53 protein-coding genes, 1 tRNA gene, 1 rRNA gene and 1 pseudogene (1 of these 56 only partly in view) are annotated in these 53,129 nt (G+C 67.0%); 34 read left to right on the top strand and 22 right to left on the bottom strand.

Translation table 11 applies throughout. The features are described 5' to 3' along the window. Positions 1–150 precede the first annotated feature (150 nt). Positions 151–266 (top strand): 5S ribosomal RNA (rrf, locus tag FHR95_RS07410). Between the two features lie 386 nt (positions 267–652). Beyond that, entirely contained in the window at positions 653–853 is a 201-nt protein-coding gene (locus FHR95_RS07405) for a hypothetical protein (protein WP_098180641.1), read from the top strand. Positions 854–964: 111 nt separating this feature from the next. Here FHR95_RS07405 and FHR95_RS07400 read toward each other — a convergent pair whose 3' ends face one another. Then, positions 965–1,774, bottom strand: a complete 810-nt coding sequence (locus FHR95_RS07400) for a Tim44 domain-containing protein (RefSeq protein ID WP_040184877.1) — start codon at positions 1,772–1,774, stop codon at positions 965–967. Between the two features lie 97 nt (positions 1,775–1,871). On the opposite strand from FHR95_RS07400, the gene FHR95_RS07395 reads away from it, so the two are divergent. After that, positions 1,872–2,447: an isochorismatase family protein gene (locus tag FHR95_RS07395; RefSeq protein WP_183313919.1), complete on the top strand. Its 576-nt coding sequence runs from the start codon at positions 1,872–1,874 to the stop codon at positions 2,445–2,447. A 159-nt stretch (positions 2,448–2,606) separates the two neighbouring features. Here the strand turns inward: FHR95_RS07395 and yaaA are convergent, their stop codons facing one another. Both yaaA and FHR95_RS07385 read right to left on the bottom strand, forming a co-directional pair. Then, positions 2,607–3,386 (bottom strand): peroxide stress protein YaaA, encoded by a 780-nt coding sequence (gene yaaA, locus FHR95_RS07390; protein ID WP_183313918.1) that lies wholly within the window; start codon positions 3,384–3,386, stop codon positions 2,607–2,609. A gap of 115 nt (positions 3,387–3,501) precedes the next feature. Next, complete coding sequence (locus FHR95_RS07385) at positions 3,502–4,545, bottom strand: NADP(H)-dependent aldo-keto reductase (RefSeq protein WP_183313917.1); 1,044 nt, start codon at positions 4,543–4,545, stop codon at positions 3,502–3,504. Positions 4,546–4,764: 219 nt separating this feature from the next. On the opposite strand from FHR95_RS07385, the pseudogene FHR95_RS07380 reads away from it, so the two are divergent. Both FHR95_RS07380 and FHR95_RS07375 read left to right on the top strand, forming a co-directional pair. Further along, a pseudogene (locus FHR95_RS07380) lies at positions 4,765–5,232 on the top strand (tetratricopeptide repeat protein); the annotation flags it as partial. Between the two features lie 186 nt (positions 5,233–5,418). Next, positions 5,419–5,913 (top strand): hypothetical protein, encoded by a 495-nt coding sequence (locus FHR95_RS07375; RefSeq protein ID WP_183313916.1) that lies wholly within the window; start codon positions 5,419–5,421, stop codon positions 5,911–5,913. 1 nt (position 5,914) lies between these two features. Here FHR95_RS07375 and FHR95_RS07370 read toward each other — a convergent pair whose 3' ends face one another. From FHR95_RS07370 to FHR95_RS07340, 8 genes are all read right to left on the bottom strand, one after another. After that, positions 5,915–6,886, bottom strand: a complete 972-nt coding sequence (locus tag FHR95_RS07370) for an NAD(P)H-quinone oxidoreductase (protein WP_183313915.1) — start codon at positions 6,884–6,886, stop codon at positions 5,915–5,917. Between the two features lie 159 nt (positions 6,887–7,045). After that, positions 7,046–7,594, bottom strand: a complete 549-nt coding sequence (locus FHR95_RS07365; protein WP_183313914.1) for an LOG family protein — start codon at positions 7,592–7,594, stop codon at positions 7,046–7,048. Between the two features lie 107 nt (positions 7,595–7,701). Next, a complete protein-coding gene (locus tag FHR95_RS17295; protein WP_257125509.1) occupies positions 7,702–7,824 on the bottom strand; it encodes a hypothetical protein in 123 nt (40 codons plus the stop codon). A 36-nt stretch (positions 7,825–7,860) separates the two neighbouring features. Further along, on the bottom strand, positions 7,861–8,382 hold the full coding sequence (locus FHR95_RS07360) for a DUF501 domain-containing protein (RefSeq protein ID WP_183313913.1): 522 nt from the start codon (positions 8,380–8,382) through the stop codon (positions 7,861–7,863). After that, the gene (locus FHR95_RS07355) at positions 8,354–8,680 is read right to left on the bottom strand and encodes a hypothetical protein (protein ID WP_040184889.1); all 327 of its coding nucleotides are present in this window, start codon (positions 8,678–8,680) and stop codon (positions 8,354–8,356) included. Before FHR95_RS07355 ends, FHR95_RS07360 begins: the two co-directional genes overlap by 29 nt. A 68-nt stretch (positions 8,681–8,748) precedes the next feature. Continuing rightward, a complete protein-coding gene (gene ybaK, locus FHR95_RS07350) occupies positions 8,749–9,219 on the bottom strand; it encodes a Cys-tRNA(Pro) deacylase (protein ID WP_183313912.1) in 471 nt (156 codons plus the stop codon). Next, a complete protein-coding gene (locus FHR95_RS07345; protein WP_040184891.1) occupies positions 9,216–9,623 on the bottom strand; it encodes an acyl-CoA thioesterase in 408 nt (135 codons plus the stop codon). The genes ybaK and FHR95_RS07345 overlap by 4 nt, the downstream gene beginning before the upstream one ends. A gap of 59 nt (positions 9,624–9,682) precedes the next feature. Beyond that, complete coding sequence (locus FHR95_RS07340) at positions 9,683–10,507, bottom strand: hypothetical protein (RefSeq protein ID WP_183313911.1); 825 nt, start codon at positions 10,505–10,507, stop codon at positions 9,683–9,685. 49 nt (positions 10,508–10,556) lie between these two features. On the opposite strand from FHR95_RS07340, the gene FHR95_RS07335 reads away from it, so the two are divergent. Then, the gene (locus FHR95_RS07335) at positions 10,557–10,898 is read left to right on the top strand and encodes a hypothetical protein (RefSeq protein WP_183313910.1); all 342 of its coding nucleotides are present in this window, start codon (positions 10,557–10,559) and stop codon (positions 10,896–10,898) included. A gap of 7 nt (positions 10,899–10,905) precedes the next feature. Here FHR95_RS07335 and FHR95_RS07330 read toward each other — a convergent pair whose 3' ends face one another. Continuing rightward, positions 10,906–11,337: a hypothetical protein gene (locus tag FHR95_RS07330; RefSeq protein WP_183313928.1), complete on the bottom strand. Its 432-nt coding sequence runs from the start codon at positions 11,335–11,337 to the stop codon at positions 10,906–10,908. Between the two features lie 43 nt (positions 11,338–11,380). Here FHR95_RS07330 and FHR95_RS07325 point away from each other — a divergent pair, with 43 nt between their 5' ends. Further along, entirely contained in the window at positions 11,381–12,559 is a 1,179-nt protein-coding gene (locus FHR95_RS07325; RefSeq protein ID WP_183313909.1) for a MalY/PatB family protein, read from the top strand. Positions 12,560–12,649: 90 nt separating this feature from the next. Here FHR95_RS07325 and FHR95_RS07320 read toward each other — a convergent pair whose 3' ends face one another. Next, a complete protein-coding gene (locus FHR95_RS07320; protein WP_183313908.1) occupies positions 12,650–13,588 on the bottom strand; it encodes a tetratricopeptide repeat protein in 939 nt (312 codons plus the stop codon). A gap of 76 nt (positions 13,589–13,664) precedes the next feature. On the opposite strand from FHR95_RS07320, the gene FHR95_RS07315 reads away from it, so the two are divergent. Next, positions 13,665–14,438: a DUF3750 domain-containing protein gene (locus tag FHR95_RS07315; protein WP_183313907.1), complete on the top strand. Its 774-nt coding sequence runs from the start codon at positions 13,665–13,667 to the stop codon at positions 14,436–14,438. Positions 14,439–14,536: 98 nt separating this feature from the next. On the opposite strand, the gene FHR95_RS07310 is transcribed toward FHR95_RS07315, so the two are convergent. Next, positions 14,537–14,613, bottom strand: a tRNA-Met gene (locus tag FHR95_RS07310). Between the two features lie 185 nt (positions 14,614–14,798). Here FHR95_RS07310 and phbB point away from each other — a divergent pair. Next, positions 14,799–15,545 carry an acetoacetyl-CoA reductase gene (gene phbB, locus FHR95_RS07305; protein ID WP_040184907.1) on the top strand — a complete coding sequence of 249 codons (747 nt, stop codon included), beginning with the start codon at positions 14,799–14,801 and terminating at the stop codon, positions 15,543–15,545. A 103-nt stretch (positions 15,546–15,648) separates the two neighbouring features. Here the strand turns inward: phbB and FHR95_RS07300 are convergent, their stop codons facing one another. Next, positions 15,649–18,429, bottom strand: a complete 2,781-nt coding sequence (locus tag FHR95_RS07300; RefSeq protein ID WP_183313906.1) for a DUF349 domain-containing protein — start codon at positions 18,427–18,429, stop codon at positions 15,649–15,651. A gap of 254 nt (positions 18,430–18,683) precedes the next feature. Between FHR95_RS07300 and minC the strand changes: the two genes are divergently transcribed. The 4 genes from minC to sbcB all read left to right on the top strand — a co-directional run bounded on the left by minC (position 18,684) and on the right by sbcB (position 22,273). Then, positions 18,684–19,469 carry a septum site-determining protein MinC gene (minC, locus tag FHR95_RS07295; protein WP_040184911.1) on the top strand — a complete coding sequence of 262 codons (786 nt, stop codon included), beginning with the start codon at positions 18,684–18,686 and terminating at the stop codon, positions 19,467–19,469. A gap of 73 nt (positions 19,470–19,542) precedes the next feature. Further along, entirely contained in the window at positions 19,543–20,361 is an 819-nt protein-coding gene (gene minD / locus FHR95_RS07290) for a septum site-determining protein MinD (protein ID WP_040184913.1), read from the top strand. Continuing rightward, entirely contained in the window at positions 20,358–20,609 is a 252-nt protein-coding gene (minE, locus tag FHR95_RS07285; protein ID WP_040184914.1) for a cell division topological specificity factor MinE, read from the top strand. Before minD ends, minE begins: the two co-directional genes overlap by 4 nt. A gap of 173 nt (positions 20,610–20,782) precedes the next feature. Further along, positions 20,783–22,273: an exodeoxyribonuclease I gene (gene sbcB, locus FHR95_RS07280; protein WP_183313905.1), complete on the top strand. Its 1,491-nt coding sequence runs from the start codon at positions 20,783–20,785 to the stop codon at positions 22,271–22,273. Positions 22,274–22,431: 158 nt separating this feature from the next. On the opposite strand, the gene FHR95_RS07275 is transcribed toward sbcB, so the two are convergent. Next, positions 22,432–25,293 carry an insulinase family protein gene (locus FHR95_RS07275; RefSeq protein ID WP_425485276.1) on the bottom strand — a complete coding sequence of 954 codons (2,862 nt, stop codon included), beginning with the start codon at positions 25,291–25,293 and terminating at the stop codon, positions 22,432–22,434. After that, positions 25,293–25,979, bottom strand: a complete 687-nt coding sequence (locus FHR95_RS07270) for an SOS response-associated peptidase (protein WP_040184947.1) — start codon at positions 25,977–25,979, stop codon at positions 25,293–25,295. Before FHR95_RS07270 ends, FHR95_RS07275 begins: the two co-directional genes overlap by 1 nt. A gap of 188 nt (positions 25,980–26,167) precedes the next feature. On the opposite strand from FHR95_RS07270, the gene FHR95_RS07265 reads away from it, so the two are divergent. Further along, positions 26,168–26,785, top strand: coding sequence for a TetR/AcrR family transcriptional regulator (locus FHR95_RS07265; RefSeq protein WP_040184919.1), 618 nt, complete (start codon positions 26,168–26,170; stop codon positions 26,783–26,785). A 56-nt stretch (positions 26,786–26,841) separates the two neighbouring features. Then, on the top strand, positions 26,842–27,486 hold the full coding sequence (locus tag FHR95_RS07260) for a 1-acyl-sn-glycerol-3-phosphate acyltransferase (protein ID WP_040184921.1): 645 nt from the start codon (positions 26,842–26,844) through the stop codon (positions 27,484–27,486). 3 nt (positions 27,487–27,489) lie between these two features. Here the strand turns inward: FHR95_RS07260 and FHR95_RS07255 are convergent, their stop codons facing one another. Beyond that, positions 27,490–28,773 (bottom strand): HlyC/CorC family transporter, encoded by a 1,284-nt coding sequence (locus tag FHR95_RS07255; protein ID WP_040184922.1) that lies wholly within the window; start codon positions 28,771–28,773, stop codon positions 27,490–27,492. Positions 28,774–28,850: 77 nt separating this feature from the next. After that, positions 28,851–29,651, bottom strand: coding sequence for a cytochrome C assembly family protein (locus tag FHR95_RS07250; protein WP_040184923.1), 801 nt, complete (start codon positions 29,649–29,651; stop codon positions 28,851–28,853). A gap of 225 nt (positions 29,652–29,876) precedes the next feature. Here FHR95_RS07250 and ffh point away from each other — a divergent pair, with 225 nt between their 5' ends. From ffh to FHR95_RS07195, 11 genes are all read left to right on the top strand, one after another. Next, positions 29,877–31,286, top strand: coding sequence for a signal recognition particle protein (gene ffh / locus FHR95_RS07245; RefSeq protein WP_040184924.1), 1,410 nt, complete (start codon positions 29,877–29,879; stop codon positions 31,284–31,286). A gap of 228 nt (positions 31,287–31,514) precedes the next feature. Beyond that, on the top strand, positions 31,515–31,763 hold the full coding sequence (gene rpsP, locus FHR95_RS07240) for a 30S ribosomal protein S16 (protein WP_040184925.1): 249 nt from the start codon (positions 31,515–31,517) through the stop codon (positions 31,761–31,763). Positions 31,764–31,803: 40 nt separating this feature from the next. Beyond that, on the top strand, positions 31,804–32,355 hold the full coding sequence (rimM, locus tag FHR95_RS07235; RefSeq protein WP_183313904.1) for a ribosome maturation factor RimM: 552 nt from the start codon (positions 31,804–31,806) through the stop codon (positions 32,353–32,355). Positions 32,356–32,384: 29 nt separating this feature from the next. After that, a complete protein-coding gene (gene trmD, locus FHR95_RS07230) occupies positions 32,385–33,146 on the top strand; it encodes a tRNA (guanosine(37)-N1)-methyltransferase TrmD (protein ID WP_183313926.1) in 762 nt (253 codons plus the stop codon). Positions 33,147–33,304: 158 nt separating this feature from the next. Next, a complete protein-coding gene (gene rplS, locus FHR95_RS07225) occupies positions 33,305–33,661 on the top strand; it encodes a 50S ribosomal protein L19 (RefSeq protein ID WP_040184927.1) in 357 nt (118 codons plus the stop codon). Between the two features lie 113 nt (positions 33,662–33,774). Continuing rightward, a complete protein-coding gene (xerD, locus tag FHR95_RS07220; protein WP_183313903.1) occupies positions 33,775–34,677 on the top strand; it encodes a site-specific tyrosine recombinase XerD in 903 nt (300 codons plus the stop codon). Positions 34,678–34,680: 3 nt separating this feature from the next. Then, on the top strand, positions 34,681–35,424 hold the full coding sequence (locus FHR95_RS07215) for a DsbC family protein (protein ID WP_183313902.1): 744 nt from the start codon (positions 34,681–34,683) through the stop codon (positions 35,422–35,424). A gap of 85 nt (positions 35,425–35,509) precedes the next feature. After that, the gene (locus tag FHR95_RS07210; protein ID WP_040184952.1) at positions 35,510–36,826 is read left to right on the top strand and encodes a homoserine dehydrogenase; all 1,317 of its coding nucleotides are present in this window, start codon (positions 35,510–35,512) and stop codon (positions 36,824–36,826) included. Positions 36,827–37,058: 232 nt separating this feature from the next. Further along, the gene (gene thrC, locus FHR95_RS07205; protein ID WP_040184930.1) at positions 37,059–38,447 is read left to right on the top strand and encodes a threonine synthase; all 1,389 of its coding nucleotides are present in this window, start codon (positions 37,059–37,061) and stop codon (positions 38,445–38,447) included. A 262-nt stretch (positions 38,448–38,709) separates the two neighbouring features. Then, entirely contained in the window at positions 38,710–40,512 is a 1,803-nt protein-coding gene (gene recJ / locus FHR95_RS07200) for a single-stranded-DNA-specific exonuclease RecJ (RefSeq protein ID WP_183313901.1), read from the top strand. A 10-nt stretch (positions 40,513–40,522) separates the two neighbouring features. After that, positions 40,523–41,140 carry a YitT family protein gene (locus FHR95_RS07195; RefSeq protein WP_040184933.1) on the top strand — a complete coding sequence of 206 codons (618 nt, stop codon included), beginning with the start codon at positions 40,523–40,525 and terminating at the stop codon, positions 41,138–41,140. Between the two features lie 142 nt (positions 41,141–41,282). Here the strand turns inward: FHR95_RS07195 and FHR95_RS07190 are convergent, their stop codons facing one another. From FHR95_RS07190 to FHR95_RS07180, 3 genes are all read right to left on the bottom strand, one after another. Beyond that, positions 41,283–41,702 (bottom strand): VOC family protein, encoded by a 420-nt coding sequence (locus FHR95_RS07190; protein WP_183313900.1) that lies wholly within the window; start codon positions 41,700–41,702, stop codon positions 41,283–41,285. 116 nt (positions 41,703–41,818) lie between these two features. Beyond that, on the bottom strand, positions 41,819–44,617 hold the full coding sequence (locus tag FHR95_RS07185) for a heavy metal translocating P-type ATPase (RefSeq protein WP_183313899.1): 2,799 nt from the start codon (positions 44,615–44,617) through the stop codon (positions 41,819–41,821). Continuing rightward, positions 44,614–45,057 carry a MerR family transcriptional regulator gene (locus tag FHR95_RS07180; protein ID WP_183313898.1) on the bottom strand — a complete coding sequence of 148 codons (444 nt, stop codon included), beginning with the start codon at positions 45,055–45,057 and terminating at the stop codon, positions 44,614–44,616. Before FHR95_RS07180 ends, FHR95_RS07185 begins: the two co-directional genes overlap by 4 nt. A gap of 278 nt (positions 45,058–45,335) precedes the next feature. Here FHR95_RS07180 and FHR95_RS07175 point away from each other — a divergent pair, with 278 nt between their 5' ends. The 8 genes from FHR95_RS07175 to rimI form a co-directional block, all read left to right on the top strand. After that, a complete protein-coding gene (locus tag FHR95_RS07175) occupies positions 45,336–46,682 on the top strand; it encodes an OmpP1/FadL family transporter (protein WP_183313897.1) in 1,347 nt (448 codons plus the stop codon). A 192-nt stretch (positions 46,683–46,874) separates the two neighbouring features. After that, positions 46,875–47,973 (top strand): peptide chain release factor 2 gene (prfB, locus tag FHR95_RS07170; RefSeq protein ID WP_343065194.1). Its coding sequence is split into 2 segments (ribosomal slippage): positions 46,875–46,949 and positions 46,951–47,973, totalling 1,098 coding nucleotides; the frame shifts between segments, so codons are not numbered across the junction. Between the two features lie 97 nt (positions 47,974–48,070). Continuing rightward, positions 48,071–49,621 carry a lysine--tRNA ligase gene (gene lysS, locus FHR95_RS07165; RefSeq protein WP_183313896.1) on the top strand — a complete coding sequence of 517 codons (1,551 nt, stop codon included), beginning with the start codon at positions 48,071–48,073 and terminating at the stop codon, positions 49,619–49,621. 75 nt (positions 49,622–49,696) lie between these two features. After that, on the top strand, positions 49,697–50,083 hold the full coding sequence (locus FHR95_RS07160; RefSeq protein ID WP_133637541.1) for a hypothetical protein: 387 nt from the start codon (positions 49,697–49,699) through the stop codon (positions 50,081–50,083). 78 nt (positions 50,084–50,161) lie between these two features. Beyond that, the gene (locus FHR95_RS07155) at positions 50,162–51,586 is read left to right on the top strand and encodes an MFS transporter (protein WP_183313895.1); all 1,425 of its coding nucleotides are present in this window, start codon (positions 50,162–50,164) and stop codon (positions 51,584–51,586) included. Positions 51,587–51,691: 105 nt separating this feature from the next. After that, positions 51,692–51,943, top strand: a complete 252-nt coding sequence (locus FHR95_RS07150) for a BolA family protein (protein ID WP_425485277.1) — start codon at positions 51,692–51,694, stop codon at positions 51,941–51,943. Further along, positions 51,940–52,755 (top strand): hypothetical protein, encoded by an 816-nt coding sequence (locus FHR95_RS07145; RefSeq protein WP_183313894.1) that lies wholly within the window; start codon positions 51,940–51,942, stop codon positions 52,753–52,755. The genes FHR95_RS07150 and FHR95_RS07145 overlap by 4 nt, the downstream gene beginning before the upstream one ends. Next, positions 52,742–53,129: the 5' portion of a ribosomal protein S18-alanine N-acetyltransferase gene (gene rimI / locus FHR95_RS07140; protein ID WP_183313893.1), read on the top strand. It continues 74 nt past the right edge of the window; only the first 388 of its 462 coding nucleotides appear in the window; it begins with the start codon at positions 52,742–52,744; its stop codon lies beyond the right edge, outside the window. The genes FHR95_RS07145 and rimI overlap by 14 nt, the downstream gene beginning before the upstream one ends.

Genomic DNA, 53,129 nt, shown 5'->3' with positions numbered 1-53,129 from the left:
GGCCGGATGTGGAAGCGCTGCAAGGCGTTGAGCTAACCGGTACTAATGGCCCGTGAGGCTTGACCATATAACACCCAAGCGGTCTGCCGATGGCGGCCGACATGCCGGATACGTGAGACGCATCTCAACAGCATGATTCACCGTTTTTCGCCTGACGACCATAGCGTGCGGGAACCACCTGATCCCATGCCGAACTCAGCAGTGAAACCGCTCAGCGCCGATGGTAGTGTGGGGCCTCCCCATGCGAGAGTAGGTCATCGTCAGGCACTTATTCCGAGAAAACCCCGTGTTCACCAGAGCACGGGGTTTTTTCATGCTCAGCGATCGGAAAACCGCGAGGGCCTCCCCATGGAGAGTATCGGGACGCCGACCGGATTATCGTCAGGCACTTATTCAGAAACCCCGGCCATTGGTCGGGGTTTCGTCGTGGCAGGGGCCTCCCCATGAAGAGTCCCGGCGGCCCGGCGCGATCATCGTCAGGCATCTATTCCGAGAAAACCCCGTGTTCATAGAGCACGGGTTTTTTTCATGTCTGGCTTCCTCGCCGTTACATGATGTTGCAACACGGAGTGGAAAGGCCATCGGCCAGCGGCTACGGTATTTTTGAATGACCCTAAAAAGAGGGATTTGGACGACTCAGGAGGAGGCGAACATGAAGAACGCAATGATGCGCAAACTGGGCCTGGCACTGCTGATCGCGATGCTGGGTGTTGGCCTGGCGGCCTGCGAGGGAGAGCAGGGACCGGCCGAAGAGGCAGGCGAGAATATCGACGAGTCCATGGAAGAGATGGGCGAAGGCATGGAGGAAATGGGCGAGGAGATGGAAGAAGCGGCCGAGGACGCCCAGAACTGACCGTCTTGGCATGACACGATCAGTCATCAGTGGCAGGAATAAGAAAAGGCCGGGCAAGTTGCCCGGCCTTTCGCGTATTGGCCTGCTACCTCGAGGGTCACATAAGGGGGGTCAGGCGCCGGGGTTCTGCTCGATCCCTTGGAGGTACCAGGGCGCGCCGTCGCGAAGCTGTCGGGTCAGGTGCCAGGTCTCGTTGAACTCGCTCTCCTCGCCGTTCTCGGCGATGATGCCGTGGAAGATCACCGTGGCCTCGGCCGTCTGGCCCTCCTCACGTATGCTGCCGAGTTCGGCGAACAGTCGCACGATCTCGGTGCGATTGTTCGCCGGCTGCCGGTCACGCTCCTCGCGCAGCAGGTTGTAGAGCTCCGGCGTTACATACTCCTGGATGCCGGCAAAATCGTTGTTGTCCCAGGCACGCTGCAGGGTCATGAAATGCTCCTTGGCGCCGCCGAGGAAGCGTTCACGATCGAACCATTCGGGCTCCGAGGCGAAGGCGGCCCCGCCACCCAGCGGCGCCTGCTCGGCCTGGAAGTGCTGAGTGGGTGCCGCGCTATCCGGCTGGGCAGGCCCGTTGGCCATGACCGGCCGGCGCCGGGCAAACAGCTTGAAGAGCAGGAAAGCGGCGCCGGCGACCAGCAGAAGGTCCATCAGGCGCAGTTCATCGAAGGCGCCACCGAAGAACAGCGCGGCGAGCAGACCGCCGGCGAGCAGGCCGCCGAGCATGCCGCCCATCCGCGACCCGGGGCGCGCCTGGGTGGCGCGGTTACCGGTCGCTTGATTCTGGGTGGCCGCGGGCTGCTGCACGGTGCGGGACTGGCTGCCGAAGCTCTTGCCGCCACCCAGGCGGCGAGCATCGGCGTAGTCCACGGCCAGGCCAAAGCCCAGCACGCCAACCACGAGCATGACGAGTAGGTGACGCATCGAGGAGTTCTCCATCGGGGAAGAGGTGGTAAGGGTCGGAAGCCTCTATTCTAGCGACTATGCTGGTCAGCCACGACTACTAAAACGAGGGGCAACGATGAGACTGAGACGAGAGAAGAGCCTGTTGTTGATTGTCGATCTGCAGGCCGGTCTGCTGCCGGTGATCGAACACGGTGACCAGGCGGTGACCGAGGCCGGCTGGCTGGGCGGCATGGCCGGTGAGCTCGAGGTGCCGGTGTGGGTCACCGAGCAGTATCCCGAGGGGCTAGGGGGCAGCGAGCCGCGGTTGCTCGAGGCGCTGCCGGCGCACCGTCTGTGGCACAAGGTCCATTTCGATGCCCACGCAGAGCCGGCATTTGCCGAGGCGATGGCCGCATCGGATCGCCATCAGGTGGTGCTGTGCGGCACCGAGGCGCATATCTGCGTGATGCAGACCGGCCTCGGCCTGCTTGAAGCGGGTTACGAGGTCTATTGGCTGGTAGAGGCCTGCGCCAGCCGACGCTCCGGCGAGGCGCGGCTGGCCAAGGAGCGCATGGTCCAGGCCGGCGCGGTGCCGGTCAGTGCCGATATGGTCGCCTACGAGTGGCTGAACCGCTGCGACGATGCGCGCTTCAAGCAGGCCCACCGGCGTTTTCTGAGGGCTCGTTCGGCACGCCCGCTGATGTTTTCGTAAGTAGAGAGTCGGCGCGGGCCAGCTCTCGTGGAAGCGGTCCTTGCACCGCGAAATATGCCGGTAGGCCTTCGGCCTCCTATCGCGCAGGCGAGCTGCGTTCCTACAAGATCGGTTCTTTCTTTACTCGCTTACTGCCTGGAGCTCCTGGCGCAGCCGGCTTCAGGCGGCGCCCTCGGCGCGGGTGAAGACCAGGGTGTCGCCTTCCGACAGGGCGGCGTTGTGGGCATAGCCCGCCACGTCGAAGTCCTTGAGGCCCTCGGGATCGTCCAGGCGTTCGCGGATCATCCAGGCGGCCATCAGGCCGCGAGCCTTCTTGGCATAGAAGCTGATGATCTTCAGCTTGCCGTTCTTCTCGTCCTTGAACACCGGGGTGATCACCCGCGCCTCGAGCCGCTTCGTGTCGATTGCCTTGAAGTACTCGTTGGAGGCGAGGTTGACCAGTACCGGCGTGCCGCTTTTCTCCACGGCGCAATCGAGCTCTGCGGTGAGGGCCGCCTTCCAGAAGGCGTAGAGGTCCTTTCCGGCGGGATTCTCCAGCTTGGTGCCCATTTCCAGGCGATACGGCTGGATCAGGTCCAGCGGGCGCAGCAGGCCATAGAGGCCGGAGAGGATGCGCAGGTGCTGCTGGGCGAAGGCGTTATCGTCGTCGCTGAAGGTGTCCGCCTCGAGCCCCGTGTAGACGTCACCCTGAAACGCCTGGGCGGCGGGCTTGGCGTTATCGGGCGTGAAGGGGGTATGCCACTCGGCGAAGCGCGCGGCATTCAGCCCGGCCAGCTTGTCGCTGATGCCCATCAACTCGCTGAGCTGCTGGGGTGAATAGTCGCGAAGGATCTCGATCAGCGCTTGGCTGCGCTCGAGATGGTCCGGCTGGGTATACAGACTGGTGGTGGCCGGGGTCTCGAAGTCCAACGTCTTGGCGGGCGAGATCACGCTCAGCATGGGGCGCTCCTGTGCCTGAAGGGATTGGCCTGATGACAGCGGCATTCAGTATATCAAGCGGCGCGGCGACAATGGGCTATCAAGGTGATAGCCCATCTTCGCCGGCGTTTCCGCGTCAGGGCGCCGGGTTGGGGATGCGGCGGTGAACGGCCTCGATGGCCGCCACGACCTCGTCATCGAGCCGCAGGGATTCGCTGTCCAGGTTGCTCTCCAGTTGCTCCATGGTGGTGGCGCCGATGATGTTGCTGGTCAGGAAGGGCCGCGTGTTGACGTAGGCCAGGGCCATCTGTGCCGGATCCAGGCCATGCTCGCGAGCGATCGTTACATAGTCGGCGGTCGCCGCCTCGGCCAACGGGTTGGTGTAACGCTGGAAGCGCTCGAAAAGGGTCAGCCGGGCGCCGGCGGGACGGGCGCCGTCGAGATACTTGCCGGAGAGCATGCCGAAGGCCAGCGGAGAATACGCCAGCAGCCCCACCCGCTCGCGGTGGGCGATCTCGGCTAGCCCCACCTCGAAGGTGCGGTTGAGCAGGCTGTAGGGATTCTGGATGCTCGCGACCCGAGGCAGACCCAGGGTGTCGGCCAGATGAAGCGCGCGCATCACGCCCCAGGGGGTGTCATTGGAGAGCCCGATGGCGCGCACCTTGCCCGCATCCACCAGCTCCTTGAGCGCCGACAGCGTCTCCTCCAGCGGCGTGACGTCCTCCTCTTCCTCATGTTCGTCGTCGGGCTCATAGCCCAGCCTGCCGAAGAAGTTGGCCTTCCGTTCAGGCCAGTGCAGTTGATAGAGGTCCACGTAGTCGGTCTGCAGTCGCGCCAGGCTCTCGTCGATGGCCTGGTGGAGATGCTCGCGGGTCAGCCGCGGCCCCCCGCGGATATGCGCAAGGCCGGGACCGCTGGCCTTGGTGGCGATGATTACGTCATCGCGGCTGCCGCGTCGCTTCAGCCAGCTGCCGATATAAGCCTCAGTGCGGCCTTGGGTTTCCGCGGCGGGCGGCACCGGGTACATTTCGGCGGTATCGATGAAGTCGATGCCGAATGCCACGGCACGGTCGAGCTGTTCGTGGGCCTCGGCTTCGCTGTTCTGTTCGCCGAAGGTCATGGTGCCAAGGCACAGCCGGCTGACTTCGATGCCGGTATCACCTAGCGGTCGCGTCTGCATCCGTCACTCCTGGCAGGGCTGCTAAGGGGTTGAGCGGTCAGGGTAGCGGGGGCTGGACGGGGCGGCAAATCACGGGGTTGAGTCACCGCCGGGGCGAGCGTATGCTTGCCACCCGTAGCCCCGGCGGAGTCCGCAGGGCCACCGTTTTCGCAGGGAGTGATACCGGCCACAGGACGTGGCCGGTATCACTTCCGCACCATTGGACGCAGGGTTGTTGCCATGACTGAGGCATCCTCACTGTTCATCCGGCTCGAGTACCGGCTTGCACAGCAGCTTTTCCACACCCGCTGGCTGCCTCGCTCGCCACGTACCCAGCGCCTGACCATGCATCTCTTTCAGCGCTGTGCCGATGCCGGGCACCCGGCGGCACTGTCGCAGTATGGTCATATGCTTTTCCATCGCGGTGTCACGCCTCAGGACAAGGCCCGCGGGGCGCGCTATGTGCTCGAGGCGGCCCATGCCGGGGATGCCAAGGCGCAGTACCAGGCCGGGCAGATCCGCGAGCACGGCTGTGCCCAGTACCCGCGTCGCGATGACCATGCCGTGACCTGGTATGCACGTGCCGGCGAGGCGGGTCACCCCTTGGCGGCGAGCCGCCTGGCGCGTGCCTACCGCAGCGGCGAGCTGGGGTTACCGATGGATCTGGAGAAGGCCGATCACTGGCAGGCCCTGGCCGACCGTGTGGCGGGGTTTGCCGGTTCTCTAGAGACGCCGCCGCCGGGTGGGGGTTCTCTGAGCTCTGGTTCGCTGGGCTCTGATGCTCTGGGCTCTGGCTCTCTGGGCTCTGGTTCTCTGGACAAGGCCGAAGGCGAGACGCGACACTAGCTTTTCGTTCTCCCTGCCACCGGCCATCTCACCAAGGACCACCCGCCCGTGACGTTACCCACACTGCTGGATATCGAGGCGTCCGGCTTCGGGCGCGGCAGCTACCCCATCGAGGTCGGCCTGGCCCGCGCCGATGGCAGCACCTGTGCCTTCCTCATCCAGCCGCTGGTCGAATGGACGCACTGGGATCCCAAGGCGGAACTGCTGCACGGTATCAGTCGCGGACGACTGGAACGTGAAGGCTACCCGGTGCGCCAGGTGGCCTGCTGGCTCAACGACGAGCTTGGGGAGATCGGTATCGCCTATAGCGACAGCTGGGGCTACGACAACACCTGGCTCTCGCTGCTCTTCCACCATGCGGGCATGCTGCCGGCGTTCCGGCTCGAGGCGCTACGTATCCTTCTCAGCGAGCCACAGCAGGCCCTTTGGAGCCGCACCAAGGAAGCCATCATCCGCGAGCAGGGCATTCACCGGCACCGGGCCGGCGAGGATGCCCGCCTGCTTCAGCTCACTTACCTGCGCACCCTCGCTGCCAGCGCCTGACTCACGCCTCGCCACTCACCGAGAGCAGCACCTTGCCGATATTGGCATCGTTCTTGATCCAGGTGTGGGCCGCCTGCGCCTCGCTGATCGGCCAGCTGCGGTCGATCAGCGGGCGAATCTCGCCGTTGGCCAGGCGCGGCCAGACATGGGTGCGCAGGGCATCGAGGATGGCCCCCTTGGCCTCCGGCGGCTTGGCGCGCAGGGTCGAGCCGATCAGCCGCTGGCGCTTCATCAGCATGCGCCCCAGGTCGAGCTCCGCTCGACGCCCGCCCAGCAGGCCGATCAACACCAGCCGCCCGTCGGCCTTGAGCACCTGCTGGTTGTCGGCCAGGTAGCTGGCACCCACCGGATCGAGGATAAGGTCGGCGCCGCCCCAGGCCTTCACCGCCGAGAAGAAGCTGCCGTCGTGGCGGTTCCAGCCGGCATCCGCACCCAGTGCGACACAGGCGTCGAGCTTGTCCTGACTGCCCACGGTGACGAAGCAGGGATGGCCGAAGGCGCAGCACTGCTGGATGGCGGCCGTGCCTACGCCGCTTGCTCCGGCATGCAGCAGGACCCGTTCCCCCGCGGTCAGGGCGCCCTCCATGAACAGGTTCAGCCAGGCGGTGGCGTGAACTTCGGGCAGCGCCGCGGCTTCGCGCAGGCCGATGCCCTCGGGCAGCGGTAGCAGCTGGCGCTCATCCACCACCACTTCCTCGGCGTAGCCGCCCCCCGCCAGCAGGGCGCAGACGCGATCGCCGACAGCAACGCCCGCGACGTTCGGGCCTGTCTCGGTCACCGTGCCGCTGACCTCCAGGCCGAGAACCTCCGAGGCGCCGGGCGGCGGTGGGTAGTGGCCGGCACGCTGCATCAGGTCGGCGCGGTTGACGCCGGCCCAGGCCACACGCAGGCGCACTTCCCGGTGCTCGGGGGCGGCCAGCGGTGCCTGCGGCTGCCATGACAGGCGATCTTGCTCGATGACAATGGCGTGCATGAGGCGCTCCTGGGGGTAAATGGTGAATGGTGAGGGGTGAATGGTGAGGGGTGAATGGTGAGGGGTGAATGGTGAGGGGTGAATGGTGAATGGTGAGGGGTAACTACTCACTACTCACCAGCCGCGAAGCGGCGCTTACCATTCACAAGAGCGAAACGCTCACAACCGAAGCCGCTGCTCCAGGGCATCCAGCAGCTCGGCGGGCTCGCTGGCATCGACCAGCTCGGCGCGGGTGCGGCCATTGAGAAAGCCGTGCGCCACGGTGTTGTCCAGGAAGGCCAGCAGCGGGGCATAGAAGCCGGCGGTATCGAGCACGCCGATGGGCTTGTCATGCAGGCCCAGGTAGTGCCACGTCCAGGCCTCGAAGAACTCTTCCAGGGTGCCGATGCCGCCGGGGAGCACGATAAAGGCATCGGCATGGGCCGCCATGCTCGCCTTGCGATCATGCATGTTGCGGACTCGCACCAGCTCGGTGAGGCCGTGATGGGCCTGCTCGCGCTCGACCAGGTGGTCGGGCATCACGCCGATGGCCTCGCCGCCGGCCGCCATCACGGCATCGGCCAGGCTGCCCATCAGGCCGACCCGGGCGCCGCCATAGACCAGGCCGTGGCCGCGCCGGGCCAGCTCGCTGCCGAGTCGGCGCGTGGCCTCGAGAAATTGTGGGTCACGGCCCTCCCGGGACCCCAGATAGACGCAGAATCTCGACATGTCGTTCTCCCAAAGGGGTCATCCTAGCGGCCGCGGGGGAGAGTCGAAAGCCTGGAAACGCCAGGGGCGCCGAAACGGCGCCCCTGGTGGTCGGTGAGCCGGCTGGCTCAATGAGAGCCTGAGGCATCTCGCTTCATGGCCTGGCGCAGCAGCTTCACGCCCACACCGCTGATGACGAGCATGCTGGCAATCAGCGCGAGACTGGCAATCACATGGGTATCCAGGTACATCCGTAGGTTTCCTCGGTAAGGGTCAGGGTCGGGGGGTCAGGGTAGGCAGTCGACTACCCCGTAGTGCGCATCGAGCCACTGGCCGATGACGTTCTCGCCGCACAGGTGGTGGGCATACTGGGTGTGCAGGCAGCGCACCTGGTCCCAGTTGGTGATGCCGCCAATACCCCGCTCGGTCAGCACGCCCTCATAGCCCAGCCGGGCGACGTCCGCTTTCTGGGCCTCGCTCATGTGCGCCCAGCGAGCGGCCACGTAGGCAGCGTGGCTGCGGTGGTAGGCGGCCAGGAAGTCGGGGTCCTGCTGCAGGCGTGTTTCCAGCTGCTTGATCACTCCGGCGGCCTCGATGTGCGAAATCTCGACCTTGAGGCGCTCGGAGCAGAGCCAGTAGAGCGTCGGGAAGGGCTTGCCATCGACGATCGGCGCCATACGCAGCACCAGCGGGGTACCCTCGCCGTCGGTGGCGGCCAGGGCCTCGATACCGCGGGGTTCGCGGCCAAGCTGTTCGGCGATGATCGCCAACTGCCGGGCATCAGGGGTCTGATCGGTGCGGATCACCATCGTCGTTGTCCCGTACGAACTTGTTCGAATGCCCCACGGCGAGGAAGAAGGCGCGGTTGAGCTGCTCGGGGGTGGGGACATAGCGCCATTCCCGCTCGCAGTATTCCCCGGCGCGCGCCATCAGCACGTCGTAGAGGCGATTGAACGGCGCATCATAATCGTAAGGGTCGGCGCCGAACAAGCGGATATGGGGATAGTCGGCGAAGCGTGCGATGAAGTAGCGCTTCAGGTCGGCCTCGACGGCGCGATGCCGGGGCGTGTCATCCGGGTCCAGCCAGAGGGTGTAGCGAATGGCCATGGAGGCTCCCGTCAGTGAATGGCGGTCCTGTTGTGACACCGTAGGCCGAGGTTCGGCTCGGCGGCGATTCAGTGCCGTGCCAGGGCAGCGTAGCGAGCGCCGAGCAGCCGCGCCAGGTCGTCCGGCGCCAGGCAGATCTCCAGCCCACGGCGACCGCCGCTGACGTGCAGGGTCGCGAGGCGCTCGGCGCTGGCATCGAGGAAGGCGGGCAGGCGTTTCTTCTGGCCCAGCGGGCTGATGCCGCCGACCACGTAGCCGGTGGCGCGCTCGGCATCGGCGGGATCGGCCAGGCTGGCCTTGCGGCCGTCGGCCGCGCGCGCCAGCGCCTTGAGATCGAGCTGGGCGGAGACCGGCACGATGGCCATCACCAGGCGGCCGTCGTCGAGCCGGGCGAGCAGGGTCTTGAACACCTCATCGGGCGACAGGCCCAGCGCCCGCGCGGCTTCCTCGCCGTAGGCGGGGCTGCGCGGGTCATGGTCGTATTCGGCCAGGCTGAACGCGATGCCGGCCCGCTCGAGGACCTTCACGGCGGGAGTCATGCGTCCGCCGGCTCCGCCTGGAGGTGCGCTTCGAGGGCCTCGCGCAGCTCGCCCTCGATGGGGACGGCCTTCTTGGTCGTATGGTCAAAATGCACCAGCACGGTATGCCCAAGGTTGGTCAGCAGGCCATCCTGACGCGCTTCCTGACTGACCGTGAAGGAGCTGTTGCCGAGCCGGGAAAGATAGGTGCGGATCTCGATCTCGCGGCCGTATTGCAGCTCGGCCCGGTAGTCGACCTCCATGCGCGCCATGATCAGGCGCCACTTGCGCGGGTCCAGGTCCGGCGTGAAGAGCCGGAAGAGGTCGTTGCGGGCCAGCTCGAACCAGGCCGGCAGCCGAGTGTTATTGACGTGGCCCAGGGCATCGGTGTCGTAGAAGGCGGGCTCGATGGTGCGGGTGAACATCGGGGAGGGTCCTTGTGAATTATTGGAACCTGATAGCTTTGCCCCGAGCAAGCGCTCGGTCAAGTCCCGGCGCGATGTCGTGCGGCCAGGCGCGCGGCGCGCCAGGCCAGCAGGCGGGTCCAGGCCAGCAGCCAGGCGGTGGCAACGGCGAAGCCGACCAGGGTGCCGAGCACCAGCCCCAGGCTGTCGTAGGTCAGCGAGACGCACAGGGCGTACCAGAGCAGCGCGCCGAGCCCCGCCGGGTAGTGCTTGATCACCGTGGCGACCGGCGCCGCGCCGTGGGTCAGGTGCAGGATCACCAGGAAGGGGTACATGGTCACCGGAAAGGCGGCCATGACCCCGGCCCAGGCGGCCGGCATCACGTGGGCGAGGCCGGTGATCAGGAAGATAATGCCGGCGGCCAGAGCGGCCCGCAGGCCCAGCGCCGCCCAGCTGAAGCCGCCGCGGGCGCCGGTGGCGGTTTCCGGTACCCGGCGGTAGAGCCGAATGAAGAGGAGGATCGCCGCCAGGGTGGTCAGGGTGCCGGTCAGGCGGGTGAACTCCACCTGGGTCAGCAGCAGGCTTACCGCCAGCCAGGCGGCGAGCCCACCCGCGGTGCCGGCGAGCACCCCGGGGAGGCCGTCGCGGCGGGCGCAGAGCAAGTAGCCGCCACCCAGCGCCAGGGTGGCAGTGAAGCCGGCCAGAGTGTGAACGGCACTCTGGGTGGCAAAGGCCGGGGAGATCTCCAGGCCAATGAAGAACAGCGCAATGGCGGTGCCCAGGGGGTAGCCGGCGAGCAGGCCGGCCACGCGGGTACTCACCCGCTCGGCGATCACCGAGAGGCCGAGCACCACACCGATTGATACCAGCAGCTTGGCCAGCTGCCAGCTCAGCGGAACTTCCATGCTGTTTTCCTTATCCCTTCGGGAGTGTCCTGGAATCTCGGAGGCCCATATGGCCGACCACGACCTTACCCCACCGCCGCGTCCCGAGACCTGTGAACTGTGTGGGCGTGCCGCGCCGTTGACCCGCCACCACCTCATCCCGCGAGCCCTGCATGGCAAAGCCCGCTACCGGCGACGCTTAGACCGGGCGGAGCGGCTCACCGCCATCCTGTGGGTCTGCCACGCCTGCCACAAGCACCTGCATGCGGTACTCGGCGAGCGCGAACTGGCCGACCATTATCGCAGTCGGGCGGCGTTGATGGCCCATCCGCAGATCCAGACCTTCGTCGCATGGCTCTCCACCAAGCCCGACGGCTTCCGCCCCAAGAAGCGGGCGGCGCGGCGGCGCTAGTCGATCCTCAGACCAGGCGCAGCCCCTTGAGGTCGGTCCAGGCGGCCCGCAGGGCGGCGGCCAGCGGCTCGCGCAGGTGCCCGGGCAGTGCCTGCTCGGCGGCGGCGAGCTCCTCGAAGTCGCGGTTGCGCAGCCAGCAGTAGGCCCAGGCACAGGCCTCGTCGTCACTCGCCGGCAGCGGCCGGGCGGGCATCTGTACCAGCAGGAAGGTGGCGGTGCGCGCCGCCCACAGGGGCGGTTCCTCGCCCTCGGGACGGCTCCAGTCGGTGAGGGTATCGCCATCCGGCGTCTGCTCGGGGTGACCGAGCCGAGTCACCCGGGCGGTCTCGGCGAGCAGCAGGGCCAGGCGGTCGGCATCCCCCTGGCCGAGGGTTAGCCACTGGGCAACCAGGGCGGGCAGGCCGCGGCGTACCTTGGCATAGAAGCTGTCTTGGGGCATGGTCTCGGGCATATTACTGGCCTTCTGGGATCCGGAGCTGCACATGGAATTCGATTTTGCCACGCCCGTCGAGCGTCGCCACCCGTCGGGCGGTGACTGGCCCTCGCAGAAGTGGCATCGCTACGGCGATGACGTACTGCCGCTGTGGGTGGCCGACATGGACTTCGCCTCGCCCCCCGCGGTGATCGACGCCCTGCGGGCGCGGGTCGAGCATGGCGTCTTCGGCTACGGCCTGGTGCCCGACTCGCTGCGCGAGACCCTCTGTGCCTGGAGTGCCGAGCACTACGGCTGGGCCATCGAGCCCGACTGGCAGCTGTGGCTGCCGGGCGTGGTGCCGGCGCTGCACATGGCGAGCCTGGCGCTGACCGACCCCGGCGACGGCGTGCTGACGGTGACGCCCATCTATCCGCCCTTTCTGAGGGTGGCCGAGCGCACCGGACGCCGGCCGCAGCAGGCGGCCTTGCAGGCCCCGGCCGCGCCCGGCGAGCCGTGGTGGCTCGACCTCGCGGCGCTGGAAGCGGCCATCACCCCCGAGACCCGGCTACTGCTGTGGTGCCACCCCCACAACCCCACCGGACGGGTGTGGACGCGCGAGGAACTGGCGGGGCTTGCCGAGCTGGTCGAACGCCACGATCTCTACGTGGTCTCCGACGAGCTGCACTGCGACCTGCTGCTCGACGAGGGGGCGCGCCATGTGCCGCTGGCTGCCGCCTTCCCCGAGCTGGCCTCGCGTACCTTGACGCTCTGGGCGCCGTCCAAGACCTTCAATCTGGCAGGGCTCACCACGGCCTGCGCGGTGATTCCCGACGCCGCCTTGCGGCGACGCTTCGCCGCGGTGGTCAAGGGGCTTCAGCCCGACGGCAATGTGCTGGGACTGGTCGCCGCCGAGGCCGCGCATGCCCATGGCGAGCCATGGCGACAGGCGCTGCTTGCGGTATTGCGCGGCCACCGCCAGACGCTCGTCGAGCGGGTGGCCGGCTGGCCCGGGGTGGCCATGAGCCCGCCCGACTCCACCTATCTGGCCTGGCTCGACCTGCGCGAGGCGCAAGCCCTCGAGAGGCTAGAGGGGGCACCGCAGCGGCTGCTGCTCGAGCGGGCCGGCGTCGCGCTCTCCGACGGCGCCGACTTCGGCTGGCCGGGCTTCGTGCGCCTCAACTTCGGCACCACGGCCAAGCAGCTGGACGCGGCCCTGAAACGGCTGGATGGCGTGCTAGGCGGGTGAGTGGTGAATGGTGAGGGGTAACTACTCACTATTCACCAGCCGCGCAGCTGCGCTCACCCCTCACAAGCGCAGCGCTCACCCCTCACGGAATCAGTAAAGCAGCGCGAAGAGCTTGCGGCGGTAGGCGACCGTCAGCGGATGGTCGGCGCCCAGGGCATCGAACACCTGCAGTAGGGTGCGGCGGGCGGCATCGTCTCCGTAGGCGCGGTCGCGCTTCATCAGCGCCAGCAGGGCATCCAGGCCGGCCTCGTACTGGCCATCGGCTACCTGGCGCAGGGCACGCTTGTACTGGGCCTCGCTGTCGTCACGCCCCTCCATGGCCGCCAGCTCCTCGGCGGAGGGCGCCTGCTCGCCGAACTCGATGCTGGCGCGCACGCCACGCGCCGGCGCCGCATCGCGCTCTTCGGGAGGGAGGTTGTCCAACAGGGTGCGGGCCTCTTCGGGCTGGCCATCGGCCACCAGGGCGCGGGCAAGCTCTACCTGGTAGGGGGTATGCTGGGGATATTGCTGTACCAGTTCCTGGTAGATGCTCCGGGCGGTGGCGGCATCGCCGGCGGCCAGGGCCTCTGCGGCCTGATCCTCGGGGCTCTGCGGGGCCTCTTCCGGTGCCGGGAAATAGCGACCCAGCCACTCGCGCACTTGCTTCTCGGGCAGCGCCCCCTGGAAATGATCGACCAGGCCGCCCTGACTGATCAGCTTGACGTCCGGCGCCGAGCGTACGCCGAGCTGACCGGCGATCTCCTGATTCTCGTCGATGTTGAGCTTGGCGAGAATGAAAGCGCCCTGGTACTCGCGGGCCAGCTTCTCGAGGATCGGCGTCAGATTCTTGCTGGGCTCGCTCGAGGGTGACCAGCAGTCGAGCAGCACCGGCACCTGCATCGAGGTCTCGAGCAGCTGCTGGATGTTGCTGGCGTCGACGTCGATGATCATCTCGGCGCTCTGGCTGCCGGAAGCTGCGGCGCCGGCACTCTCGCCGGCAGGAATGTCATCGGTGAGCGGCTCACCGGTACGCGGGTCGACGATGGGCATGATCACTGGCCTTGCGTGGAATGAGTTTGTCTAACAGATGCGGGTGGTCGCCCGCGACTTCAAGGGGAGCCGGCCGATGCTGCGACGAATTCTGCGTGCGATCTCGGGACTGGCGCTGATGCTCGCCCTGCTGTTGGCCGGACCACTATGGATGCTGGCCACCGAGCGTGTCGAAGGTCGTGGCCACTGGTCCTCGGCCGACCGTACGCCGGTGGGCCTGGCACCACCGCCTGCCGAGGCCTCGCAGGCGGTGGTGCAGCTCTATGCCGCCAGGGCCTGGGGCTGGCGCGGGGCCTTTGGCGTGCACACCTGGATTGCCACTCGCGACGCCGGCGCCGACGCCTGGCGGATGCACCAGCTGCTCAGCTGGCGCCGGCCTGTCCTGCAGTCGCGCACCACCCCCACGCCGGATCGGGCCTGGTACGGCAACCCAACCACCCTGCTGGCCGACTACCGGGGCGAGGTCGCGGCCGCGATGATTCCGGAGATCGAGGCGGCCGTAGCGGCCTATCCGGCTCCCTCGACCTATCGTGCCTGGCCGGGGCCCAACAGCAACACCTTTACCGCCTGGGTGGTGCGCGAAGTGGTGGGGCTCGAGGCAACGCTGCCGGTGACCGCGGTAGGCAAGGACTACCTGTTCGACGGTGTGCTCGCGACGGCGCCCGGCGGTCGCGGCGTCACCATCTCGCTGGGCGGCCTGCTGGGGCTGACGCTGGGACGCGACGAGGGACTCGAGCTCAGCCTGCTGGCTCTTGCGCTGGGCATCGATGTGGGACGCCCGGCGCTCAAGCTCCCGGGCATTGGTCGGCTCGGCATGGCGCCGGCCATCAAAGGAGAGGGGAGCAGGTAGCGGGGACCGCTGACTCTGAAACGACAGGGAGCCGATGACCGAGGGTCATGCCGCATATGAAAAAGCCGACTCCCGCAGGAATCGGCTTTTTCGGTATTTGGTAGCGGGGACCGGATTTGAACCGATGACCTTCGGGTTATGAGCCCGACGAGCTACCAGACTGCTCCACCCCGCATCAACGTGGGGCGTATTCTACAGGCTATGCGCCTTTGGTCAAGGATTGATTTCAAACGCTCGTCCCGAGGGCGCTCCCTGGTCCATACTTGCTGCGCTGTCATCAAGATGACAGATCAACGAACAAGACTGGTGATGGCCGGCCTGGCGCCTCGCCAGACGTCATGCATATCAGGGAGGTAATCAATGACAACTCAAGCACCCGTCGCCTGGGTCACCGGTGGTACCGGGGGTATCGGCAGCGCTATCTGTCGTTCGCTGGCCTCGCAGGGCTACAAGGTGGTTGCGGGATACCACAACCCGGACAAGGCCAAGGCCTGGCTGGAGACCCAGAAGTCCGAGGGTTTCGATAATATCGACATCGCCGGGATCGATCTGGTCGACTTTGATTCCTGCATGAAAGGGGTCAAGGAGATCGAGGAGAAGCACGGCCCTGTCAGCGTGCTGGTCAACTGCGCCGGGATCACCCGGGACGGCACCCTGAAGAAGATGACGTCGGAGCAGTGGCACGAAGTCGTCGACACCAACCTCAACAGTGTCTTCAACACCTGCCGCAGCGTGATCGAGGGCATGCTCGAGCATGGCTATGGCCGAATCATCAATATTTCGTCCATCAACGGCCGCAAGGGTCAGTTTGGCCAGGTCAACTATGCCGCGGCGAAAGCCGGCATGCACGGTCTGACCATGTCCCTGGCTCAGGAGACCGCTACCAAGGGCATCACCGTGAACACGGTGTCTCCCGGCTATATCGCCACCGACATGATCATGAACATTCCAGAGAAGGTCCGCGAAGCGATCCGCGAGACTATTCCCGTCAAGCGCTACGGCACGCCAGAGGAGATCGGTCGCCTGGTGACCTTCCTCGCCGACAAGGAGTCCGGCTTCATCACCGGCGCCAATATCGACATCAATGGCGGGCAGTTCATGGGCTGATCGCCCGGCCGCCACATGCCTCTGCCGCCGGAGACCCTGGCGGCAGACAGCAAAGCGCGAGGCATTGGCCTCGCGCTTTGCTGTCTCTGGGTGGCGTTTGCGCTCAGGGCGGGGGTAATGCGGCCAGGCTTTCGAGCATGCGGTCGAGCTCTCCCACCTCACGCTCCCACAGCCCCGTGGGCATCGGGCCGGTGGCCAGCAGGTCGGCCAGTATCTGGTGCAGCTCCTCGGCGCGTGAGGTCTGTTGGCTCAGGCTGTCGTTGAGGCGTTCGACCTGAATGGCCAGGCGCAGGGGTTCGTCACGCTGATTGACCCGACCGCCGGCCAGCAGCGACAGATGAGCCCGCAGACGTGACAGACGCTCCTCTGCCGCGTCGTCCTCAGCGCATCGACGGGCGGCGTTGCGGCGTTGGTGGGCGTTGCGCAGTGCGGCTGGCAGGGCCAGCCCTTCCGGAAGCGTTACCTCTTCGACGGGACCACCGGCCAGATACTGAGCGTCCGCCTGCAGATGGGCATTGAGCAAAGGCCGGATGGCCTGCCAGCGCTCGGCTTCCTCGGCCAGCGACAGGCGCTCCAGGCGGTCACGGCGGGCCCGCACGATGCCGGTCCAGCGGCGTCGCATGCCCTCGCTGCGCCGTCCCGAGGGCAGGGGCTCGAGTGCCGTGGCTTCGCGGGCCGCCTCGTCCAGCACGCCAGACTCGTGACTGTGCGACGGATGCCAGCTGTCGAGCCGGTCGATCAGCGCCTGCATGGCATCCAGCCGAGCCCGGCTGCGCTGGGCCTGGTCATCCCGAGCCGCCTCTCGGCTGGCGAAGATCTCGTCGCACAGGGTCCGGAACTCACGCCACAGGGTCTGTTCCTCGCCCTTGGGCGCGCGTCCCAGCGCGCGCCAGCGATGCTGAAGTCCCTTGGCCTGATCGGCCCGTTGGTTGGCCGGCATGTCGCGGGCCAGCAGCTCGCGGGTCTGCTCGATCAGGTCACGCTTGGCCTCGGCGATCTCGTGGGCGCGCCGGTCGATCAGCGCCTGGAGCTCGTGGCGGATGCGACCGAAGCGGCGGCCGATGGCCTCCGCCTGATCGCGAGGCACCGGAGTGAAGCGTCGCCACTGCTCTCGTGAGCGATCGCGGATTTCACGAAGCGCATCGGGATCGGCTTCATGGGCGGGCTGCTCGAGCAGCGTCTCGAGCTGTTCACACAGTGCCTCGCGGGCTTCCAGATTGCGCTGGCGCTCGGCCTGCTGCTGCTCACGCCATGGGGCCAGGCGTTCGTGGATGCGATCGGAGGCGGCACGGAATCGCGCGGACTGTTCGCGGTTGGCGGCGGCATCGCCCAGCGCCTTCCACTCCTTGACCAGCTGACGATGCCGGCGGTCGAGCTCGGCTTCGGTGGGCGCCGCGTTGTCGGCCAGCTCCTCGATGGCCTGGCACAGCTGGTCGCGCTTGGGACCGGCGACGAAGCCGCGCCAGTCGCGAAGCTCGGCGAGTCGCGCCGCCAGGCGCTTGAGTCGCGCCTCGTAGGGCTGCAGGGGGGCGTGGGGCAACTGGTCGGCCTGCTGTCGCAGACGCTGGTAGAGGCGACTGGCGCCCTTGAAGGCGCCATTCTCCAGCAGGCGTTCGAGCTGCTCGAGTTCTTCGCCGAAGCGCGACAGGCGAGCAGTCAGATCATTATCTTGCTGGTGGCGCCGGGTGGCGAGGCGTTGCCTGGCACGCGTCAGCAGCGGCGCCGGCGCCAGTCCCTGTGGCCACTCGCAGGCCTCGACCAGCGCCTTGAGGCGCTCGTCGTCGCCATCCGCGAGGGCCTGCTCGATGGCGTCGGCACGCTCGTCCAGGCGAACTCTTGCCTGGACGATCGCTTCATAGGCGGCAAGCGCCCGATCGTAGCGTTCACGCAGCGCTTCATCGGCCAGGTGCTGCTCGGAGAGGGCCTGCCAGCGTGTGGCCAGCAGGCGCTTCTGGGCGCGCAGGCTGGCGATGTCCTGGTCGGTAAGCTGGTCGCCCTGCTGCAAACCCTGAAGGCTCTCCTCCAGGGCCTCGACCAGCGCCTCCCGCGTCTGGTCGGCACTTTCGCGCTGACGGTGGTCCGCCTCCCGCGCATGCTCCTGGGCCTCATGATCGCCGATGACCTTGCGGCACTGCAGGCAGGCATCCTGGTAGCGTTGTTCCTGTCGGGCATCGGGCAGGTCCTCGAGCTTGGCCCATTCGCGCATCAGATGACGAAAGCGGCCGGCATAGAGCGGCTCCCAGGGGCTGTCGGCGTGATTCTCGAGTTGTGCGAGCAGGGCCTCGCGGCGTTCCCGGGCGGCTGCCAGTGAGGCGGCGTCGGCCCGCAGGCGGTTGAGACGTTCGCGCGCCTTGCGGGCCACCTGGCGGTCTCGGCGGGCTTCATGGGCCAGGCGAGAGAGCCCAGCCTCGCTTTCGACCCTCGCGGCGGCCGCATGCCGCACGGCGGCGATGCCGTTATCGCACGCCTGACGGATCAGGTCCTCTTCCGCCTCTAGACGCTCCAGGGCGGCGAGGCGAAGCTGCTGATTGTCACCCTGCAGAGCCAGTTCATTGAGCAACTCGGTGTCTTCGAGGCGCTCCACCAGGGCGATGCGTGCGGGTAGGTCATGCTGGCCGTGGCGGCCGGCAAGCAGGGCGACCAGATGGCGACGCAGCTCTGGTGAAGCGGCCTCCTGCTGGCACAGTGTCAGCAGGCGTTCAGGGTCCTCCAGGCGGCTCAGGGCTGCCTCGCGCACGCCGGCGTCGGGGTCGAGAGCGAGCTGTTCGAGGGCGCTGCGCTGGTCATCGTTAGACGGGTCAAGGCGCGCCACCGCCTGGCGGCGGACGTCGGCGTCCGGGTGTTTCCAGCGCGGGGCGAACAGGCGACTGAGGAGTCCTGGCATGGGGCATCCTGACGAAGGGAGCGCTCCCCGGCGGGTGCGGGAAGCTCGTTGTTGTTGATGGCAACGGCATCGGGCCTGAGAGGAGGCTATCTAAGCACGTGCCGACGCGACAGAAAAGTGCGGCCCTTGTGAGGTGTGGCTATCCGGAGACACTGACAACCGCCGCCCTTGACCGTATGATCGGTTGCAGGGGCGCAGCCACTCGCTTAGCTTTGTGGCTATACCCCGATCATCACCCGACGTGGAGTTCGGCAATGAGTCTCAATGTGGACAGGGACAGCATGGCATTCACCTTCAAGGGGGGGATGCTGCCGATGACGGTCATGGAGCTGACCAGCGCCGATCCAGAGCGCATTCGCGAGCAGCTCGCGAGCAAGCTCAGCCAGTCGCCGGCCTTCTTCCAGCATACCCCGGTCGTTCTCAACGTCGAGAAGCTCGATGAACCGCACCTGGCCCTGGAGCGGATCTGTGCGGTGTGTCGAGCCCACAAGCTGCTGCCGGTGGCGGTGCGCGGTGGGCCCGATCCGGTCAAGCAGTCGGCCTGGGCCTTGGGGCTGGGCTGGTTCCCGCCTCAGGAGGTCTCGCGCCCGCGACCCCTGGAGAGCGTGGTCGCTGACGGCGACGCCGCTGAGCACGAGCCGGCACCGCCGTCGGAGTCGCCAGAATCGACCAGCGAGCCCGTGCTGCCCGACGCGCCGCCCGGCACCACGGCGGGCGGTCGCATCTACCGCGGCACGGTGCGTTCAGGTCAGCAGGTGACCGCGCCCGAAGGAGATCTGGTGGTAGTGGGAGCGGTCAATGCCGGTGCCGAGGTGCTCGCCGCCGGCAGCGTACACGTCTATGGTGCCCTGCGCGGGCGCGCCCTGGCCGGCATCCATGGCGATGCCCAGGTCGGTATCTTCTGTCGCGAACTGCATGCCGAGCTGCTCTCGGTGGCCGGCAACTACAAGCGCCTCGAAGACATCGACCCGCGGCTGCTGGGTACCACCGTGCAGGTCAGGCTGAGCGACGACCAGCTGGGCATCACGCCGCTGTCCTGATCTCGGCCGCCGTCGGGGCCGTTGCACTGGCACCACCATTTCCTTCACACCATCACAAGACAGGATGCGACACTTGGCCAAGATCATCGTTGTGACCTCCGGCAAAGGTGGGGTCGGCAAGACAACCAGCGCAGCCGCCATCGCCACTGGGCTGGCGCTGCGCGGCAAGAAGACTGTGGTCATCGATTTCGACGTGGGGCTGCGCAACCTCGACCTGATCATGGGCTGCGAGCGTCGCGTGGTCTACGACCTGGTCAACGTCATCCAGGGCGAGGCGGGGCTGAATCAGGCGCTGATCCGCGACAAGCGGGTTGACAACCTGCATATCCTGCCGGCCTCCCAGACCCGCGACAAGGATGCCCTGACCCTGGAGGGCGTCGAGAAGGTGCTCGAGACCCTCAATCAGGATTTCGACTTCATCATCTGCGACTCTCCGGCCGGTATCGAGCGCGGCGCCCAGCTGGCCATGTACTTCGCCGACGCGGCGATCGTGGTCACCAATCCCGAGGTTTCCTCGGTGCGCGACTCCGACCGCATCCTCGGCCTGCTGGCCTCCAAGACGCGGCGCGCCGAGCGGGGCGAGGATCCGATCGAGGAGCACCTGCTGATCACCCGCTACAATCCGGGCCGGGTTGACCTGGGAGACATGCTCAACCTGGAGGATATTCGCGAGATCCTGGCCATCGATCTGCTCGGCCTGATCCCGGAGTCGGAGGCGGTGCTGCGGGCGTCCAACCAGGGGGTGCCGGTGACCCACGATGACGACAGCGATGCCGGCCAGGCCTATGCCGACACCGTGGCCCGCCTGCTGGGCGAGGAAGTGCCGCTGCGCTTCCACGAGTATCAGAAGAAGAGCCTGTTGAGTCGCATGTTTGGAGGAACCCGCCGGTGAAGTTGCTCGATTTCCTGAAGCGAGAGCGCAAGAAGTCCGCGTCGGTCGCCAAGGAGCGGCTGCAGATCATCGTCGCCCATCAGCGCACCCAGCGGGGGCAGCCGGACTACATGCCGCTGCTGGAGAAGGAGCTGCTGGAGGTGATCCGCCGCTATGTGCAGATCGATGACGACGCGGTCAACATCACCCTCGACAGCGAGGACAATTGCTCGGTGCTGGAGCTGAACGTGACCCTGCCCAAGTCCTGAATGAAAAGCCTGAGCGAAAAGGCTGAGTAGAGAGCCCCGAGCAGAAGGCGCTGAGCAGGCGTTCCGAACAGGACGCGACGAGCGCTTTTGGGCGATCCTCGTCGGCTGAGCCGCCCACCGGGCTGTGCTAGGCTGGGTGCCCTGAACCCACGCCCTTCGGAGAGCTCCCGCCCATGGCGCAGTCCACCGCCGCCCCGCAGTCCTTCCTGTGGCATGACTACGAGACCTTCGGTGCCGATCCACGTCGCGACCGTCCCTCCCAGTTCGCGGCCATTCGTACCGATGCCGACCTCAACGAGATCGGTGAGCCTCTCGAGCTCTTCTGCAAGCCGGCCGATGACTTCCTGCCCCATCCCCAGGCCTGCCTGATCACCGGTATCACGCCTCAGCAGGCGCGCCGCCGCGGCCTGCCCGAGGGGGAGTTCGCCGGTGCGGTCGAAGCAGCCATGAGCGAGCCGGGCACCTGTGCCCTGGGCTATAACAGCCTGCGCTTTGATGACGAGGTGAGCCGCCACCTCTTCTACCGCAACCTGCTCGATCCTTATGCCCGAGAGTGGCAGAACGGCAACTCGCGCTGGGATTTGATCGACGTGGTGCGGGCCTTCCATGCCCTGCGCCCCGACGGCATCGAGTGGCCGACACGCGACGATGGCGCACCCAGCTTCAAGCTGGAGCACCTGACGGCGGCCAACGGTATTGCCCATGCCGGGGCCCACGATGCCCTGGCCGATGTGCGTGCCACCATCGCCCTGGCCAGGTTGCTGCGGGAGTGCAACCGCAAGCTCTTCGACTATCTGCTGGCGCTGCGCGGCAAGCGGGCCGTCGCCCGCCAGTTGGACCTGCCCGGTCGCAAGCCGGTGTTGCATATCTCGCGACGCTATCCGGCGAGCCGTGGCTGCAGTGCCCTGGTCATGCCGCTGGCCGAGCATCCCACCAACCCCAACGGAGTGATCGTCTTCGATCTCTCCATGGACCCGGCTCCGCTGCTGGAGCTCAGCGCGGAGCAGATCCGTGAGCGGGTCTTCGTCAGTAACGATGACCTGGCGGAAGGGGCCGAGCGCATCCCGCTGAAGGTAATCCACCTCAACAAGTGCCCGGTGCTGTTTCCGGCCAGCGCCCTCAAGGACGTGACGGGGCCACACAAGGGCGAGTATGGCGCGATCGTCGAACGTCTGGGGCTGGATCTGGACACCTGCCGCAGCCACTGGAAGCGGCTCTCGACTCACCCAGAGGTGGCGGCTCGCGTCGCCGAGGTGTTTGCCGCGCCGCCTCCCGAGCCGCCGCACGACCCGGACCTGATGCTCTATGCCGGTGGCTTCTTCTCGCCGGCGGATCGCCAGCAGATGCAGCGGGTGCGCGAGACCGACCCCTGGGACCTGGTGGGCGCGCGTTTCGCCTTCCAGGATCCGCGCCTCGAGGAGATGCTGTTCCGCTATCGGGCCCGCAGCTATCCGGAGACCTTGGAGAGCGAGGAACAGGCGCGGTGGGAGAGCTTCCGCTGGGAGCGCATGAATGATCCGGCCATCGCCGGCCTCACGCTCAAGGGGTTCGCTCGCGAGATCGAGCGGCTCAACAGCGTGCCTTTGTCTGACCGCGACCGGCAGATCCTGGAAGAGCTGGTGATGCATGTGGAGGCCATCATGCCGCCCCAGGCCTTCGACTAGCGGGCCGGGCGCGTTGCACGGCGTCATTAACCGGGAGGCCTTCGGCCTCCAATCGCGCAGCAAGCTGTGCTCCCACAAGATTTATCCAACCTTCCAGCCGCTCACCATTCACAAGCGCGCTCACTTCTTCCAGCTTCCAGATCCCGGCGCAGCCGGGCTTACTCTTCCGGCAACGGCGCCAGGTCTCGGCTCAGCGCGAGCACGTCGCTGGGCTCGTCACCCGGGTCGAAGCTGACCCGCGCCACGCCACCCTTGCGCAGCGTCGGCCAGCTCTCGCGCAGCTCCTCGGCGCTCACAGCCAGGGCCTGTTCGGCGAGGCGGCGGTGGCGGTCGAAGGCGGTGTCCCCATAGGCGAGTGCACGCCACAGACGGTTAGTGCGTCCCGAGAGGCTGGTGTCGCGCTGCATCAGCTCGTCGTGCACGGCCTGGCGATAGGGGGCCAGGGCCTGCTCATCGAGTGCCGCAAGCCGCTCCCCGAAGTCGTCCAGGAAGGCATCGATGCGGGCCTGGATCGCCTCGCTCGGCGTATCGGGAGACTGCACCAGCAGGCTGATGCCGGGTGCGTCCAGCATCGGTGAATAGCTCGCGTTGACCACATAGCCGAGCTGCTCCTCGGTGCGCAGGCGCTGATAGAAGGGCGTTTCCAGGAGCTGGCCCAGCACCGCCAGGCGTGCCTGGCTCTCCAGTGAGCGGTCTGGCCCCTGCAGGTAGCGCAGCACCAGCGATTCCTCTCGGGTGGTGGCCGGCGTCAGCGCCGGCAGCTCGTCCGCCTGCAGCGGGACCAGCTCCGGGATCTCATCGTCCGCCAGGGAAGGGGAGAGCGCCTCGGCGACCTGGCGCGCCTCGCGCTCGGCGAGGCCGGCGTCGAGGTTGCCGACGGCCATGGCTTCCAGGCGCAAGTCGGCCAGGAAGCGCTCGCGGAAGTCGCGCAGGTCCTCCACGCCAAGCTCGTGGCTCGCCTCGAGCAGGGCATCGGTGGGCCACTGCGGGCGCACCAGGGCCTCGGCCAGGGTGCGATGTGCCTGACGGTAGAGGGCATCCTGGGGAGCGTTGCGCCACTCGCGCTGCAGGCGGTACTGCACTCGGTCGAAGCTCGCCGGGTCGATCTCACCTTCCTGAAGCTGGCTAAGGACCCGCGCGATCAGCCGATCCTGGCGGTCGCGCCAGCCGGAGAACGACAGCGTGATGCCGCGGGCGTGGGCGTAGGCCTCGAATTGGTGGCCGGCCAGACGCGCCGGATAGAGGGTCTCGTTGAGGCTATCGCCGAGCCAGCCGGCAAGCAGGCGGGTGAGCGCCGCCTCGCGGGCTTCACGGCTGGCGGCGGGATGTTGCAGGCTGAAGCGCCACTCCACCTTGGGGGTGTCGAAAGTGGTGTCCGCCTTGTGCCAGAGCGTGACGCCCGGTGCCTCGACCCGCTTCTTGGGTGCCGCATCCTGGACGTTGAGCAGCGCGAGGTCCTCGGCGATATACGGGTTGGGGGTTGGCAGGGCGAGGCCCGCCAGCGGTTCGCCATCGAGTCTTGCCGCGACCTCGCGCCATGGGGCATCGAACCAGGGCGAGACCCGCTCGCCCTCGACCTCCGGGCCGCTGTAGAGCCGCAGCAGCGTTTCGGGCCGCAGATTGTCGAGCCAGCGCTGGATCAGCTCGCGGTCGAAGCCTTCCATGAGGTAGGGCGCGACGTTGACATCCTCCAGCGGATAGCGCGACAGGTTCATGGCCAGGCGCATGGCGTCGCCCTGGGGGGAGCCGTGCTGCTGGAAGCGGAACTGCTGGTCGGCCAGGCGTGCCTGCTCCGCATAGCGCCAGGCTTCCAGGCCTGAGCGGCGGATCAGCTCGATGGTAGCCAACAGGCTTTGCTGGATGCGGTCGAGATGCTGGGCGCCGTCAGGAGTCAGGCTGATGTCGATGGTGAAAAGCGCATGGCGACCGTCGGCGCGTGTCACGCCGGCGGAGAGCCCGTCGGCCCAGCCGGCGTCGCGTAGCACCGCGAGCAGGCTGCCTTCGCCTTCGTGACCCAGCAGGTAGGCCAGATAGTCGGCCGGCTTGTGGCGATAGGCCTGCTCGGGATCGGGCACCGGAAACAGGAAGGTGACGCGCTGGCTGTCGCGTACCGACTGCATCTCGGCGGCACGTGGCAGCGACGCCTCTTCCACCAGTGGTGTCTCGATGACCGGTCGGGAAAGGCCGCGATCCGGGACCTCGGCGAAACGCTCGGTGACCATGCCCTCCAGCTCATCGAGGGACTGGGGAGCGACCACGGCCAGGTGCATCACGTTGGCCCCGTAGTGCGCCTCGTAGAAGTCGATTACCTGTTCGCGCAGGCTCGGCTCGCCCTCGGGGCGGTCGGCCAGGGTCTCGCGACTGCCCACCGAGAAGCCGGTAGTGGGATGGTCGGGGTTGAGCAGCTGATCGAGCACGTCCTGGGCACGACGCCCGTCATCGCGAATGCGGGCCTGGTACTCGGAGTGCACCACGTTGCGCTCGCTCTCCAGGCGATCGGCATTGAACAGCGGTGCAATGAAGAAGCGGCTGAACCGGTCCAGGGCACCGGGCAGAGCGTCGGCCTCGATGTCGAAGAAGTAGTTGGTGTCATGGGGCGCGGTAAAGGCATTGTGGCTGCCACCATGGCGCGACAGGTAGGCCTGGTAGGCATCGGACTCGGGGTAGGCGTCGGTACCCAGAAACAGCATGTGCTCGAGGAAGTGGGCCAGGCCGGCCAGGTCCTCCGGATTCTGGGCGCTGCCCACGCCGACATTCAGCGAGGCGGCGGCCCGGTCGGCCTGTGAATCGCTGACCAGCAGCACGCTGAGGCCGTTGTCGAGGGTCAGGGCGCGATATTCGCGGTCATCGTGGGGGCTGACCCGCGGCGAGACGACCTTGTCCACGGCGGTGGTCGATTCGGGCGTCTCGGCATGGGCCGCCAGGCTGGTCATCAGGCCTGCCAACAGGGCCACCGTCATGGTGAGCCAGGCAAGCCGGCGGCGTGATGCGTGGAAGGGGGCAGGCAAGGGCTGTGTCATTATCGCTCCTGTGGAAGAGGTTGGCGCAGCATGGGCCCGGTGGGGTGGGCGCAGGCCGGATCCTGGTTGGCAGGATCATTCACTCGTCTTGATACCGGAAACGCGCCCAGGAGTTCCCCGGGAGCGGGGGCTAGCAGTGTCTGGGCCTCATCCAGCGGAGTCTGCGGATCGAGCCAGCGGTGGGCGTCCTCGGGGCGGATCACCGCCGGGAGGCGGTCGGTGAGCGGGGCGAGTAGCCGGGGCGTGGGCACCGTGATCAGCGCCATGGAATCGTTGTACTCACTTAGCGTGGTGTGAAAACGACACCAGAGCCCCGCCAGCAGCAGCGGGCCACGGTCGGCGCGGGTCACCAGATAGGGCTGCTTGAAGCGAGGCTGCGACTTCCAGACGTAGATGCCGCTGGCCGGCACCAGGCAGCGGCGTGCGCCGAAGGCCTCACGAAACATGGGGCGGGCCGTCAGCGCTTCAGCCCGGGCGCAGTGGGGAGCGTGGTCGAGTACCTTCAGCCAGGGAGGCGTGAGCCCCCAGAAGGCGTTGGTCAGGCGTGGTCGGCCGCCCTCCAGGCGCAGGATCGACACGGGGCGGCGTGGGGCCAGGTTGGCGCCGGTGATCAGGCTGGTCTCGGCAACAAGGTCGGGGAGCTCGCGTTCGAGCTCGAGGGGAGCGATATGCAGTCGGCCGGCCATGGGGTCTCCGGGGTGGTGGGCCGCCAGGGTAACCAAGTCGACCAGGCGATAAAAGCGGTAGGTGGGCGACCATTCTGACGCCGACGGGTATCGCCATTCGCGCGACATACCCGTCGAAAACAGTGTTCGATGAGGGTATCCTTGAGATCTCAACCGCGATGTCCGCCACTGTTCCTGCGAGGAAGCCGATGGCCCGTCCCAGACAGCATGCCCCCGAGGCCCTCCATGCTCAGGTCATGGCCGCATCTGATGCCTGGCTGCAGGAGCATCCTGCGCATACGTTATCACTGCGCGCCCTTGCCCGGGAGGTAGGCTGTGCCCCGAGTACCTTGCTCAAGCTCTACGGCAGCTTCGGCAATCTGCTCCAGCACGTGAACGTCGAGACCCTGGGGCGCCTGCGCGGGGTGATCGAGCCGCTGCTCGCCGACCTCGCCCCCGAGCAGCGGCTCAAGGCACTGGCCAGGGCCTACTGGCAGTTTGCCCGCCAGGATGCCTATCGCTGGCAACTGCTGTTCGATTACCCCCTGGCCCAGGAGGGTGAGCTCGACCAGCGCCAGAACGAGATGATCGAGGGTCTCTTCCTGCGCGTGGAGGCGACCCTCAAGGAGTACCAGCCGGCGCTGGACGACCTGGAGGCACGGCGGCTGAGTCGCACCCTCTGGGGCAGCGTCCATGGCCTGGTCCAGTTGGGGCTCAACGAGCGCCTGGGGCACTGGCAGGGCGCGCCGCTGGAGGTGGGCGAGCTGCTCGACCAGCTGCTCGAGACCATCCTGGCCGGCCTCAGGCATGCCCCCGGCGGCCCGTGATGACCCCCTGGCTGTGGGGGCTCTCGGGCCTGGCGGTGGTTGCGGGGAGTTGGCGAATGGCCAGCACACCTCGCCCCTTCCTGCGCTGGCTGGTCCTTGCACTGGTGCACCTCCTCTATCGGCCGCGCTTTCGCGGTCGCCATCACATTCCCGCCCATGGCCCGGCCATAGTCGTCTGCAACCACGTCAGTTTCATGGATGCGCTGGTGGTGGGCGGAGCAAGCCCGCGGCCGATGCGCTTCCTGATGGACAAGCCGATCTATGAGTCGCCCTGGCTCAACTGGCTGTTCCGCTTGGTAGGAGCGATTCCGGTGGATGCCGACCGCCGTGATCCGGGCAGCGTGCGTCATGCGCTAGTCGAAGTGAGTCGCGCGCTGCGCCAAGGCGAGGTGGTGATGGTGTTTCCCGAGGGTCGCCTGAGCCCGGATGGCGAGGTGCATGCCTTTCGCCGCGGGCTCGAACTGATCCTGGCCCGGGACGCGGTGCCGGTGATACCCGCCGGGCTGGCCGGGCTGTGGGGGTCATGGACCTCGCACCACGGTGGCAAGGCGCTGAGTGGGCCGCCTCGCCGCTTCCGGGCGCGCGTGGCCCTGTTCTTCGGTGAGCCCGTGCCGGCCGGCGAGGCGAATCGGCACTCGGTCGAGGTTCGGGTGCGTGCGCTCAAGGCCGAGGCCGATGCCTGGATCGACCCCGGGCGGTAGGCCTCAGCCGCGGCGCATCGGGCGCCGCACCGGTTGCCAGCAGCGGGCGGCGGTAATCAGGTTGTCGCGGACCTCGAGGATCTCGATACGCACGTTATCGATCTGCAGGCAGGCCGGCCCGTCGGGGAACGATTCCAGGTGCTCGAGGATCACGCCATTGAGGGTCTTGGGGCCATCCGTGGGCAGCTGCCAGCCCAGCGACTTGTTGATGTCGCGGATGTTGGCGGTGCCGTCGATCACGTGGCTGCCGTCTTCCTGCGGGTGGATCTCCTGGTTCAGGCCCGCCACGTCGGTGGTGAACTCGCCGACGATCTCCTCGAGGATGTCCTCCAGGGTCACCAGCCCTTCCACGTCACCATACTCGTCCACCACGATCCCGATGCGCCGCTTCTGGTTCTGGAAGTTGAGCAGCTGGGTGTGTAGCGGGGTGGATTCGGGAATGAAGTAGGGCTCGCGGGCCTCCTGGACGATGGCGGCCTTGGTCACCTCGCCGCGCGACAGGAAGCGCGCGGCGTTGCGCAGGTGGAGCATGCCGATGATGTTGTTGATGTCGCCCTTGTAGACGGGGAGCCGGGTGTGCTGGCTGGTGCGGATGTGCGCGAGGATGTCGTCCAGATCGTCATCTAGGTCGAGGCCCATGACCTCGTGACGCGGCACCATGATGTCGTTCACGGTGACGTTCTCGAGGTCGAGAATCGACAGCAGCATTGCCTGGTGGCGGCGCGGGATCAGGGTGCCGGCTTCGTGTACCACGGTGCGCAGCTCGTCGCGGGTGAGGTTGTCACTTTCACCGTCGATGCTTTTCACGCCGAGCAGGCGCAGCAGGCCATTGGAGATCGCGTTGACCATCCACACCAGCGGATAGAGCAGCTTGAGCAGCGGCTCGAGCACCAGCGAGGCGGGGTAGGCGATGCGCTCGGGCTTGACCGCCGCATAGGTCTTGGGCGTGACCTCGGCAAAGATCAGGATCACGATGGTCAGCACCAGCGGCGCGATGGCCGGGCCAGTGACTTCCCCGAAGAAGTGGATGGCCAGCACGGTGGCAATGGCAGCCGCCAGGTTGTTGACCAGATTGTTGCCGATCAGGATCACGCCGATCAGCCGGTCCGGCCTGGCGAGCAGGCGCATCACCCGCTGGGCGCGCGACTCACCGCTGTTCGCCTGGTGGCTCAGGCGGTAGCGGTTGATCGACATCATCCCGGTCTCGGAACTGGAGAAGAAGGCGGAAAGACAGACGAGCAGGAACAGCAGGCCGAACAGCAGTCCCAGCGGGAAGTCGTCACTCAAGTCGAAGGGTCCTCAAAGGCGTATCAGGCTCGAGTTGTAGGGGGTCGGTCATCCGGTGTCAAGACGGCTGCCGGTGATCAGCCGCGATTGAGCAGGATCTCCAGCACGAACTTGCTGCCGAAGTAGGCCATCGCCAGCACCAGGCAGCCGCCCAGGGTCCAGCGAACCGCGCGCATGCCTCGCCAGCCCAGTCGATGGTGGCTGAACAGCAGGGTGGCAAAGATCACCCAGGCGGCCAGTGACAGGATCGACTTGTGGGCGAGATGCTGGGCAAACATGTTGTCGAGGAACAGGAAGCCGCTGACGATCGACAGGGTCAGCAGGATCATGCCGGCCCAGATCAGTTCGAAGAGGATCCGCTCCATGGTGGTCAGTGGCGGCAGCGACTGGACCACGCCGCGGATGTGATGGTGGCGCAGCGCCTGGTTCTGGATGCCGAGCAGCACTGCCTGGATGGCGGCGATGGCCAGCAGGGCAAAGGCCAGTGCGCTGCTCAGGGCATGCAGGGCGATGCCCGGGGTCATGCCGGTTCCGCGCTCGGGGCTCGGCAGGCCGACGGCCAGCAGCAGCGTCAGGCCGGCCAGTGGCAAGAGCCCGGTGGCGACGTTGAGGACCGGCTTGACCAGGCTGACCAACAGCAGCACCAGCACGGCCAGGCCGCTGGCCAGCACCGCGCTGGTGGAGAGGCCGGGTAGCAGGGAGTCGCCTCTGGCCAGCAGGGCAGCGGCCAGAGGCAGATGGCAGAGCAGGCCGAGCAGGCCGAGCACGCGCACTAGCGCGGCGCGCGGCGGCGCCCGCCGGATCAGGGTCAGGCCCTGCCAGGAAGCGGCTCCGAGATAAAAGATGAAGGCCATGACGGCAAGTGATAGCGGCTGCATCGTTCGCTTTCCGTGCGCCTTTGCCAGCGCCTGATGGAGTGGAAACAAGCGCCTACCATACCGAATCCGCCCGGCCGCGCACAGCGCGGCGGCGTGTCACGCTGCCGCGGGTGTTCCCGCCATGCATGGAGACTGGCGGCCACAGGGCGTATAATTTTCGACCATTGCAGAGAGTCGCCGGCCGTTGCCGGGCCGGCTCTCCGGCCATCGTTCGTGGAGAGGCCCATGTTCCAGAATCTCAGCGAGCGTCTGTCGCAGACGCTCAAGTCGATCAAGGGTCAGGCGCGCCTGACCGAGGATAACGTCAAGGACACCCTGCGCGAGGTGCGCCGGGCGCTGCTCGAGGCCGATGTGGCGCTGCCGGTGGTCAAGGCGTTCATCGACCGTGTCCGTGAGCGCGCCGTGGGGCAGGAAGTCTCCCAGAGCCTTTCCCCGGGGCAGCAGTTCGTCAAGATCGTCCAGCAGGAGCTCGAGGCGATCATGGGCGAGGCCAACGAGGGGTTGACCCTCAAGGGCTCGCCTGCGGTGGTGCTGATGGCCGGCCTGCAGGGCGCGGGCAAGACCACCTCGGTGGCCAAGCTGGCGCGCTACCTGCGCGAGCGGGAGAAGAAGAAGGTGCTGGTGGTTTCCGCCGACGTCTACCGGCCGGCGGCCATCGACCAGCTCGAGACCCTGGCCCGTGAGGTCGAGGTCGACTTCTTCCCGTCGCGCTCCGACCAGCAGCCTGTCGCTATTGCCGAGGCGGCGATCAAGCACGCGCGGATCCAGTTCCACGACGTGGTGCTGGTCGACACCGCCGGTCGTCTGGCCATCGACGAGGCGATGATGGCCGAGATCCAGGCGCTGCATAAGGCCGTGGTGCCCGACGAGACGCTGTTCGTCGTCGATGCCATGACCGGCCAGGATGCCGCCAACACCGCCAAGGCCTTCCACGAGGCGCTGCCGCTGACCGGCGTGATCCTCACCAAGGCCGACGGCGATGCCCGCGGCGGCGCGGCACTCTCGGTGCGTCACATCACCGGCAAGCCGATCAAGTTCATGGGGGTGGGCGAGAAGGTCGATGCCCTCGAACCCTTCCATCCGGATCGCGTGGCCTCGCGTATCCTCGGCATGGGCGATGTGCTGTCGCTGATCGAGGAGGCCGAGCGCACCGTCGACAAGAACAAGGCCGAGCAGCTGGCCAAGAAGGTCAAGAAGGGCCAGGGTTTTGACCTCGAGGACTTCCGCGACCAGCTGCAGCAGCTCAAGAAGATGGGTGGCATGGGCGGCCTGATGGGCAAGCTGCCGGGCATGGGCCAGATGGCCGAGATGGCGCAGGGTCCCGGCCCCGAGAAGGAGTTGGGCAAGCTCGAGGCGCTGATCAACTCCATGACGCCCCAGGAGCGGCGCAAGCCCGAGATCATCAACGGCTCGCGCAAGCGTCGCATCGCCGCCGGCGCCGGCCTGCAGGTGCCGGACCTCAACCGCCTGCTCAAGCAGCACAAGCAGATGCAGAAGATGATGAAGAAGGCGGGCAAGAAGGGCGGCATGCAGAAGATGATGCGCGGCATGTCCGGCATGATGGGCGGCGGCGGCCCGGGTGGCCCTGGGGGGCCCGGTGGCATGGGTGGTCCCGGCGGCATGCCCTGGCGCTGAGCCGGTCCGCCTTGGCCCGGCGCCTGCAAAAAGGTTTCCAAGTCGGGTCGTTTTCCGTAGAATGTCGCGTCTTCACTGGCAGGACCGCGACCCACGCGGCCATCGTCGTGACCGAATGACCCGAAGCCGGGCCCTTGGCCCGCTTCCTACAGCAGATCGTCGAGGGCCAGCCGGGTACCGGCACCTCGGCCGAAACATCCGCAACCTCAACCGAAGGATAATCAACGCATGGTTACCATTCGTCTGGCACGTAGTGGCGCCAAGAAGCGTCCCTTCTATCACCTCACCGTGACCGATTCCCGCAAGTCTCGCGACGGCCGGTTCATCGAGCGCCTGGGCTTCTTCAACCCCGTGGCCCGTGGCCAGGAAGAACGCCTGCGCGTCGACCTGGAGCGCATCAGCCACTGGCAGAGCCAGGGTGCCCAGCTCTCCGACCGCGTCGCCGAGCTGGTCAAGGAAGCCCGCAAGCAGGCCTGAGGGGTCTGACTTGCCGATTGCAAGGGTCCAGGGGTCGTCGATGAGCGAACACGCGCAAGCGCAGCCCGCCGACGATCATGTGGTGCTGGGCAAGCTGACCAGTCCCCACGGCGTCAAGGGCTGGTTAAAGGTGTATTCGTACACCAGCCCCATGGAGGGCATCCTCGACTATGCGTCCTGGGTGCTTCGCCGGGGTGCAGCACTGAGTCGCGTGAACGTCGTTCAAGGGCGTCGCCAGGGCAAGGGCCTGATCGTCACTCTTGAGGGCGTCGATAGCCGCGAGGCGGCCGAGGCCTTGGCGGGTGCAGAAATCCTGCTGCCCAAGGCCGAGCTTCCCGAGCTGACGGGCGATGACTTCTATTGGCACGAGCTGGAAGGCCTGCGGGTGGTGACCCGTGCTGGCGTCGTGCTCGGTCGGATCGACTACCTGTTCGACACCGGTGCCAATGACGTCATGGTCATCAAGGGGGGGCTCGACGCCAACGCCGTCGATGACCGCGAGCGCCTGCTGCCCTTCCTGCCCGAGGAGGTCATCCTCGAGGTAGATCTCGAGGACGGCGTGATGACGGTCGACTGGGATCCCGACTTCTGATGGTCGAGGGTCACGACGAGTCGTCGGCGATGTGGATCGGGGTGGTGTCCCTGTTTCCCGAGATGTTCGAGGCGATCACTCGCCATGGCGTCACGGGCAGAGCGGTGGAGAAGGGGCGTATTGCGCTCGAGTTCTGGAATCCTCGGGACTACGCCAGCGACCGGCACCGCACCGTGGACGACCGCCCCTACGGCGGCGGCCCGGGCATGCTGATGAAGGTCGACACCCTGCGCGCGGCTATCCATGCCGCCCGCGAACGTGCCGAGCTGGCTACTGGAACGCGGGCGAAGGTCATTTATCTGTCGCCCCAGGGGCGCCGCCTGGATCAGCGGGGCGTGCAGGAGTTGGCGTCGGGCCCACCCCTGGTGGTGGTGGCCGGGCGCTATGAAGGCATCGATGAGCGGGTCGTGGAAGCCGACATCGATGAGGAGTGGTCGATCGGCGACTATGTGCTCAGCGGCGGCGAGCTGCCGGCCATGGTGCTGATCGATGCGGCGGCAAGGCTGGTGCCCGGGGTGCTGGGCCATCAGGATTCCGCGGTCGAGGACTCCTTCAACGACGGACTGCTGGACTGTCCGCACTACACGCGTCCGGAAGAAGTTGGCGGGCGGCGAGTGCCGGAGGTCCTGCTGAGCGGCCACCATGGCGCCATTCGGCGCTGGCGGCTCAAGCAGTCACTGGGGCGGACCTGGCTCAGGCGCCCTGATCTGCTGGAAGGCAGGACGTTGAGCACTGAGCAGCGTGAGTTGCTCGAGGAGTTCATCGAGGATTACGCGCTGACCTCTTCCTAGGTCAGGGCGGAGGTGCAGGACGCCATGGCCCGAGCGGGCTGGCGGACCTGTGTCACCAACGGCATTCCCGCGCTCTCGAGCTCGACTCGGGCGCCGGGATCACGATTCGCCGGCACATCAAGCCGATCGGCGGATCAGGTTATCAAGGAGTCAATGTCATGAGCAGCAAGAACAAGGTGATCCAGGCGCTCGAGAGCGAGCAGATGAGCAAGGAAGTTCCGGCCTTCGCCCCCGGCGATACCGTGATCGTCCAGGTCAAGGTCAAGGAAGGCTCTCGCGAGCGTCTCCAGGCCTTCGAAGGCGTGGTCATCGGCAAGCGCAACCGCGGCCTGAACTCGGCCTTCACCGTGCGCAAGATCTCCCATGGTGTGGGCGTCGAGCGTACCTTCCAGACCTACAGCCCGCTGGTCGATTCCATCGAGGTCAAGCGTCGCGGTGACGTGCGCCAGGCCAAGCTGTACTACCTCCGCGAGCGCAGCGGCCGCTCTGCGCGCATCAAGGAAAAGCTGGCCTGAGGCAATAGCCTCTATCGGCCCGTGGTGCGGGGCGTGTCCCGCACCTCCTGCGAAACCCCGTCACCGCTGCCGCGGGGCGGGGTTTCGTGCTGTTGGAAGAGGTTGGGAGCCGAATGCACACCCTCCAGGATACGGGCAGGCTGGTCGATGCCTTCCTCGACGGCCTGTGGCTGGAACGCGGCGCGAGTGACAACACGCTGGCCGCCTATCGCCACGATCTGAGCGCCTGGCAGGCGCGTCTCGAGCGGGCCGATCAGGGGCTGCTGGCGCCGGCCGGCGAGGCGTTGCCGGTCTGGCTCGATGAGCGCCGCGCCAGCGGTTATAGTCTGCGCAGCAACGCCCGACTGCTTTCCAGCCTGCGGGCGTTCTACCGCTGGGCGCTGGCCGAGGGGCTCATCGACCACGACCCGCTGGCCGAGGTGCGACTCCCCCGCGTGCGTCCCGCGCTCCCCGACACCCTGGAGGAAGACGAGGTGGAGCGCCTGCTCGCGGCGCCCGACCTCGCGACCGATCTGGGGCTGCGCGACCGAGCGATGCTGGAGGTTCTCTACGGGGCGGGGCTGCGGGTCAGCGAGCTGGTCGGGTTGACCACCGATGCGGTCAACCTGCGTCAGGGCGTGGTGCGGGTGCGCGGCAAGGGCGACAAGGACCGCCTGGTGCCTCTCGGCGAGGAGGCCGTGACATGGCTGTCGCGCTACCTGCGTGGCGCGCGTGGTGCGCTGATGACCGACATCACCCGGCCGGCGCTGTTTCCCGGGCGCGGCGACCGTTGCCTGACGCGCCAGGCCTTCTGGCATCGCCTCAAGGCCCATGCGCGTACTGCCGGCATCGACCGGCCGCTGTCGCCGCATACCCTGCGTCACGCCTTTGCGACCCATCTGTTGAATCATGGGGCCAACCTGCGTGTCGTACAGCTGCTGCTCGGTCATAGCGACCTCTCGACCACGCAGATCTATACCCATGTGGCGCAGGTGCGACTGGAAGCCCTGCACGCCGATCACCATCCTCGAGGCTGAATCATGCAACGATCGACCCTTACCCTTGGCGGCGGACTGCTCGCTGCCTCCCTGGCCCTGCTGCCCGTGGCTCAGGCCGACACGGCCGAGCAGTTGGCCGAGACGCTCACGGTCAGTGGCCAGTCCATGCCGGTGGAGCGCGTGCGCGAAACACCGCTGGAGGGCTTCTTCGAGGTCCGCCTGGAGAGCGGCGAGACCTTCTACAGCAACGCCGAGGGCAGCCACTTCCTGGTCGGCGACCTCTACGAGAATGGCGAGAGCGGCCTGGTGAACCTCACCGAACAGCGGCGCAACGCCGAGCGCAGCGGGCGTCTCGCCACGGTGCCGGAGAGCGAACGCGTGGTCTTCCGCGGTGCCGAGGAGCCTCGCGCGACGCTGGTGGTCTTTACCGACACCACTTGCCCCTACTGCCGTCAGTTTCATGAGGAGGTGCCGCGCCTCAACGAGATGGGCATCGAGGTGCACTACCTGGCCTTCCCGCGCAGCGGTCTGGGCTCGCCGGGCGGGCGTGAACTGCAGCAGGTGTGGTGTGCCGACAATCGGTCCGAGGCGATGTCCGCGGCCAAGCGCGAGGAAACCCTGCCGGATGCCGCCGCCGACTGCGACAATCCGGTCGAGGAACAGTATCATCTGGGCATGGAGCTCGGCGTCCAGGGCACGCCGGCGATCGTGCTGCCCGACGGGCGCCTGGTGCCCGGCTATGTGCCGGCGGAGCGCCTGGCCGCCATGCTCGGCCTGAACGAGTGACGACCGACGTCGATGAACGTCGGCGCAGCGGGCCCGGATGGGCCCGATCCACGCTGAGACACACGCCAGAACGAGGGGAATGACATTGAAACCGGTGAGAGTGGGAATCTGTGGCCTGGGGACCGTCGGTGGCGGAACCTTCAACGTGCTGACACGCAATGCCGACGACATCGCCCGGCGGGCGGGACGTCCGATCGTCATCGAGCAGGTCGCGTTTCGCAGCCTCAATCCCGAGTGTGATACCACCGGTATTCGGACCACCTCCGACGTCTTCGAGGTGGCCACTAACCCCGACATCGACGTGCTGGTCGAGCTGATCGGCGGTTACGACGTAGCCCGCGAGCTGGTGCTTACCGCCATCGAGCACGGCAAGCACGTGGTCACCGCCAACAAGGCGCTGATCGCCGTGCACGGCAACGAGATCTTCCGCGCCGCCCACGAGAAGGGCGTGATCGTCGCTTTCGAGGCGGCGGTGGCCGGCGGCATCCCGGTGATCAAGTCGCTGCGCGAGGGCCTGGGGGCCAACCGCATCGAGTGGGTGGCCGGCATCATCAACGGTACCGGCAACTACATCCTGACTCACATGCGCGACGAGGGACGGGCCTTCGAGGACGTGCTCGCCGAGGCCCAGGCGCTGGGCTATGCCGAGTCCGACCCGACCTTCGACGTCGAGGGCATCGACGCCGCCCACAAGCTGACCATCCTCGCCTCCATCGCCTACGGCGTGCCGCTGCAGTTCGACAAGGCCTACACCGAGGGCATCTCGCGCATCACCGCCGAGGACGTGGAGCAGGCCGACAACCTGGGCTACGTGATCAAGCACCTGGGGATCTCCAAGCGCACCGAATCGGGCCTCGAGCTGCGCGTGCACCCGACCCTGATCCCCAAGGAGCGCCTGCTGGCCAGCGTCCACGGCGTCAAGAACGCCATCGCGGTGATGGGCGACGCCGTGGGGCCGACCCTCTACTACGGAGCCGGGGCCGGCGCCGAGCCCACCGCCTCGGCGGTGGTCGCCGACCTGCTCGACGTGGCGCGCGACATCGCCACCGATCACCACTACCGGGTGCCCTACCTGGCCTTCAGCGGCATCGGCGAGCCGGAGTGCGACCTGCCGATCATGCCCATGGAGGACATCATCACCGCCTACTACCTGAGGCTGCTGGCGGTGGACCGACCTGGCGTGCTGGCACGGGTGGCGACGATTCTCTCCGAGCAGGGGATCTCCATCGAGGCCTTGATCCAGAAGGAGGCCACCGAGGGCGAGCTGGTGCCGATCATCCTGCTGACCCATCGTACCCGCGAGAAGCAGATGAACGAGGCGATCCGCCTGATCGAGTCGCTGGCCGACATCGCCGGCCCCGTGACGCGCATTCGGGTTGAGTCGCTGGACGAGCAGGAATGAGCCGGGCTATGCCCGGAGCTGTAAGCCGAAAGCTAGAAGCTGGAAGAGAACGTCGACGGATGTCGACAAGCTGCTAGCTGGCTGTCGCTGTCTTCCGCGAGGAGCGCCGGGGACAAGTCAAAGAGGAGGTCCTATGCCAGGGACGGCATCGGTAGCGCCCAAGGATGGGTTCACAGCGCCTCCTCGAAGACTTGTTCCCGGATCAGCTCCGAGCGAGCAAAGGAACAGAATGATGCGCTATATCAGTACCCGCGGGCAGGCGCCCGCGCTCTCCTTCGAGGAGGTCGTACTTACCGGCATGGCCAGCGACGGCGGTCTCTACGTGCCGGAAGAGGTCCCGCAGCTCTCCCATGACGAGCTGGCATCCATGGCCGGGCTCTCCTATGCCGAGATCGCCTTCCGGGTGATGAAGCCCTACGTCAACGGCGAGATCGACGACGCGACCTTTCGCGGCATCGTCGAGGAGGCCTATGCCACCTTCAGCCATGACGCCGTGGTGCCGCTCAACCAGCTCGATGCCAACCACTTCCTGCTCGAGCTGTTCCACGGCCCGACGCTGGCCTTCAAGGACGTGGCCCTGCAGCTGCTCGGCCGCATCCTCGATCACTTCCTGCAGAAGCGCGGCGAGCGGGCCGTCATCATGGGGGCGACCTCCGGCGACACCGGCTCGGCGGCCATCGAGGGCTGCCGCCACTGTGACAACCTGGATATCTTCATCCTCCATCCCCATCAGCGGGTCTCGGAGGTGCAGCGCCGCCAGATGACCACGGTGCTGGCCGACAACGTCTTCAATGTCGCCATCGAAGGCAACTTCGACGACGCCCAGGCCATGGTCAAGGCGAGCTTCGCCGACCAGGGCTTTCTCGATGGCACCCGGCTGGTGGCGGTGAACTCCATCAACTGGGCCCGCATCATGGCCCAGATCGTCTATTACGTGGCCTCGGCTGTGGCGCTGGGGGCCCCCCACCGGGCGGTGAGCTTCTGCGTGCCCTCGGCCAACTTCGGCAACGTTTTCGCCGGCTACATGGCCAAGCGCATGGGGCTACCGGTGAAGCAGTTCATCATCGCCACCAACGCCAACGACATCCTGCACCGGACCCTGGCCGACAACGACTTCTCCAAGCAGGAGCTGGTGGCGACCCTGGCGCCCTCCATGGATATCGTCGTGTCGTCCAACTTCGAGCGGCTGCTGTTCGAGGCCTATGAGCGCGATGGCGCCGCCGTGAGGGCCCTGCTGGAGCGCTTCCAGGCCGAGCCCTCGGCATTGGCCGAGGCGCCGCTGGCCCGGCTGCGGGAGTCCTTTGCCAGCCACAGCGTGAGTGATGCCACCATTCTGGAGGTGATCCGCGAGGCGCATCACCGCACCCAGGAGGTTCTCGATCCGCACACCGCCACCGGCTATCGTGCCGCCGAGCAGGCGCGTGCCGATGCGCAGACGCCGGTGATCACGCTGGCCACGGCCCACCCGGCCAAGTTCGCCGAGGCGGTGGTCAAGGCCGGTTTTCCGGGGGTGCCGCTGCCGCCGCACATGGATGACCTGCTGGAGCGTGAAGAGCGCTATAGCGTGTTGCCCGCGGAGCTTTCCGCCGTGCAGCAGTTTGTTGCCGAGAACCGTCGCTAAAGCTGAAAGCTATACGCTGGAAGCGAGAGGCAACGAGGCCGCTGGGCTAGTTGTGTGAAGCCCAAGCGCCGCTGGCGTACGATGCCCGCTTGGGGCTGACCCGGCGACAAGCCTGCGAGGGGGCGCTGTGAACCCTTCCCTGGGCGCTACCGATGCCATCCCTGGCATAGGACCCCCTCTTCGGCCTGTCCCCGGTGCCCCTCGCTCGGTCCGGCGCCTTCTCTTGCCCAACGGTCACCGACTTGAACCAGAGGAGCATGGCTTGGACGCCGTCACCGATCCCATCGACCTGAATGAGCGCTTGAAGCCGCGCATCCAGCCCAGGCCCCGCGATGAGGCGCTGTATGCGCGCGCCCGTGAAGAGGGCCTGACGGAACTGCAGGCCCGGGTGCTGGCGGGGCGGATCAACGGCTACCGGGGCGAGCTGGCGCCGCTGGTCTCGCCGAGCCTGCGCCACCTGGCCCATCCCGAGAAGCTCGCCGACGCCGGGCGTGCGGCCGAGCGTATCGCCCAGGCGGTGGTGGATGGCGAGCATATCGGCATCCTCACCGACTACGACGTGGACGGCATCACCTCCCACGTGGTGATCCGTCGTACCCTGGTCGAACTGTTCGGGGTGCCCGAGGCCCGCCTGCACAGCCTGATCGGCCATCGTATCCACGACGGCTATGGCATCAGCCTGCCGTTGGTCGAGCGCACCCTGGCGCTCTCGCCGCGGCCGAGCCTGGTGATCACCGCCGACTGCGGAAGCTCCGACGAGCCGCGCATTGCCCGGCTCAAGGAAGCCGGTATCGAGGTGGTGGTCAGCGACCATCACGCCCTGCCGGTGGAGGGGCCGCCGGCCTCGGCCTTCGCCGTGGTCAACCCCACCCGCGACGACTGCACCTATCCCGACCCGACCATCGCCGGCTGCATGGTGGCCTGGCTGGTCATGTCGCTGACGCGCAGCGTGCTGATTGCGTGGGGCGTGGTGCCTGCGGCGACGCCAAAACTCTCGCCCTGGCTCTCCTACGTGGCGCTGGGCACGGTGGCAGACTGCGTCTCGTTGGGCGGTAGCGCGGCCAATCGCGCGGTGGTGACCCACGGCCTGGCACTGATCAATCGCATGGAAGCCGCCTGCTGGCGCGCCATGGCCGAGCGGTTGGGGGGCGACAGCGTGCCCTTCGATGCCGAGACCCTGGCCTTCCAGATGGGGCCGCGGATCAATGCCCGTTCGCGGCTCGATGATCCCTACGCGGCGCTGCACTTTATGCTCGCGGGGGATGACACCACGGCGGCGCGGCATCTGGAGACGCTGGATCAGGACAACCAGTCACGCAAGGCGATCGAGGCGGACATGGCCGAGGAGGCCAAGGCCCTGGCGCTGCCGGCCCTGACCGCCAATGAGCCTGCCATCGTTGTCTTTCTGGAAGATGGCCACCCGGGCGTGCAGGGCATCGTCGCCTCCCGCCTGGTACAGGCTTTCGGCCGACCGGCCCTGGTTCTGACGCCGGCAGCGGCTCCGGGCATGCTCACCGGCTCCGGACGCTCCATCGAGGGGCTGCATCTGCGCGATGCCCTGCAGCGGACCTTCGCGCTGGCGCCGGAGGCGCTGCCGCGCTTCGGCGGTCACCGCGGCGCCGCCGGCGTCGGGGTGCCGCGCAATCATGTGACGGCATTTCATGCGGCCTTCCTGCAGGCGGTCGGTGAGCAGTTGGGCGATACCGAACTCTGTCCGCGGATCTTCACCGATGGCGAGCTCGCGCCCCGTCAGCTTGCTCTCGCCACGTTGGATGAGCTCGAACGGCTTGCGCCCTTCGGCCGGGAGTTCGATGCCCCGCTGTTCCAGGGGGATTTCCTGGTCGAGGCGCTGCGTCCGGTAGGGGCCGATGGCAGCCACCTGATGCTGGAGCTTTCCTCCGGGGCCACCAGCCTGAAGGCGATCTGGTTTCGTGCCCTGACCCCCGGCGAGATGCCGGCCTTTGGCGTCGGTGATCCGCTGCGCTGCGCCTTCAAGCTCAACCGCAACCGCTGGCGAGGACGCGAGAGTCTGCAACTGATGATCGACTACGCCGAGCCACTATAAGGAAAGAGAGATGGATCCCCAGGAACTTCCTACCGACCCCCATCGCCCCCATGAGGACGTGATGGCGATGCTGGTCGGCACGCTCTTCGTCGCCCTCGGCGTGAGCTTCTATACCCAGGCGATGCTGCTCACCGGGAGCACCGCGGGTCTGGCCTTTCTGATGCAGTATGCCACCGGCTGGCGCTTCGGCGTCTGGTTCTTCCTGATCAACCTGCCCTTCTATTGGTTGGCCGTGCGCCGGATGGGCTGGAGCTTCACCCTGCGCACCTTCATGGCCATTGGCCTGGTCTCGGTGTTCTCGGAACTCACGGTCGGCTGGATCCGCATCGAGTGGCTGCAGCCGCTCTATGCGGCCCTGATGGGCGGCAGCCTGATCGGCATCGGCATGCTGGTGCTGTTCCGCCACCGCACGAGCCTCGGCGGGATCAATATCCTCGCGCTCTTCCTGCAGGATCGCTACGGCTGGCGGGCGGGCTACGTTCAGCTGGGCATCGATGCCCTCATCATGCTGGTCGCCCTGCTGATCCTGCCGATGGAGCGGGTAGGGCTCTCGGTACTGGGCGCCGTGGCACTCAACCTGATCATTGCGCTGAATCATAAGCCGGGTCGCTATATGGGCGTCAGCTGAAAAGTGGCTGCGCTCGGCCATACGGCGTTAAAAATCAGCTCAAAGTACTCATTTACAAACACGTAAACTCCGTCTTTTCGCCGATTTTTGCCTTGTCTGACCTTCGCTCACCGACTTTTCAGTGGCGCTGACAAGACTCCTGTCAGTAGTTGGGCCAGACGCCGGGCGTGGCCAGTTCCAGCAGGTGCCCATCGGGGTCGCGGAAATAAATGCTCTTCCCGCCCCGCGGCCAGTGGGTGTGCCCCTCGATGGCGATGCCGTGGTCCTCTAGCTGTCCCTCCCAGGCCGCGAGTTCCCGGGCGGCAATGGCGAAGGCGAGGTGCACGTGGCCGCTGCCGTCATGGGGCGGGATGGTGCCCATCTCGTCCGGCAGCACCACCGTCTCCAGCGTCTCGCCGCGCCGGAAGAGCAGCAGTACCGTGCCTGCGCCGGCATCGTAGGCGGTGAAGCGGTGGTCGGCGGTGAAGGGCTCAAGCCCCATCACGCCCTCGAAGAAGGTCCGCGCACGGTCCATGTCCTCCACGTAGAGCGCGGTCTCCAGTACGCCGTTGAGCTTTGGCATGGTTACCTCCGATCCCTGTACGCCCTTTCAGTCTAGCAAGGCTCAGCGCTGGCTCCCCCAGAACCACCAGGCGATCAGGACGATCAGCGCCAGGCCGGCGAGATTGACGATCCAGCTCATGACTTGGCCTCCTTGTGCGGTTGGCTGCCGCTGTCGCCGTTACCGGTCTCGCCGGAAGGGCGGAACAAGCGCAGTCGGTTGGCATTGCTGACCACGGTGATCGAGGAGAGCGACATGGCGGCCCCGGCGATCATCGGCGAGAGCAGGGTGCCGGTGACGGGGTAGAGCACCCCCGCGGCAATGGGAATGCCCAGGGTGTTGTAGCCGAAGGCGCCCACCAGGTTCTGCTTGATGTTACGCAGGGTAGCCCGGCTGATCTCGATGGCGGCCGCCACGCCGTGCAGCGAGCCACGCACCAGGGTGATGCCGGCGCTCTCGATGGCCACGTCGGTGCCCTGGCCGATGGCGAAGCCCACGTCGGCGCGGGCCAGTGCCGGAGCGTCGTTGATGCCATCGCCCACCATGCCCACGACCTCGCCCGCGGCCTGAAGGCGCTCGATCTCGGCGTGCTTGTCCTCGGGCAGCAGGCCGGCACGGAAGTCATCGATGCCGACCTCTCGGGCGATGGCCCCGGCGGTGTGCGCGTTGTCGCCGGTGAGCATCACCACCTTGAGGCCGTCGGCCTGCAGGCGCTTCACGGCGGCGATGGTGTCATGACGCAAGGGGTCGCTGATGCCGAACAGCGCGGCCAGGCGGCCATCCACCGCCAGATAGACCACGGTGCGGGCCTTCTCCTCCAGCGTGCCGGCCATCTCGCGCCCTTCTCTGAGGTCGATGCCGGCCTCCTCCAGCAGCCGGGCATTGCCCAGCAGCAGTGCTTTGCCGTCGGCGGTGGTCGCCTTGACCCCGCCGCCGGTGACGGTGTCGAAGTCGCGGATCTCGCCGGGCTCGGCCTGCCGCTCTTCCGCGTGGCTCATCAGGGCGGATGCGAGGGGGTGCTCGGAGCCGCGCTCCAGAGCCGCCACCAGGCCCAGCATGTCTCGCTCGTCACCCTCGAGCACCTCTGACTCCGTCACCTCCGGCTTGCCCTCGGTCAGGGTCCCGGTCTTGTCCACCACCAGGGTGGTGAGCTTGCTGGCGGTCTGCAGGGCATCGCCGCTTCTCACCAGCACGCCGTGCTCGGCCGCCTTGCCGACGCCGATCATGGTGGAGATCGGGGTGGCCAGACCCAGGGCGCAGGGGCAGGCGATGATCAGCACCGTGGTGGCGGTGACCAGCATATGGATCACCCGCGGCTCGGCACCAACATTGAACCAGGCCAGCGCGGTGATCACGGCGATGATCATCACCGAGGGCACGAAGACGCTCGACACCTTGTCGGCCAGCTGGCCGATAGGCGGGCGGGAGTTCTGGGCGCTGGCCACCTGTTCGGTGATCTGGCCCAGGCGGGTGTCGGCGCCCACGCGCGTTGCACGATAGACCAGCGAGCCCTTGCCGTTGACGGTGCCGGCGCTCACCTCGTCCTTCTCGCTCTTCGCTACCGGGAGGGGCTCGCCGGTGAGCATGGACTCGTCGATATGGCTCTGTCCCTCTGTCACCTCGCCGTCCACCGGCAGGCGCTCGCCGGGGCGCACGCGAATCTGGTCGCCCTCGCGCACCTCATCGACCTCGACCTCGCGCTCCTCGCCGTCGCGGATCACCCGCGCGGTGCGGCTCTGCAGGTCGAGCAGCCGCTTGAGGGCATCGCTGGTCCGGCCGCGTGCTCGTAGCTCCAGGGCATTGCCCAACAGCACCAGGCCGATGACCATCGCCGAGGCTTCGAAGTAGATGCCCCGGGCCACCTCGGGCAGCCAGGGCCCGATGGCCACCACCGCCATGGAGTAGAGCCAGGCGGTGCCGGTGCCCATGGCGATCAGGGTATCCATGTTGGCCTGGTGGTGGCGGAGGTTCTTCCAGGCATTGACGAAGAAGTGACGGCCCGGGAACACCATCACCGCCAGCGTCAGCACCCCGATGACCAGCCAGTAGAGCCGCCCGGCGCCCACGGGGTGGGGGTGAAAGATGAACATGCTGGCCATCAGCGGCACGGCCAGCGCCAGCGACCAGCCGCTTCCCTTCAGGCGGCGGCGATACTCCCGCGCGTCGCGTTCGGCACGGGCCTGCTCGGCCTCGCGCATGTCGACGATGGGCTCGCCACCATAGCCCACGTCCTCCACGGCACGGACCAGCGCATCCGGGTCGGCGCTGCCGCGTACCTGGGCGGTGTGGGTGCCGAAGTTGACCTCTGCGCCGACCACGCCGGGGGTACGCTCCAGGGCCTGCTGGACGCTCTTCACGCAGCTGGCGCAGGTCATACCGCTGATCGACAGACGCTGGGTCGTCGCCCGCGTGCCCGTCTGGTCCGCCTGAGGTGTCTCGCCTCGCTCGGTGGCCTGTTCGGGCGCCTCTGCGGCCGATGGGCTCTCCGACTCGGGCAGTGTCTCGGCGTCTGATTCGGCCGCGCTCGTGGGCCGAGCGGGGGGGTAGCCGGCCTCTTCCAGCCGACGGTCCAGGGTGGTGTCATCCAGCGTGGTGTTCACCGCCAGGCGCTTCTCATCCGGGAAGCCTGTCACCTCCGCGTCGGGGTCCTCGGCCTGGATGGCCTTGCGCATCCGGCCCACACAGCCCTGGCAGCTCATGCCCGGCACGCTGCGCTCACAGTGCCGCCGGCCAGCCGGGGGATAACCGGCCTCGGCCAGCGCCTTGTCCAGGTCGTCATCGGTCAGGGTGGTGGTGACCTCGAGACGCTTTTCGGTGGGCGTGCCGGAGACTTCTGCCTGCGTGTCCCGAGATTGGATGGCCCGCCGCATCTTGGCCACGCAGCCTTGGCAGCTCATGCCGGGCACCTGGCGTTCCAGGGGCTGTCTAGCATTCATCGGGTCTCCTCGTCGGTCTCATGACAGGTGTTGAGCGGTTCGGGGAAGCTCTCGATCAGGCGGCAGAGGCTATGGCCGTCGGGGGTGCCGTCGGGCATTTCATCCCAGGCAGCAAGCGCCTGCTCCATGCGCGAGGCCAGGGACTCCAGCTCGCGGATCCGTTCACGGATCAGCGGCAGCCGACTGGACAGCAGGTCGCGCACCATCGGGCAGGGCGAGTCGCCATGGTCGGCATGATCGAGAATGTCGCGAATCTCGGCCACGCCGAAACCCAGGGTGCGGGCTCGCTGGATGAAACGTAGCCGATCCAGCTCGTTCTGCCCGAACAGCTGATAGCCGTTCTCGGGGTGGCGCTCGGGATGCAGCAGCCCCTCGCGGGTGTAGTGGCGCACGGTCTCGGCGGTGACGCCGGCCAGGCGCGCCAGTTCGCTGACCTTCATGGCGGAGTCTCTTGGTAATGACATGTCGGGATTGTAAAACCTTTGGGTTACCCATAGGTCAAGAAAAAATCGGCCTGTCGGTCACGCTGAGCATGAGTTCCCTAAGTCGATGAAAGTTCGAGATATGAAACGCCTGTGCGACCAAAGTATTAGCATTTTTTGGTTTCAAACGGCCGTTTGTGCTTGATCCCGGGTGGAGGATTCGCAAACACTGCGGGTACGCCAGAACGTTCAACGACAAGCACCCAGCACCACCTACCCGAAAGGATGTCGAGCCCATGCACAACAAGTTCAACAAGCTCTCCCTCGCCGTGACCATCGCCTCCACGGCGCTGATCGCCAGCCAGGTCTCCGCCTCCGGCTTCCAGGTCCGCGAGCAGAGCGCCAAGACGCTGGCCAACGCCCTCTCCAACGCCGCCGCGGGGGCCGAGGACGTCAGCTTCATGGCCTACAATCCGGCCGCCATCGGCCATATCGACGGTAACCAGGTCGCTGGCGGGGTAGCCTATATCGATGCCGATTTCGAGCTGCAGGACGCCACGGCTTCTAATGGGCCGATCGTCTATGGCGTCGACCAGTCCGGCCAGGGCGGTGAGACGGCCACGGTGCCGAGCTTTGCCGCGAAGACACAACTGAACGAGCGGTTCGATCTGGGCCTGGCCATCTACGCGCCCTACGGGCTCTCCACCAAGTACGATGAGGACTGGATCGGCCGCTACCACGCCGTGGAGACCGAGCTTAAGACGATCGACTTTCAGCCGACCCTCAACTACCGGGCGACCGAGCGCCTTAACCTGGCGGTGGGCCTGCGCGCGCAATATGCCGATGCCACATTGTCTACCGCGAATGACCTTGGTACGGCTGCTGCTTTGGATCCTGACAATCCGCTGAATTCCTTAGCGACACCGGGTAAAAATGATGTCATTGGTGAAGTGACGGGCGATGACTGGGGCTATGGCTATACGCTTGGGGCTTTATTCCAAGTAACTGAGAAGACGCGCCTCGGCGCCAGCTATCGTTCAGAAATCGACCTGACGCTGGATGGCGAACTCGACGTCCGGGGCACCGACCCTGTCTCTGATGCCGCCATTGATTTGGGGGCTGTGACTGGAACCGGTGGCAAGGCTGAGATAACTACGCCTGCCAACCTGAACTTGGGGATCTACCACCAGCTGAATGATCGGCTGGCGCTGATGGCCAATGCCGAGTGGACCGAGTGGAGCAGCTTCGACGAGCTGGTGGTCGAGTTCGAGGATGGTCGCGACCCGAGTCGGACCGAGGAAAACTGGGACGATACCTGGGCCTTCTCGGTGGGCGCCAACTATGCGCTGACCCCGCAGTGGCTGCTGCGTGCCGGCCTGGGCGTGGATGAGAGCCCGGTGCCCAGCGCCGAGTTCCGCACCCCGCGGGTGCCGGATGCCGATCGCCAGTGGGCCACGCTCGGCGCCACCTGGATGCCCAGCCCGGCGCTTGGCATCACCGCCGGCTACATGCATGTCTTCGCCGACGATGGCGATATCGATCAGGACGGCAGTAAGGAAGAGAACGCGACCAAGGGTAGCCTGAACGGCACCTACGAGGTGGAGGCCGACGTCTTTGCCCTCTCGGTGGACTACCGCTTCTGAGCATCGAGCACGCGCCTGACCTCGAGACCCGGCTTCGGCCGGGTCTTGTCGTCATGGGCGCCCGTCGGCGTGGGGGTGGATGCGGCGCGGCGGCACTTTCGCTACAATAGGTTCCTTTTCCGCGCCGCCAGCGGCCTGGCTCCAACCAGGCCGGCGGTGGCCGTTTTTCCATTGCAGACTCGGATGAGCCCCATGCTGGAAACCAACCCGATTCATCACCTCATCAAGGACCTGTCTGAGCGGACAGATGTCCTGAGGGGGTATCTTTGACTATGCCGAAAAGAAGGATCGGCTAGAGGAAGTCACGCGCGAGCTCGAGGACCCGAACGTCTGGAACGACCCCGACTATGCCCAGAAGCTTGGCAAGGAGCGGGCGACGCTGGAGGCGATCGTGGCCACTATCGACGACCTCGACCAGGGCCTCGGCGACAGCCGCGACCTGCTCGAACTCGCCGAGATGGAGGACGACGAGGGTACCGTCGACGAGGTTCACAAGGAGCTGGAGGGGTTGCAGGCCCGCCTCGAGAAGCTCGAGTTCCGGCGCATGTTCTCCGGCGAGATGGACGAGAACAATGCCTATCTCGATATCCAGGCCGGCTCCGGCGGCACCGAGGCCCAGGACTGGGCCAACATGCTGCTGCGCATGTACCTGCGCTGGGCCGAGCATCACGGCTTCAAGGCCGAGATCATCGAGGTCTCCGCCGGCGATGTGGCGGGCATCAAGTCCGCCTCGGTGCACGTCCAGGGCGAGTACGCCTTCGGCTGGCTGCGCACCGAGACCGGCGTGCATCGCCTGGTGCGCAAGAGTCCCTTCGACTCTGGCGGTCGCCGCCACACCTCGTTCGCCTCGGTGTTCCTGTCGCCGGAGGTGGATGACAGCTTCGAGGTCGAGATCAATCCCTCGGACCTGCGCACCGATACCTACCGCTCCAGCGGTGCCGGCGGGCAGCACGTCAATACCACCGACTCGGCGGTGCGCATTACCCACGAGCCTACCGGCATCGTGGTGGCCTGCCAGAGCCAGCGCAGCCAGCACGCCAACCGCGACTTCGCCATGAAGCAGCTCAAGGCGAAGCTGTGGGAACACGAGATGCAGAAGCGCAACGCCGCCAAGCAGGAGGCCGAGGACTCCAAGGCCGATATCGGCTGGGGCAGCCAGATCCGCTCCTATGTGCTGGATGACCAGCGCATCAAGGACCTGCGCACTGGCGTGCAGTCGAGCAGCTGCGACAAGGTGCTGGACGGCGATCTGGACCAGTTTATCGTCGCCAGCCTCAAGCAGGGCCTCTAGCCCTGCCGCTCATGGCGGGGCGATGGGCCCCGCCGTGGCGGCGCCTTTCCCCGTCGCCGTTTTCCCGCCCCAGCCCAACTTGATGACAGGTAGTGATATGGCCAACGAGAGCCCCTCAGCGGATAGCCCGCAGAACGACGAGAACCGCCTGATCGCCGAGCGCCGTGCCAAGCTGGCAGCGCGCCGCGCGCGTGCCGCCGAGACCGGCGAGAGCGCCTTCCCCAACGACTTTCGCCGCGACAGCCTGGCGGCCGAGCTGGTCGACGAGCTTGGCGACCGCGACAAGGCGGATCTGGAGGCCCTGGACCGCCGTGCCGCCGTGTCCGGGCGGATCATGCGCAAGCGCGGGCCCTTCATCGTCATCCAGGACCCGTCCGGCACGATCCAGCTCTATGTCGACAAGAAGGGGCTGCCGGCCGAGGTGCTGGAGGACGTCAAGGGCTGGGACATCGGCGACATCGTGGCGGCCCGGGGGCCGGTGCACAAGTCGGGGAAGGGCGACCTCTATGTGATGATGGTGGAGGCCAAGCTGCTGACCAAGAGCCTGCGTCCGCTGCCCGACAAGTTCCACGGCCTCACCGACATGGAGGCGCGCTACCGCCAGCGCTACGTCGACCTGATCATGAACCCCGACTCGCGCAAGGTGTTCGAGACCCGCGCCGGGGTGATCAGCGCCATGCGTCGCTTCTTCGAGGATCGCGGCTTCATGGAGGTAGAAACCCCCATGCTGCAGCCGATTCCCGGCGGCGCCACGGCACGCCCCTTCGTCACCCACCACAACGCGCTGGACATCGACATGTACCTGCGCATCGCGCCGGAGCTCTACCTCAAGCGCCTGGTGGTGGGCGGCTTCGAGCGGGTCTTCGAGATCAACCGCAACTTCCGCAACGAGGGGCTCTCCACCCGCCACAATCCCGAATTCACCATGATCGAGTTCTATCAGGCGCATGCGAACCACGACGATCTGATGGACCTCACCGAGGAGATGCTGCGCAGCGTGACCCGCAAGGTGCTGGGCAGCACCACGGTGGTGAACACCGTGCGCAACGGCGAGGGCGAGGTGCTCGAGAGCTTCGAGTATGACTTCGGTCAGCCGCTGCGGCGGGTCACGGTGTTCGATGCCATTCTCGAGTTCAATCCGGAGATCCATGCCGAGGCGCTGGCCGACGAGGCCGCCGCGCGCCAGATCGCCGAGCGACTGGACATCGACGTCAAGGACGGCTGGGGGCTGGGCAAGATCCAGATCGAGATCTTCGAGAAGACGGTGGAACACCGCCTCCACCAGCCGACGTTCATCACCGAGTACCCCACCGAGGTGAGCCCGCTGGCGCGGCGCAAGGACACCAATCCTTTCGTCACCGAGCGTTTCGAGTTCTTCGTCGGCGGTCGCGAAATCGCCAATGGCTTCTCGGAGCTCAACGACGCCGAGGACCAGGCCGAACGCTTCCGCGAGCAGGCCGTGGAGAAGGAAGCCGGCGATCTGGAGGCGATGTACTACGACGCCGACTATATTCGTGCCCTGGAGGTTGGCCTGCCGCCGACCGCGGGCGAGGGCATCGGCATCGACCGGCTGGTGATGCTGCTCACCGACAGCGCCTCCATCCGCGATGTGCTGCTCTTTCCGGCGATGCGCCCCGAGGTGGAGTGATCGGGGCCGGAAGTGTTGGTAAGGGGCGGCCCGAGCACCCATAATGGTCGTCGTTTCGACGTCGAGGAGACCGTGATGAAACTGCTCAACCGCTCTGCCCTGAGCGTCAGGCCGACCCGGCACTTCGTGGACTGGATCAATGCGCTCGAACCCACGATGGAGGGCGATGACCTGACCCTGGCCGACGTCGAACGTGAAAGCACTGTCTACCTGATCCCGGAGATGGACGCGCCCGAGGCGCTGGAAGCCTTCGTGCGCGAGCGCTATCTCGAGATCCTCGAGACCGAGCTGCGGGCCTGGGAAGAGGACGAGCGCCAGTGGCCGGAGGCCCTGGACTGGGCGCTCTTCCAGCGCTTTCTGCAGGTCGAGCACAGCTACCTGGCCATCGACCTCGACGACGAAGCGGCCCTGGAAATCTCCGAGGTGGACGACGCTCTCCTGCTGGAGACCGATCAGGACTGATCCACCTGCCGGGCAGCGATCATGGGAAACCGGCTTCGGCCGGTTTCCGCGTTATCGACCCTTAGTGACGGAAGCAGGATGAGCCGACTCTTCGCGACCCAACCCGGTGATGACGGCCTGCCGGGTCCCGAGCGGCGTCTGGCGGTGCTGGCGCTGATCCTGGGTACCCTGATGGCGGTGGTGGACACCACCATGGTCAACATCGCGCTGCCTTCCATGGCGGCCGACCTCGGCGTCTCCGCTTCTCGGATAGTGTGGGTCACCAACCTCTTCCAGGTCGTCTGCGCGGCCTTCCTGCTGGTCTTTGCCGCCCTCAGCGAGCTGGTCAGTCGGCGGCGGCTGTATGCCACCGGTGTCGCCTTGTTCACCCTGGCTTCCCTGGGCAGTGCCCTGGCGCCGAATCTGGAAATCCTGCTGTTCTTTCGCGCCCTTCAGGGTCTCGGGGCGGCGGCCACCCTCTCGATAGGCCCGTCACTCTACCGCTCGATCTTCCCCTCACGACTGCTCGGCAGCGCCCTGGGGCTCTCCGCCCTGGTGGTGGCCGGTGGCTACGCCGCCGGACCGACCCTCGGGGGGCTGGTACTCTCCGTGGCCAGCTGGCCCTGGCTGTTCGCCCTGCATGTGCCGCTGGGAGTCTGCGCCTCCTGGCTGGCCTGGCGGGCGTTGCCGCGGGAGGCGGGGCGGCGCGACGGCTTCGACTGGCGCGGGGCGCTATGTTCGATCGCCATGCTGGCCGGGCTCTTCCTCGGCCTCGACGGCATCGGCCACGGGGCACCCACCTGGCAGGTACTCGCCTGGCTGGGGTTGAGTCTGCTCAGTGCCGTGCTCTTCCTGCAGCGCCAGCAACGGGCCCGCCACCCCCTGCTGCCGCTCTCGCTGTTCGGCGAACGGCGCTTCACGCTGGCGGTCTCTGCCTCGGGACTCGCCTTTGTCGGCCAGGGCCTGGCCTTCGTGGCACTCTCCTTCCTCTATCAGCAGGAGATGGGGTTCACGCCGCTGGAGACCGCCTGGATGTTCACGCCGTGGCCGCTGGCGATCATGGTCGTGGGCCCCCTGGCCGGACGGCTGGCCGATCGGGTCAATCCCAGCCTGCTCGCCAGCACCGGGCTGGTGTTGCTGCTGCTGGGCCTCGCGGCCCTCGCCGGCCTGGATGCCGAGGCCGGCGTAATGGACAGCCTATGGCGCACGGCGCTCTGCGGATTCGGTTTTGGTCTCTTCCAGCCACCCAACAACCGCGAGATGATGGCTAGCGTGCCCCACGCGCGCAGTGCCCGGGCCTCTGGCGTGATGAGCACGACGCGCACGGTGGGCCAGTCGCTGGGTGTTGCGCTGGTGGGTGCTTTCCTGGCCGCCGGCGCGCCGGTGCAGATGACCCTATGGGTCGGCGCGGGGGCCTGCGTGCTGTCGCTCGCGGCGAGCCTTGGGCGGGTGTCGCCGGCCGGGCGGGCCCAGCGTGAGGCGCGTCACGCCCAGCCGCTGCGGGCGTCGTCGGACCCGGACTGAAGGCGTACAATGGAGCCATCACTCACTCAGCATCGGAACCCCGACATGAGCACCCAGGCCACCATCGAAGACAAGCTGAGGGCTCTCGAGCCCGCCTTTCTGGCGGTGGAGAACGAGAGCCACCGGCATAACGTGCCGCCCAACTCCGAGACCCACTTCAAGGTCACTCTGGTGTCCTCGCGCTTTGAGGGACTGATGCCGGTTAAACGGCACCAGCAGGTCTATGCGCTGCTCGCCGACGAACTCGCCGGTCCCGTCCATGCGCTGGCGCTGCATCTCTTCACGCCAGACGAGTGGGAGGCCAGCGGCCGCTCACGGCCCGATTCGCCCGACTGCCGGGGCGGCGGTCAGTCGTGACGCCGGAGCCGCAGCGCCTGCAGTACCTGGAGGCCATGGGCCTGACCGCCTGGGCCTCTCGCTATCGCTTGCCCAATGCCCTGCCCACGCCAGCCTGCGAGTGGGAGACTGCCTCGCCGGAGGCCGAGGGACGCCGTGCCCCGGGGGAGCGGCTGCATGCGCTGCTCGACGAGGCCGCGGAGGCGCAGGTCGCCGCCCCGCGTCCGGCTCCCGCCGAACCGGAGCCGCGTCACCGGCCCTCGGCCGGCAAGGCCCGCGCGCTGCTCGGTGATCTGGTGCCCGCCGAGGTAAAGGAGGCCGAGCACGAGGCGCCCCGTCCGGGGCCCGTTCAGCAGCGCGGGGAGGCGCTGCGTTTTACCTTGCAGGTGGCGTGTCTGGATGGCCGCTGGCTGCTGCTGCTGCCCGGCAAGGCGCCGCCCAGCCGCGTGGAGTTGCGCCTGTTGCGCAACCTGCTGCGTGCTGCCGGCGTGGTGCCCGAACAAATGCCGACCTTCGAGGCCTTTCGCTGGCCCCAGGTGGAGGAGCTGCCGGTAGAGGCGCCGCTGGAGGAGGCTCGCGAGGGCCTTCAGGCCTTTCTGGCCGGTCGTCAGCGCCGCGGCTGGGTGCCGGAACGGCTGCTGGTGTTCGGGGAAGACGAGACGCTCGCCGAGCTGCTGACCCTCAGCGATGGCCATTGTCCGCTGCTGGCGCTGCCGGCCTGGCAGGGACCGGCGCTGGGGGAACTGGCCGGCAGTGCCGAGGCCAAGCGCGCCCTCTGGCCGCAGATGGCGGGCTGGCGGGATGCCTGGCGGGCGGGACATGAGGCCGACTGAGACGGTGCGCCGGCTGGCACCGGTCGATCTGGCAGCGCTGTCGGCGCTGGAGCAGGCCGCCAGCGCCGACCCCTGGAGCCCCGGGCAGTGGCGGGACGTGCTGGCCGACGCCGATAGCCGGGTGTTCGGCATCGAGCGCGAAGCGCGTCTGGTCGCTCATGCGGTGCTGGTGAGGTTGCCCTTTGATGCGGAACTGCAGGCGATCCTGGTGGCCCGGGAGGCGCGCCGTCAGGGGGCGGCGAGGCATTTACTGGCAGCAGTGATCGAGCAGGCACGCAAATGGCAGAGCGAGCGCCTGCTGCTGGAGGTGAGGGCGGGCAACCAGGCGGCCCTGGCACTCTACCGGCATGCAGGGTTCGGCGAAGACGGCCGCC

Origin of the sequence: Halomonas fontilapidosi (genome assembly GCF_014192285.1) — a bacterium.
Classification (GTDB): Bacteria; Pseudomonadota; Gammaproteobacteria; order Pseudomonadales; family Halomonadaceae; genus Halomonas; species Halomonas fontilapidosi.
This window is presented reverse-complemented; position numbering and strand designations above follow the sequence as displayed.

Coding starts and splice junctions, on each gene's coding strand:
- FHR95_RS07405 (WP_098180641.1), top strand. CDS start 653: ATGAAGAACGCAATGATGCGCAAACTGGGCCTGGCACTGCTGATCGCG.
- FHR95_RS07400 (WP_040184877.1), bottom strand. CDS start 1,774: ATGCGTCACCTACTCGTCATGCTCGTGGTTGGCGTGCTGGGCTTTGGC.
- FHR95_RS07395 (WP_183313919.1), top strand. CDS start 1,872: ATGAGACTGAGACGAGAGAAGAGCCTGTTGTTGATTGTCGATCTGCAG.
- yaaA (WP_183313918.1), bottom strand. CDS start 3,386: ATGCTGAGCGTGATCTCGCCCGCCAAGACGTTGGACTTCGAGACCCCG.
- FHR95_RS07385 (WP_183313917.1), bottom strand. CDS start 4,545: ATGCAGACGCGACCGCTAGGTGATACCGGCATCGAAGTCAGCCGGCTG.
- FHR95_RS07370 (WP_183313915.1), bottom strand. CDS start 6,886: ATGCACGCCATTGTCATCGAGCAAGATCGCCTGTCATGGCAGCCGCAG.
- FHR95_RS07365 (WP_183313914.1), bottom strand. CDS start 7,594: ATGTCGAGATTCTGCGTCTATCTGGGGTCCCGGGAGGGCCGTGACCCA.
- FHR95_RS17295 (WP_257125509.1), bottom strand. CDS start 7,824: ATGTACCTGGATACCCATGTGATTGCCAGTCTCGCGCTGATTGCCAGC.
- FHR95_RS07360 (WP_183313913.1), bottom strand. CDS start 8,382: ATGGTGATCCGCACCGATCAGACCCCTGATGCCCGGCAGTTGGCGATC.
- FHR95_RS07355 (WP_040184889.1), bottom strand. CDS start 8,680: ATGGCCATTCGCTACACCCTCTGGCTGGACCCGGATGACACGCCCCGG.
- ybaK (WP_183313912.1), bottom strand. CDS start 9,219: ATGACTCCCGCCGTGAAGGTCCTCGAGCGGGCCGGCATCGCGTTCAGC.
- FHR95_RS07345 (WP_040184891.1), bottom strand. CDS start 9,623: ATGTTCACCCGCACCATCGAGCCCGCCTTCTACGACACCGATGCCCTG.
- FHR95_RS07340 (WP_183313911.1), bottom strand. CDS start 10,507: ATGGAAGTTCCGCTGAGCTGGCAGCTGGCCAAGCTGCTGGTATCAATC.
- FHR95_RS07335 (WP_183313910.1), top strand. CDS start 10,557: ATGGCCGACCACGACCTTACCCCACCGCCGCGTCCCGAGACCTGTGAA.
- FHR95_RS07330 (WP_183313928.1), bottom strand. CDS start 11,337: ATGCCCCAAGACAGCTTCTATGCCAAGGTACGCCGCGGCCTGCCCGCC.
- FHR95_RS07325 (WP_183313909.1), top strand. CDS start 11,381: ATGGAATTCGATTTTGCCACGCCCGTCGAGCGTCGCCACCCGTCGGGC.
- FHR95_RS07320 (WP_183313908.1), bottom strand. CDS start 13,588: ATGCCCATCGTCGACCCGCGTACCGGTGAGCCGCTCACCGATGACATT.
- FHR95_RS07315 (WP_183313907.1), top strand. CDS start 13,665: ATGCTGCGACGAATTCTGCGTGCGATCTCGGGACTGGCGCTGATGCTC.
- phbB (WP_040184907.1), top strand. CDS start 14,799: ATGACAACTCAAGCACCCGTCGCCTGGGTCACCGGTGGTACCGGGGGT.
- FHR95_RS07300 (WP_183313906.1), bottom strand. CDS start 18,429: ATGCCAGGACTCCTCAGTCGCCTGTTCGCCCCGCGCTGGAAACACCCG.
- minC (WP_040184911.1), top strand. CDS start 18,684: ATGAGTCTCAATGTGGACAGGGACAGCATGGCATTCACCTTCAAGGGG.
- sbcB (WP_183313905.1), top strand. CDS start 20,783: ATGGCGCAGTCCACCGCCGCCCCGCAGTCCTTCCTGTGGCATGACTAC.
- FHR95_RS07275 (WP_425485276.1), bottom strand. CDS start 25,293: ATGACACAGCCCTTGCCTGCCCCCTTCCACGCATCACGCCGCCGGCTT.
- FHR95_RS07270 (WP_040184947.1), bottom strand. CDS start 25,979: ATGGCCGGCCGACTGCATATCGCTCCCCTCGAGCTCGAACGCGAGCTC.
- FHR95_RS07265 (WP_040184919.1), top strand. CDS start 26,168: ATGGCCCGTCCCAGACAGCATGCCCCCGAGGCCCTCCATGCTCAGGTC.
- FHR95_RS07260 (WP_040184921.1), top strand. CDS start 26,842: ATGGCCAGCACACCTCGCCCCTTCCTGCGCTGGCTGGTCCTTGCACTG.
- FHR95_RS07250 (WP_040184923.1), bottom strand. CDS start 29,651: ATGCAGCCGCTATCACTTGCCGTCATGGCCTTCATCTTTTATCTCGGA.
- ffh (WP_040184924.1), top strand. CDS start 29,877: ATGTTCCAGAATCTCAGCGAGCGTCTGTCGCAGACGCTCAAGTCGATC.
- rpsP (WP_040184925.1), top strand. CDS start 31,515: ATGGTTACCATTCGTCTGGCACGTAGTGGCGCCAAGAAGCGTCCCTTC.
- rimM (WP_183313904.1), top strand. CDS start 31,804: ATGAGCGAACACGCGCAAGCGCAGCCCGCCGACGATCATGTGGTGCTG.
- trmD (WP_183313926.1), top strand. CDS start 32,385: ATGTGGATCGGGGTGGTGTCCCTGTTTCCCGAGATGTTCGAGGCGATC.
- rplS (WP_040184927.1), top strand. CDS start 33,305: ATGAGCAGCAAGAACAAGGTGATCCAGGCGCTCGAGAGCGAGCAGATG.
- xerD (WP_183313903.1), top strand. CDS start 33,775: ATGCACACCCTCCAGGATACGGGCAGGCTGGTCGATGCCTTCCTCGAC.
- FHR95_RS07215 (WP_183313902.1), top strand. CDS start 34,681: ATGCAACGATCGACCCTTACCCTTGGCGGCGGACTGCTCGCTGCCTCC.
- thrC (WP_040184930.1), top strand. CDS start 37,059: ATGCGCTATATCAGTACCCGCGGGCAGGCGCCCGCGCTCTCCTTCGAG.
- FHR95_RS07195 (WP_040184933.1), top strand. CDS start 40,523: ATGGATCCCCAGGAACTTCCTACCGACCCCCATCGCCCCCATGAGGAC.
- FHR95_RS07190 (WP_183313900.1), bottom strand. CDS start 41,702: ATGCCAAAGCTCAACGGCGTACTGGAGACCGCGCTCTACGTGGAGGAC.
- FHR95_RS07185 (WP_183313899.1), bottom strand. CDS start 44,617: ATGAATGCTAGACAGCCCCTGGAACGCCAGGTGCCCGGCATGAGCTGC.
- FHR95_RS07180 (WP_183313898.1), bottom strand. CDS start 45,057: ATGAAGGTCAGCGAACTGGCGCGCCTGGCCGGCGTCACCGCCGAGACC.
- FHR95_RS07175 (WP_183313897.1), top strand. CDS start 45,336: ATGCACAACAAGTTCAACAAGCTCTCCCTCGCCGTGACCATCGCCTCC.
- lysS (WP_183313896.1), top strand. CDS start 48,071: ATGGCCAACGAGAGCCCCTCAGCGGATAGCCCGCAGAACGACGAGAAC.
- FHR95_RS07160 (WP_133637541.1), top strand. CDS start 49,697: ATGAAACTGCTCAACCGCTCTGCCCTGAGCGTCAGGCCGACCCGGCAC.
- FHR95_RS07155 (WP_183313895.1), top strand. CDS start 50,162: ATGAGCCGACTCTTCGCGACCCAACCCGGTGATGACGGCCTGCCGGGT.